51 protein-coding genes and 3 tRNA genes (1 of these 54 running past the window's edge) are annotated in these 57,671 nt (G+C 63.6%); 27 read left to right on the top strand and 27 right to left on the bottom strand.

Going from position 1 to position 57,671, the window contains the following annotated elements; all coding sequences use genetic code 11:
* Positions 1-871: the 5' portion of a CCA tRNA nucleotidyltransferase gene (locus U7114_RS18140; protein WP_323058128.1), read on the bottom strand. It extends 695 nt beyond the left edge of the window; 871 of the gene's 1,566 nt are visible here — the first part of the coding sequence; it begins with the start codon at positions 869-871; its stop codon lies beyond the left edge, outside the window.
* Between the two features lie 207 nt (positions 872-1,078).
* On the opposite strand from U7114_RS18140, the gene U7114_RS18135 reads away from it, so the two are divergent.
* The 5 genes from U7114_RS18135 to trxA all read left to right on the top strand — a co-directional run bounded on the left by U7114_RS18135 (position 1,079) and on the right by trxA (position 7,127).
* The gene (locus tag U7114_RS18135; RefSeq protein WP_157242834.1) at positions 1,079-1,579 is read left to right on the top strand and encodes an NUDIX hydrolase; all 501 of its coding nucleotides are present in this window, start codon (positions 1,079-1,081) and stop codon (positions 1,577-1,579) included.
* A gap of 72 nt (positions 1,580-1,651) precedes the next feature.
* The gene (murJ, locus tag U7114_RS18130) at positions 1,652-3,811 is read left to right on the top strand and encodes a murein biosynthesis integral membrane protein MurJ (protein WP_321214837.1); all 2,160 of its coding nucleotides are present in this window, start codon (positions 1,652-1,654) and stop codon (positions 3,809-3,811) included.
* Positions 3,812-3,975: 164 nt separating this feature from the next.
* Positions 3,976-5,550 (top strand): ABC transporter substrate-binding protein, encoded by a 1,575-nt coding sequence (locus U7114_RS18125; RefSeq protein ID WP_323058127.1) that lies wholly within the window; start codon positions 3,976-3,978, stop codon positions 5,548-5,550.
* Between the two features lie 256 nt (positions 5,551-5,806).
* On the top strand, positions 5,807-6,763 hold the full coding sequence (trxB, locus tag U7114_RS18120) for a thioredoxin-disulfide reductase (RefSeq protein WP_323058126.1): 957 nt from the start codon (positions 5,807-5,809) through the stop codon (positions 6,761-6,763).
* 37 nt (positions 6,764-6,800) lie between these two features.
* A complete protein-coding gene (trxA, locus tag U7114_RS18115) occupies positions 6,801-7,127 on the top strand; it encodes a thioredoxin (RefSeq protein WP_139027242.1) in 327 nt (108 codons plus the stop codon).
* Between the two features lie 4,661 nt (positions 7,128-11,788).
* Here the strand turns inward: trxA and U7114_RS18110 are convergent.
* The 8 genes from U7114_RS18110 to rpmH form a co-directional block, all read right to left on the bottom strand.
* Positions 11,789-13,069, bottom strand: coding sequence for a ParB/RepB/Spo0J family partition protein (locus U7114_RS18110; protein WP_323058125.1), 1,281 nt, complete (start codon positions 13,067-13,069; stop codon positions 11,789-11,791).
* Between the two features lie 62 nt (positions 13,070-13,131).
* On the bottom strand, positions 13,132-14,199 hold the full coding sequence (locus tag U7114_RS18105) for a ParA family protein (protein ID WP_321214841.1): 1,068 nt from the start codon (positions 14,197-14,199) through the stop codon (positions 13,132-13,134).
* Between the two features lie 89 nt (positions 14,200-14,288).
* The gene (gene rsmG / locus U7114_RS18100; RefSeq protein WP_157240159.1) at positions 14,289-14,939 is read right to left on the bottom strand and encodes a 16S rRNA (guanine(527)-N(7))-methyltransferase RsmG; all 651 of its coding nucleotides are present in this window, start codon (positions 14,937-14,939) and stop codon (positions 14,289-14,291) included.
* Between the two features lie 21 nt (positions 14,940-14,960).
* Positions 14,961-15,536 (bottom strand): protein jag, encoded by a 576-nt coding sequence (locus U7114_RS18095; RefSeq protein WP_157240157.1) that lies wholly within the window; start codon positions 15,534-15,536, stop codon positions 14,961-14,963.
* Complete coding sequence (yidC, locus tag U7114_RS18090; RefSeq protein ID WP_321214842.1) at positions 15,536-16,510, bottom strand: membrane protein insertase YidC; 975 nt, start codon at positions 16,508-16,510, stop codon at positions 15,536-15,538. The genes U7114_RS18095 and yidC overlap by 1 nt, the downstream gene beginning before the upstream one ends.
* A 16-nt stretch (positions 16,511-16,526) precedes the next feature.
* Positions 16,527-16,922 (bottom strand): membrane protein insertion efficiency factor YidD, encoded by a 396-nt coding sequence (yidD, locus tag U7114_RS18085; protein WP_323058124.1) that lies wholly within the window; start codon positions 16,920-16,922, stop codon positions 16,527-16,529.
* Positions 16,915-17,325, bottom strand: coding sequence for a ribonuclease P protein component (gene rnpA / locus U7114_RS18080; protein WP_321214844.1), 411 nt, complete (start codon positions 17,323-17,325; stop codon positions 16,915-16,917). The genes yidD and rnpA overlap by 8 nt, the downstream gene beginning before the upstream one ends.
* 40 nt (positions 17,326-17,365) lie before the next feature.
* A complete protein-coding gene (gene rpmH / locus U7114_RS18075) occupies positions 17,366-17,503 on the bottom strand; it encodes a 50S ribosomal protein L34 (RefSeq protein ID WP_003800212.1) in 138 nt (45 codons plus the stop codon).
* A 461-nt stretch (positions 17,504-17,964) separates the two neighbouring features.
* Between rpmH and dnaA the strand changes: the two genes are divergently transcribed.
* The 12 genes from dnaA to U7114_RS18015 all read left to right on the top strand — a co-directional run bounded on the left by dnaA (position 17,965) and on the right by U7114_RS18015 (position 31,257).
* Positions 17,965-19,389, top strand: a complete 1,425-nt coding sequence (gene dnaA, locus U7114_RS18070) for a chromosomal replication initiator protein DnaA (protein ID WP_157240151.1) — start codon at positions 17,965-17,967, stop codon at positions 19,387-19,389.
* 525 nt (positions 19,390-19,914) lie between these two features.
* On the top strand, positions 19,915-21,039 hold the full coding sequence (gene dnaN / locus U7114_RS18065; protein WP_323058123.1) for a DNA polymerase III subunit beta: 1,125 nt from the start codon (positions 19,915-19,917) through the stop codon (positions 21,037-21,039).
* Between the two features lie 117 nt (positions 21,040-21,156).
* Complete coding sequence (gene gnd, locus U7114_RS18060; RefSeq protein WP_323058122.1) at positions 21,157-22,041, top strand: phosphogluconate dehydrogenase (NAD(+)-dependent, decarboxylating); 885 nt, start codon at positions 21,157-21,159, stop codon at positions 22,039-22,041.
* A gap of 46 nt (positions 22,042-22,087) precedes the next feature.
* Positions 22,088-23,299, top strand: coding sequence for a DNA replication/repair protein RecF (gene recF, locus U7114_RS18055; RefSeq protein WP_323058121.1), 1,212 nt, complete (start codon positions 22,088-22,090; stop codon positions 23,297-23,299).
* Complete coding sequence (locus U7114_RS18050; RefSeq protein ID WP_157240147.1) at positions 23,283-23,843, top strand: DUF721 domain-containing protein; 561 nt, start codon at positions 23,283-23,285, stop codon at positions 23,841-23,843. The genes recF and U7114_RS18050 overlap by 17 nt, the downstream gene beginning before the upstream one ends.
* Before the next feature lie 379 nt (positions 23,844-24,222).
* Entirely contained in the window at positions 24,223-26,310 is a 2,088-nt protein-coding gene (gene gyrB, locus U7114_RS18045; protein WP_321214848.1) for a DNA topoisomerase (ATP-hydrolyzing) subunit B, read from the top strand.
* Between the two features lie 57 nt (positions 26,311-26,367).
* Positions 26,368-29,046 (top strand): DNA gyrase subunit A, encoded by a 2,679-nt coding sequence (gene gyrA, locus U7114_RS18040; RefSeq protein ID WP_323058120.1) that lies wholly within the window; start codon positions 26,368-26,370, stop codon positions 29,044-29,046.
* On the top strand, positions 29,039-29,707 hold the full coding sequence (locus tag U7114_RS18035; RefSeq protein WP_321214850.1) for a DUF3566 domain-containing protein: 669 nt from the start codon (positions 29,039-29,041) through the stop codon (positions 29,705-29,707). Before gyrA ends, U7114_RS18035 begins: the two co-directional genes overlap by 8 nt.
* 97 nt (positions 29,708-29,804) lie before the next feature.
* Positions 29,805-29,878, top strand: a tRNA-Ile gene (locus U7114_RS18030).
* A gap of 67 nt (positions 29,879-29,945) precedes the next feature.
* Positions 29,946-30,062, top strand: coding sequence for a DLW-39 family protein (locus U7114_RS18025; RefSeq protein ID WP_234005471.1), 117 nt, complete (start codon positions 29,946-29,948; stop codon positions 30,060-30,062).
* A 71-nt stretch (positions 30,063-30,133) separates the two neighbouring features.
* Positions 30,134-30,209, top strand: a tRNA-Ala gene (locus U7114_RS18020).
* Between the two features lie 97 nt (positions 30,210-30,306).
* Positions 30,307-31,257, top strand: a complete 951-nt coding sequence (locus U7114_RS18015; RefSeq protein ID WP_321214851.1) for a DMT family transporter — start codon at positions 30,307-30,309, stop codon at positions 31,255-31,257.
* 19 nt (positions 31,258-31,276) lie between these two features.
* On the opposite strand, the gene U7114_RS18010 is transcribed toward U7114_RS18015, so the two are convergent.
* Together U7114_RS18010 and U7114_RS18005 are read right to left on the bottom strand one after the other, a co-directional pair.
* Positions 31,277-32,152, bottom strand: coding sequence for a glycosyltransferase family 2 protein (locus U7114_RS18010; RefSeq protein ID WP_321214852.1), 876 nt, complete (start codon positions 32,150-32,152; stop codon positions 31,277-31,279).
* A gap of 138 nt (positions 32,153-32,290) precedes the next feature.
* Entirely contained in the window at positions 32,291-33,232 is a 942-nt protein-coding gene (locus tag U7114_RS18005; protein WP_321214853.1) for a hypothetical protein, read from the bottom strand.
* Between the two features lie 154 nt (positions 33,233-33,386).
* Here U7114_RS18005 and U7114_RS18000 point away from each other — a divergent pair, with 154 nt between their 5' ends.
* From U7114_RS18000 to U7114_RS17990, 3 genes are all read left to right on the top strand, one after another.
* On the top strand, positions 33,387-33,932 hold the full coding sequence (locus U7114_RS18000; protein ID WP_139027259.1) for a peptidylprolyl isomerase: 546 nt from the start codon (positions 33,387-33,389) through the stop codon (positions 33,930-33,932).
* 9 nt (positions 33,933-33,941) lie between these two features.
* Entirely contained in the window at positions 33,942-34,820 is an 879-nt protein-coding gene (locus U7114_RS17995; protein ID WP_157240142.1) for a rhomboid family intramembrane serine protease, read from the top strand.
* A gap of 528 nt (positions 34,821-35,348) precedes the next feature.
* Complete coding sequence (locus tag U7114_RS17990) at positions 35,349-35,816, top strand: carboxymuconolactone decarboxylase family protein (RefSeq protein WP_157240140.1); 468 nt, start codon at positions 35,349-35,351, stop codon at positions 35,814-35,816.
* 182 nt (positions 35,817-35,998) lie between these two features.
* On the opposite strand, the gene U7114_RS17985 is transcribed toward U7114_RS17990, so the two are convergent.
* Together U7114_RS17985 and U7114_RS17980 are read right to left on the bottom strand one after the other, a co-directional pair.
* Positions 35,999-36,613 (bottom strand): DNA-3-methyladenine glycosylase I, encoded by a 615-nt coding sequence (locus U7114_RS17985; RefSeq protein WP_323058119.1) that lies wholly within the window; start codon positions 36,611-36,613, stop codon positions 35,999-36,001.
* A gap of 66 nt (positions 36,614-36,679) precedes the next feature.
* A complete protein-coding gene (locus U7114_RS17980; RefSeq protein ID WP_321214856.1) occupies positions 36,680-36,931 on the bottom strand; it encodes a cell division protein CrgA in 252 nt (83 codons plus the stop codon).
* Positions 36,932-37,105: 174 nt separating this feature from the next.
* Between U7114_RS17980 and U7114_RS17975 the strand changes: the two genes are divergently transcribed.
* Together U7114_RS17975 and U7114_RS17970 are read left to right on the top strand one after the other, a co-directional pair.
* Positions 37,106-37,894: a class E sortase gene (locus U7114_RS17975; protein ID WP_321214857.1), complete on the top strand. Its 789-nt coding sequence runs from the start codon at positions 37,106-37,108 to the stop codon at positions 37,892-37,894.
* Between the two features lie 169 nt (positions 37,895-38,063).
* The gene (locus tag U7114_RS17970; protein ID WP_157240137.1) at positions 38,064-38,705 is read left to right on the top strand and encodes an anthranilate synthase component II; all 642 of its coding nucleotides are present in this window, start codon (positions 38,064-38,066) and stop codon (positions 38,703-38,705) included.
* Between the two features lie 48 nt (positions 38,706-38,753).
* On the opposite strand, the gene pknB is transcribed toward U7114_RS17970, so the two are convergent.
* The 7 genes from pknB to U7114_RS17935 are packed head-to-tail and all read right to left on the bottom strand — an operon-like array spanning position 38,754 to position 48,234.
* A complete protein-coding gene (gene pknB, locus U7114_RS17965; RefSeq protein ID WP_321214859.1) occupies positions 38,754-40,694 on the bottom strand; it encodes a Stk1 family PASTA domain-containing Ser/Thr kinase in 1,941 nt (646 codons plus the stop codon).
* A gap of 15 nt (positions 40,695-40,709) precedes the next feature.
* Positions 40,710-42,419, bottom strand: a complete 1,710-nt coding sequence (locus U7114_RS17960; protein WP_323058118.1) for a serine/threonine-protein kinase — start codon at positions 42,417-42,419, stop codon at positions 40,710-40,712.
* Positions 42,416-43,876: a penicillin-binding protein 2 gene (locus U7114_RS17955; protein WP_321214861.1), complete on the bottom strand. Its 1,461-nt coding sequence runs from the start codon at positions 43,874-43,876 to the stop codon at positions 42,416-42,418. Before U7114_RS17955 ends, U7114_RS17960 begins: the two co-directional genes overlap by 4 nt.
* On the bottom strand, positions 43,873-45,270 hold the full coding sequence (locus U7114_RS17950) for an FtsW/RodA/SpoVE family cell cycle protein (RefSeq protein ID WP_157240135.1): 1,398 nt from the start codon (positions 45,268-45,270) through the stop codon (positions 43,873-43,875). Before U7114_RS17950 ends, U7114_RS17955 begins: the two co-directional genes overlap by 4 nt.
* Positions 45,267-47,009: a PP2C family protein-serine/threonine phosphatase gene (locus tag U7114_RS17945; protein WP_409339695.1), complete on the bottom strand. Its 1,743-nt coding sequence runs from the start codon at positions 47,007-47,009 to the stop codon at positions 45,267-45,269. The genes U7114_RS17950 and U7114_RS17945 overlap by 4 nt, the downstream gene beginning before the upstream one ends.
* A 2-nt stretch (positions 47,010-47,011) precedes the next feature.
* Positions 47,012-47,494 carry an FHA domain-containing protein gene (locus tag U7114_RS17940; RefSeq protein ID WP_157240134.1) on the bottom strand — a complete coding sequence of 161 codons (483 nt, stop codon included), beginning with the start codon at positions 47,492-47,494 and terminating at the stop codon, positions 47,012-47,014.
* On the bottom strand, positions 47,491-48,234 hold the full coding sequence (locus U7114_RS17935; protein WP_321214862.1) for a DUF3662 and FHA domain-containing protein: 744 nt from the start codon (positions 48,232-48,234) through the stop codon (positions 47,491-47,493). Before U7114_RS17935 ends, U7114_RS17940 begins: the two co-directional genes overlap by 4 nt.
* 310 nt (positions 48,235-48,544) lie before the next feature.
* On the opposite strand from U7114_RS17935, the gene U7114_RS17930 reads away from it, so the two are divergent.
* Positions 48,545-48,627, top strand: a tRNA-Leu gene (locus tag U7114_RS17930).
* 150 nt (positions 48,628-48,777) lie between these two features.
* Here U7114_RS17930 and U7114_RS17925 read toward each other — a convergent pair.
* The 4 genes from U7114_RS17925 to U7114_RS17910 all read right to left on the bottom strand — a co-directional run bounded on the left by U7114_RS17925 (position 48,778) and on the right by U7114_RS17910 (position 52,412).
* Positions 48,778-49,476 (bottom strand): FadR/GntR family transcriptional regulator, encoded by a 699-nt coding sequence (locus tag U7114_RS17925; protein WP_157240130.1) that lies wholly within the window; start codon positions 49,474-49,476, stop codon positions 48,778-48,780.
* A 10-nt stretch (positions 49,477-49,486) separates the two neighbouring features.
* Positions 49,487-50,614 carry an L-talarate/galactarate dehydratase gene (locus U7114_RS17920; RefSeq protein WP_323058117.1) on the bottom strand — a complete coding sequence of 376 codons (1,128 nt, stop codon included), beginning with the start codon at positions 50,612-50,614 and terminating at the stop codon, positions 49,487-49,489.
* Between the two features lie 87 nt (positions 50,615-50,701).
* Positions 50,702-51,592: an intradiol ring-cleavage dioxygenase gene (locus tag U7114_RS17915; RefSeq protein WP_323058116.1), complete on the bottom strand. Its 891-nt coding sequence runs from the start codon at positions 51,590-51,592 to the stop codon at positions 50,702-50,704.
* A gap of 115 nt (positions 51,593-51,707) precedes the next feature.
* The gene (locus tag U7114_RS17910) at positions 51,708-52,412 is read right to left on the bottom strand and encodes a TetR/AcrR family transcriptional regulator (protein ID WP_416235570.1); all 705 of its coding nucleotides are present in this window, start codon (positions 52,410-52,412) and stop codon (positions 51,708-51,710) included.
* Positions 52,413-52,547: 135 nt separating this feature from the next.
* Here U7114_RS17910 and U7114_RS17905 point away from each other — a divergent pair, with 135 nt between their 5' ends.
* Complete coding sequence (locus U7114_RS17905) at positions 52,548-53,933, top strand: NAD(P)/FAD-dependent oxidoreductase (RefSeq protein ID WP_323058114.1); 1,386 nt, start codon at positions 52,548-52,550, stop codon at positions 53,931-53,933.
* A gap of 89 nt (positions 53,934-54,022) precedes the next feature.
* Positions 54,023-54,505 carry a pyridoxamine 5'-phosphate oxidase family protein gene (locus tag U7114_RS17900; protein ID WP_323058113.1) on the top strand — a complete coding sequence of 161 codons (483 nt, stop codon included), beginning with the start codon at positions 54,023-54,025 and terminating at the stop codon, positions 54,503-54,505.
* Here the strand turns inward: U7114_RS17900 and U7114_RS17895 are convergent.
* Entirely contained in the window at positions 54,502-55,110 is a 609-nt protein-coding gene (locus U7114_RS17895) for a DUF6919 domain-containing protein (protein WP_323058112.1), read from the bottom strand. The two genes, U7114_RS17900 and U7114_RS17895, sit on opposite strands and share 4 nt — an antisense overlap.
* Positions 55,111-55,175: 65 nt before the next feature.
* The gene (locus U7114_RS17890; RefSeq protein WP_323058111.1) at positions 55,176-55,778 is read right to left on the bottom strand and encodes a hypothetical protein; all 603 of its coding nucleotides are present in this window, start codon (positions 55,776-55,778) and stop codon (positions 55,176-55,178) included.
* Positions 55,779-55,942: 164 nt separating this feature from the next.
* Here U7114_RS17890 and U7114_RS17885 point away from each other — a divergent pair, with 164 nt between their 5' ends.
* On the top strand, positions 55,943-56,323 hold the full coding sequence (locus tag U7114_RS17885; protein WP_321214927.1) for a VOC family protein: 381 nt from the start codon (positions 55,943-55,945) through the stop codon (positions 56,321-56,323).
* Positions 56,324-56,435: 112 nt separating this feature from the next.
* Here the strand turns inward: U7114_RS17885 and U7114_RS17880 are convergent, their stop codons facing one another.
* Positions 56,436-56,840, bottom strand: coding sequence for a DUF5997 family protein (locus U7114_RS17880; RefSeq protein ID WP_323058110.1), 405 nt, complete (start codon positions 56,838-56,840; stop codon positions 56,436-56,438).
* Here U7114_RS17880 and U7114_RS17875 point away from each other — a divergent pair.
* Positions 56,803-57,627: a LysR family transcriptional regulator substrate-binding protein gene (locus tag U7114_RS17875; protein WP_323058109.1), complete on the top strand. Its 825-nt coding sequence runs from the start codon at positions 56,803-56,805 to the stop codon at positions 57,625-57,627. The two genes, U7114_RS17880 and U7114_RS17875, sit on opposite strands and share 38 nt — an antisense overlap.
* Positions 57,628-57,671 lie beyond the last annotated feature (44 nt).

Genomic DNA, 57,671 nt, shown 5'->3' with positions numbered 1-57,671 from the left:
GCAGCACGAAGTCCGGCCCCGGCACGGAGCCTTCACCATCCGTCTCCAGCTCCGCTGCCTGCTCAAGGACCTGCAGGGAGTGCTGGTAGACGTCCTTGTGCCGGTGGTGCTCGTCCGATTCCAGGCGGAGCGCGGAAACCTCAGGCAGCACGAACTCGGCGAGGCCGGTATCCACCAGCAGGTCCACGCCGACGCGCGGGCGGGCACCGCAGATGAGCTTGACCAGTTCGTCCCGCACGCGTTCCGCGGAAATGATGGTGATCCGCTCGGCCATCTCCGTCATGGCCCGGCGGACGTCTTCGTGCACGGATACACCCAGCTGGGCAGCGAACCGTGCCGCCCGCATCATCCTCAGCGGATCGTCGGAGAAAGACAGCTCGGGTGCCCCCGGCGTGGCCAGGACGGAAGCATGAAGGTCACGGACCCCGCCGAAGGGATCCACCAGTTCCAGGGAGGGCAGCTTCAGGGCCATGGCGTTGATGGTGAAGTCCCGCCGAAGCAGGTCATCGGTTAAGGACGAACCGAACGCCACCACCGGCTTCCGGGAATCAGGATCGTAGGCCTCTGCCCGGTAGGTGGTGATTTCGATCTGGAAGCCGGCCTTGCGCATGCCGATCGTGCCAAAGGCGCGGCCGATCTCCCAGTAGTTGTCCGCCCACTTCTTGATGAGTGCCACGGTCTGGTCCGGGGTGGCGTCGGTGGTGAAGTCCAGGTCGGGGGACGTCCGGCCCAGGAAAAGGTCACGCACCGGTCCGCCCACCAGGGACAGTTCGTGGCCGGCGTCCACGAAGCGCCGGCCGAGCTCCAGGACCACCGGGTCCACCTGGAAATCAACGGTCTGGGAATCAGTCTTGTGATGTGCGTGCGCCATAGTTACTTAAGCTTGGCAGAAACCAGCGTGTCGGCAGGCCAAATTAGGGTCAAGATCGCGCGGAATCGCTCAGTGCACGGCAAAGTGCGTCATATGCCGTCCATGTTGGTGTCATGTTCCGGTCATCACGAACGGGCAACAGTCGTTAGAGTGGACTCCATGGCCCATCCAGTACCGAGCGCTCCCGGCAGGAGGACGAACGCGCCATTGCCATCGGCAATTGGTGCGCACGTTGCGCCTGCCCAGCATTCGGCACCGGCATCGCTGCCCACGGTGGAGGAGGTCTCCGCCGGCGGCGTCGTGGTGGACACGTCCGACGCCGAGTTGAGGGTTGCGATTATCGCCCGCCTTAATCGCGGCGGACGCCTGGAGTGGTGCCTTCCCAAAGGCCACCCGGAGGGAAAAGAAAACAACGAGCAGGCCGCCGTCCGAGAAATTGCCGAGGAAACCGGCATTGAAGGCGACATCCTCGCACCGCTGGGAAGCATCGACTACTGGTTTACCGTCAGCGGCCATCGGGTCCACAAAACGGTCCATCACTACCTCCTGCGGGCCACGGGCGGCGAGCTCACCATCGAGAACGATCCGGACCAGGAAGCCGTGGACGTGGCCTGGGTCCCCATCCAGGAACTGGCGCGCAAGCTGTCCTTCCCCAACGAGCGCCGGATCGCCGATCTGGCCCGGGAAGTCCTTCCCGGGCACCTTTAGGGCTGCAGCCGCCCCGGGCAGCCGGTGCCTGCATTGCGGCTTTAACTGCCTTCGGGTGAGACGATGAACTCGATGTCAGCTACCAACTTTCCTTCCGATAAAGCCGGCCCGCCCGGTGACGCCGCCCCTGACGGCGTTCCCCCCGCGCCGGCCGGCGCGGACAGTTCCCCTGGCGGCACGGTTGCCAGCGAAACCAGGTCCAGCGCCATCATGGCTGCCGGGACGCTCGTTTCGCGGTTCCTGGGTTTTGGAAAGACCTGGATGCTGGGCACTGCCCTGGGTCTTGGCTCCACCGTCAATGACACCTTCATTAACGCCAACAACCTGCCCAACCTGATCTTCCTGCTGGTTGCCGGGGGCGTGTTCAACGCGGTCCTGGTGCCGCAGATCATCAAGGCAAGCAAGGCTCCGGACAGGGGAGCGGACTACATCAGCCGGCTGCTGACGCTGGCTGTGCTCCTCTTGCTGGGGCTGACAGCCCTGGTAACGCTGGCGGCCCCGGGGGTCATTGAGCTCACCACCCAGGGATACAGTCCCCAGCAGAAGGCCCTGGCCGTCACCTTCGCGTTCTGGTGCCTGCCCCAAATCTTCTTCTACGGCCTTTACGCCCTCCTCACCCAGGTGCTGAACGCAAACGGCGCATTCGGCCCTGCCATGTGGGCGCCCATCCTTAATAACGTGGTGGCCATCGCCGGCCTCGGCATGTTCATCTGGATCTTCGGTGCGAACGAGCTGAATCCGCACACCCTGGACAACTGGGGCAGCACCCAGACCCTGCTGGTGGCGGGCTTTTCCACCATCGGCGTGATATCCCAGACCGCCATCCTGATGATTCCGGTGATCCGGCTGCGGCTGGGCCTCCGGCCCCGGTTCGGCTGGCGGGGAGTAGGACTGGGCCAGGCAGCCAGGCTGAGCGTCTGGACCTTGCTGACGGCCGCCGTCGGGCAGCTCGCCTTCCTGTACGTCATGCGCATCGCCACCATCCCCGGGGCGGAACGCATCCGGCTGCAGCAGGCGGGAGACCCTGCAGCGAACATGTTGCCCGGCAACGCCGTGCTCGAGGTTGCCAGCCAGCTCTACCTGCTGCCGCACTCCATCATCGCGCTGTCACTGGCCACGGTGCTGTTCAACCGGATGACCCGGGCTTCGCAGGACGGGAACCATGACGAGCTGCGCGATGCACTCTCCCACGGCCTGCGGACCATGGCGGTTGCCACTGTGTTTGGTGCCCTGGCCCTCTTTGCCCTCGCCGGTCCCCTGGGCATGTTCTTCTCCGGAGGGCTTCGCCAGGACGGCGTGATGCTGGCCCAGACGCTCACCATCCTGGCGCTGAGCACGCCGTTCATGAGCGCCAACTTCATGATGTCCCGGGTGTTTTACGCGAATGAGGACGCCCGGACGCCGTTCTTCATCCAGCTGCTCCTGGCCGTTGTCTACGTGGCCGGCGCGTTCGCCATCCAGTTCCTGCCGGTCACCCAGATCATCTACGCCATCGCCGTCCTCTATATGGTGGGCAACATCCTGTCGGTGGTCATCAGTGCGTACTTCCTGCGGCGCCTGTTGGGTCACCTGGACGGGCCAAGGATCGCCAACTCCTACATCCGCATGGGGTATGCAGCGCTTGGTTCGGCCATTGCAGGTGCAGGTGCGCTCTGGCTGATGGGCAGCTACAGCCCGGACGGTTTCGCCTGGCGCGACCGGATTACAGCCCTCATAACGCTCGTCGTGGTGGGCCCGGTCATGCTGGTGGCCTACTTCTTCCTGCTCAAGCTGTTCCGCGTTGCCGAACTGCGCGACCTGCTCCGCCCCCTCTTGGGACGGCTGGGCCGCGGCGCACCGCCCGCACCTTCCGCGGAAGCCGGGACCCCGCCGTCGGACTCTCCCCCCGGCGGAGCCTCCGGTGGACCACGGCGGCCCGCGCCGGAACGTGCCACCACCTCCGTGGACACCGGGCTCATTCCCCGGATTTCCGGCGAGTTCGACGCTGTTTCCTTCAGGGCCGGGCCGGCTCCGGAACAGGAGGACGCGGAACACGGGACACGGCGGAGGCAGGCGCGCGACGGCGACGGCCCGGCTTCGTCCGACGAGGACTACCTTCCCGCGGAGGACCAGCCCAGTACGGCCCGGGGAGGTTTGCTGCGGGAACAGATTCCGCTGCCAGGACGCCGTACCTTCCAGGGGAAGCCCGGCGAGAACCCCTACTTCAAGCCACGGCGCCCCCGAAAAAAGTGACTTTCGAGCCGGCCGCCGCCGCCTTTATCCAGGGCGCAAGGGACGCAATCGGCTAGGATCGAGAAGGTACAGGGGTAGTTGCATCCAGGGCCAGCCGCCCGGCGGCTCCTGGATGGCGGTTGCATCATTCAAGCCGGCACTCCCGGACAGTCTAGGAGGAACACGTGTCCAACCCGATCGATGTCGGATCAGTACTGGGCGGCCGTTACAAGGTCACCGCCACTGTATTGGCCTCGCACGACCACGATCTGGTGCTGGACGGTGTGGACCAGGTCCTGAACCGTCCCGTCAGCATCCTGGTTGCCGGCCCCGGCAACACCGAGCAGGTTGCCCAGAGCGCCCGGGAAGTGGCCACCGGTGAGCGGCCCGGCACCGTCCAGGTCCTGGACCTTGGCATGACCGAGGCTGCCACCTACCTCATCACCAACCACACGTCGGCTGCGGATCTGCTGGACCTGGTGGTCGCGTCGAATCCGCCCTATGTGGAACCCTTCTTCACCGACACCCTGGGCAGCGAGATCTTTGGCCAGCCAAGGTCGAACGAGCCCGAACCCTACGACGACGAAGACCACATTGAAGCGGGCTACATCAAGTACTCCGATGCACACCCAAGCCAGGTGGATCCCTACCGGCAGGCACCGGTTGTGCCGCCGAAACCGCCTGCCCGGCCGGCGGCGTCGCCTTCCTCCGCCCGTAACTCCACCGGTGCCTCCGCAATGGGCGGGGCAGCAGCAGTGGGCGGTGCGGCAGGTGCTGCGGCTGCTGCTGAAGCCGGCTCCGGAACCCGTAGCGGCAGCGAAGCAGAAACCCGCGCCACTCCTCTGAGCGCTGGCCACGGACGGGACCACCAGCCGGTACCGGCTCCCGAAAGCGGGGAGGGTACCCCGGGCGGAAAGCCGAAAGTGTCCCTGTGGTCCGACGCCGATTACGCCTATGCCGAGGACCAGCCTTCCGGCGCGCCGGTTGAAGACGAACCTCAAACGGAGAACAATAAGTCCTCCTTGTTTGCGCGCTCTGCCGCGCCTGCCGCTGCAGGTGCTTCATTTGACAGCCAAAGCGGGTATGACGACGACCGTGACGAGGGCGGCCGCGAGCCCAGGTCCATGCGATGGCTCGTTGGCGGGTTGCTCGCTGTAGTCCTCATTGCCGGGCTTGTTTTCGCCGTAACAAACCTGGGCAGCCTTTTCTCCCCGCAGCCGCAGGCGGTTCCCACCGCCCCTGCCACCAATGGTGGTGCCCCGGAGACCACGGCACCCGGAACGCAGGCGCCGACCTCCGCTGCTCCCGCCGCCCCGCCGGCAATTGAAAATATCAGCAGGCAGGGGAGCTTCGATTTCGCCGCCACCTTCGATGGTGACTTGGTGAAGGCCTATGACGGCAACGCTGCCAGCTACTGGTCGGACATGGAGTTCGCAACCGAAAACTGGGGCGGCCTGGCACCCCAGGGCGTCCCGCTGGTGGTAAAGCTCAAGAACCCTGCCAAGGTTTCATCCATCACGCTCTCGCAGTTGGGGGGATCCGGTGGCAACATCACGGTGTACACCAACGACCGGCCTGCACTGGATGGTGCCAAAGCCGTAGGGACCAACAGTTTCACGTCAACCGACCTGACAATGCCCTTGGCCGAGCCGGTCCAGGCCCAGTACGTGATTGTCTCCATCAACTCCCTGCCACGGCTTGCCGCTCCTAAGACGCGCTATGGTTACGGCGTCCGGCTCGCCGAGATCAAGGTGCAGTAACCTCCCGCTACTTGAAGCGCGGCTGCCGCCGTGATGTGGGCTGTCGGGCGGTTGCCGCTGCCGGTGGCCGGGAGAGGCGCAGCGCCTGCCTGGTGGGACTGTAACCTTGGAAGAGCGCCTGCGGTGACGGTTGTCTGCTGTCTACCTGTGTTTCAGCACGTCCAGGCGCCGGAATATTCAGGATCAAGTAACAGTTGTGCCATGTGGCCGGCCTCCACGGGGAGGCGCGTCAAATAAGGAAGAGGTTCACCGTTCAGTGACCATCGCAGAAAACACCGCGTCCGACGTACGTGATGTCATCATTGTGGGCTCTGGCCCGGCTGGTTACACGGCAGCTGTATACACCGCCCGTGCCAACCTCAAGCCGCTTTTGCTTGCAGGCTCCGTTACCGCCGGCGGTGAGCTGATGAACACCACCGACGTCGAGAACTATCCCGGTTTCCCGGAAGGGATCATGGGCCCGGACCTGATGGAGAACTTCGAAAAGCAGGCCTCACGCTTTGGCACGGAGATCCAGTTCGAGGATGTGACCTCCCTTGACCTCGAAGGTCCGGTAAAGACGGTGACCATTGCCACGGGCGAGAGCTTCCGTGCGAAGGCAATTATTCTTTCTACAGGGTCCGCCTACCGGGAGCTCGGGCTGCCGAACGAAAAGCGCCTGTCCGGCCACGGCGTTAGCTGGTGTGCAACCTGTGACGGTTTCTTTTTCAAGGACCAGGACATTGCGGTGATCGGCGGGGGAGACTCCGCTATGGAGGAAGCACTCTTCCTCACCAAATTCGCGAAATCCGTGACAGTTGTCCATCGGCGCGACACCTTGAAGGCATCCAAGATCATGGCTGACCGCGCTTTGGCCCACGAAAAGATCCACTTCATCTGGAACAGCACCGTGGACGATGTAGTAGGCGAGGACAAAGTCAGCGGCCTGAAGCTAAAGAACCTCGTTGACGGAACAGTTTCCGATCTTTCGGTGACCGGCGTGTTCGTGGCCATCGGCAACGATCCCAGGACTGACCTGGTCAAGGATGTCCTTGACCTGACACCCGAGGGGACCATTGCCGTCGAAGGCCGCAGCTCGAAGACAAGCATCCCCGGCGTCTTCGCCGCCGGCGACGTTGTGGACCCCACGTACCGCCAAGCCATTACGGCATCCGGTTCGGGTTGTGTAGCCGCAATCGATGTAGAGCATTACCTCGCTGACTTGCCCGCATAATCATCGCAAACAATATCCGAAGAGAGAGACAAGGGTTATGAGTAACGCCAAAGACGTAACAGACGCTAGCTTCAGCACGGACGTTCTGTCCTCCGACAAGCCGGTTATTGTGGATTTCTGGGCCGAATGGTGCGGGCCCTGCCGCAAGCTCGGTCCGATCCTGGACGAAATTTCGGTGGAGTACAGCGAGAAGGTTGATGTCGTCAAGGTAAACGTGGACGACAACCCATCCATCGCAGCCGAATACGGCATCACCTCCATCCCGGCTGTCTACCTGTTCCAGGGTGGTGAAGTGAAGAGCACGGTTATTGGCGCTAAGCCGAAGCAGTTCTTCGAAAAGGAATTCGCTGACGTCCTGTCCTAGGTTCTGCGGTTTCTGCAGTTTCTCGAGTGGCCACCGCCTTCCGGCGGTGGCCACTTCTTGTTTCAGGAACTGGACACGAGCAACTGTGNAGTTTCTCGAGTGGCCACCGCCTTCCGGCGGTGGCCACTTCTTGTTTCAGGAACTGGACACGAGCAACTGTGAGGGTCGTGGGACTCCGGGGGCTGTGTGCGCATTCGCTCGTGAGCGCAGTCAGTCCTTACAGGTCCGCTGTTTCACGTGAAACGTGGGCGTCCGGCAGTAACGATACACCGCCTCTATAAGAGGACCGGGGTCACCCGCACTGCTAAGGGGAGCTCCATATTAGGGATGACGCTCTGCAATCCACGTAGCTCCGCCCTACTTGGTTGGTTTAATCTCGTGCTGAGAAGGCGCCACCATGCGGCCCCGCCCTGCGGATTCCTCCCGCTCCGGTAGGCAATCGCACAGGAACCGTACTCCACTCGCGCCCCGACGGGAATTGCTTCTATCCGTACGTGGTGAGTGGGTGCACATCGTGACTGGCTGCTGCGGTGCGGGGCTGGCGTGTTTCACGTGAAACACGCCGCCAGCGCGGCGGCCAGATTCAAGTCGACTTAGACCATTAGGTGAAGCATAAGACAACTGATGCTTCACCGGCCTTTCCACAACACACAGCTAAGTTGGGGTGAGCGCAGCCAGGGACAGCCGCACTACTGGCGCCGCGATGCCGGGCTCAAGGTCAACGCGCAGTCCTTCTTCCGAGGGCTCGCTCTAACTGCAGTGCACCTCGTCTCTAAGTGCCTTCCCACGACCTGCGGACAATCACTGCACGCCGGCGGTGCGCGACACTGGCGAGGCAACCAAAAGCCGTGCGCCCCAATCGCACCCCGCAGACTTGGCCCGACAGGCGGCCAAGGGACATTGGAGCTCATAGCCATGAATTTCTCCGGGGGAACCACCTGGTCTCCTGTACGGACTTCACCCTGTTCTGCTGTCATCTGGTGGTCAGTGAAGTTCAACCGGGGTGCTCAACTTGGCTGCGGCGGCTAAATCCAACGGAGCCTGTCCAACCGGATTGCGTCCCTCTCCTGCCTGAGCAGGTTGGTCGATCCCCATACTCATACTCATGACACGGCGACTACGAGACCGCCCGCTTAATGAGACCGTCGGCGATGGCTGGTGAATCTGCTCCTCCCGGGCTTCCGCTTGGTTCTAGGTTCTGGAGGCTCGAACTCTCAGGTGGCATGAACGCTGACAGCACACCGCGGCAGTTCGCCGGGGCTCCGGTCGAGTTTGGGGCACCACCCCTGCCGTTTCAGCCCGGGGGAGCGCGCGCCTAGAACCGACCTTTGTACAGAACCGTTTCACGTGAAACACCGCGGTCGACGCATGGGAGAGTTTGCGGTGCGACTGCAAACCTCCTGGTGAAGCTGCAGCCCCCTACGTGGTGGCCACAGAGTGCAGGCACCGCATGATGGCTGGAACCTCTCCTCTCATTGGCTAGGACGTTCCCACCATCGTCTGGCGTCTTGCCTGTGCCTTGCGATGTGGATTTTAGGGTAGCTTGCTGTACCTGACGCCTACAGCTCCACATCGGTGTGACCACCAGGCGCGCACACCGCCGAGTATGAACCTCTCGGCAGGAGCCGGACTCGACAATCCACGAGTCTATAGCCAGCCGATTCTGTCTTGGGCCGTGCACTTACCAGCATCCCTTGGCTCTTCACTAAAACAGAGTCGGGAGCAGGGTGCACGTAATCTAGGGGGCCAACTACTTGCCTCCTACTCTTTCAATGCGTGCGTACCGGCGGCCCCTTCTCACAACCGTCACGTCAGGACCATCCAACCAGCCGGCCGCAGTTAACCAATCCGCTGTCTGCCCGGTGGACCCTCACGCCATAAATCCAGCCAGGTCCTCAATGTGCACCCCATCCATGGGCCACACCTGGGCCTGATGATCCCAAGCAGCCCGCTAGTCTATCCACAAGTTATCCACACCAGCAGATCGCTCCTATCCACAGCCTTATCCACAGCCACCTAGCCAAGAGCCCGCGCCGCTTGCTGATCCGCCACGACAGCCCCAACCCCCAGTTGCAGCCGAGTGTGGCAAGCTATGGTCGGTCTGCGGTCTCCCGGCGAGCCTGCTCTCAAGATTCCAAGCCCTTCCCAGTCCCTGAATAAACCATAGTTAGTAGATACAGGCGCAGAAACAGCATCGTTCTGCACTCCTGGTTTGTTTCACGTGAAACGAGGCAGTGAATCAATCCGCACCGTAGGGCTGGGGATGCCCCAGAGGAACTGCCCTATGGCGATGTACCGGTTCAACCTCCCGTTCCGTGAGGCCCACTGTCCACAAAGTTATCCACAGCGCAATCCACAGCCATGTCCACGACACCCGAAGGGTGTGTGGAAGACCACTGACGGCAGGGACACCTCAGATGGCAAGGCGGCCGGCCCCCAGAACCGCTATGTTGGGCACCCCGGGGATAGGAGGAACAGGAAGGCGGGTGGGGCGCCGGCAGAGAACAGCAACGACCTTACCGCGCGCAGAGGGTGGTGACACCATAGTTAACGGCCAGCGGACGGCCTCTGCGCGTCGCGCGTTGCACCGCGGTTCGAGTGCGCCTCTCGTGCTGGACCGCAGCACGATCTGTTTGCTAGCCGGGATGGCATCCCGTAGTAGCAGGACGCGACAGCCCCCGTTAGTCCACGTGAGAGACTGCAGGCACGTCCAGCCGCCCGTATCTCCTTGACTGAACCCGTGCGGACTACACGACCCCTAACCAGCCGTTGTGGAGTTCTCCGGCCCGGAGCTATGACGGTCCAGGGGAGTGATGACAACAACCCGCCCACCACAGGTCTGCTCGCGCGGGGATCCGCCTCACTATTCCGGAACGCAAGATCTGATCCCAGAGCTTGACCGCTGGTGGTTATCCCTCCGAGCATCCGTCCTCCGCGTTGCCCCTTTTGAGCCGTCAGGGGCGTGCACCCGATTGCACCCGATTATGGGTCTGGTGCTTCATCGCTCACTCGGCGTCATAAGCCTACACCTGTCAGTAGCCCGCTCATCCATACCCCTCGAAGCCACTCATCGAGCTACTGCAGGCGCAAACTCGACGACTGCTCGTGCTGTGCCTTTGCGGAAACCAAGAGCGCTAGGGGTTAGCAGTCGTTTCACGTGAAACAAGCAGGGGTCCGTCCGTAATGTGCCCCACGGACAGTGCCGTACGATGCCGTACGTTCAGTCAAAACCTCCCTGAGTGTATCTGCAATGCAGGCCACCACTCACGCCCGTCGCGCAGAAGCTCCTGGGCCGAGTTGCATCCAGAACCAGGAACGATGTGCCTGGGCGTGTGTGCGCCTTGGTTCGCACGCCCCGGGAGTGGCGGCTGCGAAGAGTGCATGTATGTGCGCCGGATCAGGATATACGACCCGCGAACTTTGAAGCCTAAGTGGACGGCTTTAGCCCGAGTTACCAGCTCTTTGCCTCAAGGTCACATGTTCCACGTGAAACAGTGCGCCTGACACTCGTGCTACCGGCACTGTAGTCGTTACGGGGTAGGGGCCTCCGATAGGACTAAGAACGTGACCATGCGACCACACGGGAAGCTTGCCTTGCAGGACGGGACAACAGACGGCCGCCGACATACCAACGCCGAACCAATGACCATCGGAAAGACTCCGACTAACTATCAGCAGCGAGTGGGCACCGCCGCCCGTGACACTCTGGGCAAACGCTGGGTCCGCTGGGCTAACCCCTCTATCCGGCCCGAAGGAGACGTGGATGAGCGGCAACATTGCCTGTTACCAGGGGTTTCACGTGAAACACACGTGGAATCACTAAGGATTGCGGCGCAGATAGGCCAGATGCGGGAAGTCCCACCAGGAGAAACGCCCACTTCGTTCCAGAACCTCAATTGTTCGGATCTACGGGGGTATAGGGAAAGCCCCGAGTGCTACTTGTTTGGTAGTTGTTATCACGTAGGTACTGCCACCAAAAACTTAGAAGGTGGCATTCGAGTTCTCGGGCAACTTTCCTTGGACGACGAGAAAAGAATCGGCCGCCGACATACAACCCAACCTCAACCCCGACCACGATCGGAAATGATTCGAGTATCTATCAGCGGCAAGTGGGCAGCGGGACAAGGTGAGTGGGCGCCGCGGCCCCGCGACAGTCATTCTCTGGGCTACTCTAGTGTGCCCGCCGAAGGCAGGCGGGGACACGGATGAGCGGCAACAGAGCCGGGTAATAGGGGGTTTCACGTGAAACACATTTGGGAACGCTGCGGATGGCGGCGCATAAGGACTACATACAGAGAGTTCCACCATGGGAGAGCACCGATTTCGTTCCAGCACCTCAATTATTCGGCTCTCGGGCGGGTATAGGGAAAGTCCGACACCGCAGCTCCATGGGAGTGACGATAGCGAGCGGGGGATCATCAGTGCCGGAGACCTGGACTTCCGGGGCAGTCGGAATAGAAACCCGATCTGCCTAACACGCAGCAACTCCACTCAGCCTTCGCGTGAAAGTCTTAACAGACTAGATGGTCAGGAAACGAAGAGATCCAGCATCCTGGCACCCCAAAACCCAGACAATAACCACTAAGCGGAAGTAGCCCCAGCTCAAAGAAGAAGGCCTGATTCACACGGAATCAGGCCTTCCTTCTGCGGAACGATGCGCTTTAGTTGTTCGAACCAGGTGCGAGGACATCCATAATCCGGTTGAGATCCTCGACGCTTGCGAATTCGATACTCACCTTGCCCTTGCGGACACCAAGGGAAATCTTGACGTTGGTATCAAGCCGGTCAGAAAGGGAGGACGCCAAGTAATCGAGCCGCTCGTGGCGGGCACCAGGACGGGGGATATTGTTCTTCGCCGGCTTGGCGGGATCCTGGTACATCGTTACGGCCTCTTCAGTGGCTCGCACTGACATCCCCTCAGCCACGATCTTCTGGGCCAGTCGCTCCATTGCTGCAGCGTCGGGCAGGGCCAACAGTGCACGGGCGTGGCCTGCGGACAAGACACCTGCCGCGACCCGGCGCTGAACCAACGGGGGCAGTTTGAGCAGCCGAAGGGTGTTCGACACCTGGGGACGCGAACGTCCGATACGATCCGCCAGCTGCTCATGGGTGGTTCCGAAGTCTTCGAGGAGCTGCTGGTAGGCCGCCGCCTCTTCGAGGGGGTTTAGCTGGCTCCGGTGCAGGTTCTCCAGCAGGGCGTCCCGCAGAAGATCGTCGTCGGTGGTGTCCCTGACAATTGCAGGGATGGTCTCGAGGCCGGCAGCCTGAACCGCCCGCCATCGACGTTCACCCATGACGAGCTCAAAGGGTTCACCACCGGGTTCGGTTGATTTGCGGACAACAATTGGCTGGAGGACGCCTATTTCACGAACGGAGTGAACGAGCTCAGCCATATCGTCTTCATCGAAGACCGATCGCGGCTGTTTGCGGTTGGGGTGGATGTCCGTGACTGAAATTTCTGCGAAGCGAACGCCCGGCACCTCTACCAGCTCCACGCCTGAGTCAGTCCAGGTGGGCTCGTCGTCCCGTTCAGCGGAATCACCAGATGCCGACGCCGTAGCAGCCACCCCTGGCTGCTCCTCCTGCAGCTCGGGAGCGGCCTTACCCTTGGCAGGGGATTCACTGCCCTCTTCCGTTTTGGCGGAAACACTGCCGGAAGAACGGGGCTTTGCGGCGGCGCTTCTTCCGGCAGTGCTCTTGCCTGCGGGAGATGCGGTGGACGGCTGCCTAGTGGACGGAGCAACGGTCCCTTCGCTTACTGCCTTGTCCGAGGACTGGTTGGCCGCGGCCTCTTCGGCTGGTTCCGTCTTCCTTCGTCCCTCAGGGAAGAAGAGGTCTACCGGACGGGAGGCGGCTGTACCGTTGCCCGAACCGTTGGCGGCGGCGGAACTTGGAATCAGCGCGCCAAGACCGCGGCCCAGGCCACGTCGCTTCTCGCTCATTGGTAATCCCTCCAGTGGTAGATCCCGGCCATGCCGTGCTCCGGTCGTTGCAGTTTGAAGATTCAGCGCTCTGCTATTTCAGCAGCGGCTTCCAGATAAGACAGGGCTCCACTGGAGGAAGGGTCGTACGTCATGACAGTCTGCTGGTAGCTCGGTGCCTCTGATATCCGCACGGAACGCGGAACAACAGCAGACAGCACCTGGTCCGGAAAATGCTGGCGGACCTCGGCCGCGACCTGGGCGGCAAGATTCGTCCGCCCGTCGTACATCGTCAAAAGGATGGTGGAAACCACAAGGTCCGCGTTGAGGTGCTTCTGGATCATCTCAATGTTCTTGAGAAGCTGGCTCAGTCCTTCAAGTGCGTAGTACTCGCACTGTATGGGGATCAGCACCTCGTTGGCTGCACAGAAGGCATTGACCGTCAGCAGTCCAAGGCTTGGCGGGCAATCGATAAAAATGTAGTCGAGCCGCTGCTCGCCGTTCTTTTCCCGCGCCTTTGCATAGACGTCAATTGCCCGGCGCAGTCGCTGCTCACGGGCCACCAGCGAAACGAGTTCAATCTCCGCGCCGGCAAGGTGGATGGTGGCGGGTGCACAGATCAAATTGTTGATGTCCGGGCAGGGCGCCACTACGTCCGCGAGCGGGACGTCGTTTATCAGGACATCGTAAATGCTGTCCACGTCGGCATGGTGCTCGATTCCCAGGGCGGTGGACGCGTTTCCCTGAGGGTCGATATCAATGACCAGGACATTCAATCCGGCTGCGGCAAGGGCGGCAGCAATATTGACGGTGGTGGTGGTCTTTCCTACCCCACCCTTCTGGTTCGAGACAGTAAAAACGCGCGTGTTCTCCGGACGGGGAAGCTTTCGGCCCACCAGCCGTTCACGGCGTTTGGTCTCATGTGCCAATTCGCGGGCGATCGGACTGGAATCATCAATGGCGTCGATGATGTTGGATCTACCGGAGACGGTTGTTTCACGTGAAACGGCCATGGCGTTGGCGCCTGCCGCAACCCTTTCCGGATGAATTCCACCCCTGGCCGGGGGCACAATGGGACCAGCGACGGAACGTGCTGACCCCAAGGACACGAACGGCGGTATCCGTTGCGTGGAGGCTTCGCTACTGGTCACTGGGGCACACTCACTCTCGTTCGGCCAAATTTGCTGCCGTTGTCTAGCCTAACCGCTGGACCCGGCAGAGTTGGGTCACCGGGCCTGAACTAGGCTTTCTTTTGGGACTTGTTTACAACGATGCGCACCACAGTAGTAGGTTCCTCCAGCAGGCTCTCGCCCACAGTCAGAACAGACGTTTCAATGCCGCCCAGTTTGCGGATGGTCTTGGCGGCCTTTTCGATTTCCTCAGCCGCACTGCGCCCCTTGATGGCCACCACCTCGCCCTTACCGGCGAGGAGCGGAATCGTGAGGCCGGCGAGGTTGCTGAGGGCAGAGACCGCCCGGGCTGTCACCACGTCAGCCTCCACATGTCCCACTGCCAACTCGGCCCGGGTCCGCATTACGGTGACGTTGTCCAGGCCAAGATCGTCAACCACTTCCTGAAGCCAGATAACCCTGCGCTCCAGTGGCTCGATCAAGGTCAGTTCCAGGTCCGGACGGGCAATCGCGAGGCAGAGGCCCGGCAGGCCTGCACCACTGCCGACGTCGGCCACATGGCTGCCCTCGGGAATCTCGCTCTCAATGACAGCGCAATTGAGCACATGACGGCTCCAGAGCCGGGGAATCTCCCGCGGCCCAATAAGGCCGCGCTCCGTTCCGGAGGTAGCCAAGTGCTCCACATAGCGCTTAGCCAGGTCCAACCGGTCGCCGAATATTTTCTCAGCGGCCACGAGTTCAGCTGCCGTGATGTCAACCATGATTAGCGGATCAGCAATTCTCTAGTCTGCGGACACAACAATGTGGCGTCCGGCGCCTTCGCCCTCGGACTCACTGACCAGTCCCAGGTCTGCAACAGCGTCATGAACAATCTTGCGCTCATAGGCGCTCATCGGTTCCAGTGCCACCGGCTCGCCGTTTTCCCGCACTGAAGCTGCCGCATCTTCCGCGATCTTCTGCAGGTGGCCGGTACGCTCCTGGCGGTAGCCGTTGATATCCAGGACCAGCCTGGACCGGTTATCAGTCGCCGAGAGAACGGAGAGCCTGGTGAGCTCCTGGAGTGCCTCAAGGACTTCTCCGTCTTCACCCACCAGATTGTCCAGGGCATCGGACTCTTCCTCTGTCACGATGGAGATGTAGGTGCGCCCGTTGCGGACTTCAATGTCGATATCGCCGTCGATGTCGGCAATGTCCAGCAGCTCCTCCAGGTAGTCCGCTGCCACGTCGCCCTCTTCCTCCAGGCGGCTGGCTGACGATCCCTTGGGTACGTCAGTTCCCGTGGATTCCCCATTCGCGGACGCGTCCCGGCTCTCGATGATGTCCTCGGAAAGGGCGTGTTCGGTGCTCTCGGCAGACATTACTTCTTCTTCCTGTTCTTGCGTTGTGGCTGGATGCGCTGGGCTTTGGCCTGCGCCACGGCCGCGGCGGCAGCAGCCTCGGCTGCCGCCTCGTCCTTCTTACCGCCCAGGATGGGCAAGGCCGGAAGGCCCTTGGCGGCACGGCGCTCGGCGAGGGCCTTGGCGGCGGGGGATCCCGGCGTCGGCATGCGGCGGATGACGAAGAACTGCTGTGCCATGGTCCAAAGGTTGGTGGTGGTCCAGTAGATCAGGACACCGATGGGGAAGTTGATGCCGCCGACGCCAAAGACGATGGGCAGGATGTAGAGCATCATTTTCTGCTGGCGCATGAACGGGCTGGCCATGGCCTCTTCGGACATGTTCTTGGCCATGATCTGCTTCTGCGTAATGAACTGCGAGGCCGTCATGGCAAGGATCATGAGGATGGAAAGGATCCACACTGAAGTGAGGTTTCCCTCGCCACCGTGCAGGAGCGAGGCGGACAGCGTGGCCCCGAAGATGGTGGACTCGTCAAACTGGACCACCTGGTCGTGGCTCATGGCCCCGATACCGACGCCCTTGTCACGGGCGGCGCTGATGCCGGAGAGCACGGTGAACAGTGCGAAGAAGAACGGCATCTGGATCAGCATGGGGAGGCAGGCAGAGAACGGGTTGGTGCCGTGCTTCTTATACATGGCCATCTGTTCCTGGGCCATGGCCTGGCGGGACAGCTGGTCGGTCTTGCCCTTGTACTTGTCCTGGAGCTTCTTCAGGTCAGGCTGCAGCAGCTGCATTCCGCGCTGGGCCTTGATCTGCTTGACGAACACGGGAATCAAGGCGGCACGGATCACCAGTACCAGCCCGATGATGGACAGCGTCCACGTCCAGCCGGAGGCTTCCGGCAGGCCGATGCTGCTCAGCCCTTCGTGGAAGCCCACCATGATGATGGAAACAAGCCACTTGAACGGAAACATGATTGTTTCAAAGAAGTCCATACGATATCCCTATTCGTCAGGCCGCAGTGCGGCCTTCTCCATCAGACTGCACAGCCAGGTATTTGTCCGGGTTGTTCAGTACAACAATTGTGGGGGTCTGGTTTTCAGGCCAGTGGCGGTGGCCGGCGGGGACGTGGTCCACACCGCCGGCGTTCCAGGGATGACAGCGCGCCAGGCGCCGGGCTGCCAGCCAGCTTCCTTTGACGGCGCCGTGCACCGTTATCGCCTCGAGGGCATAGGCCGAGCACGAAGGAAAGAAGCGGCAGACCTGGCCGTACAAGGGTGAAATCACCTTGCGGTAGGCCTTCAATAAAAGAATGAGTATGCTGCGGGGCAGGTTCCAGAGGAACAGCGCAACTGCTGCGGCACTACGTCGGAGACAGGTAACGACGACGGCGGTGGCGTTACGCACGCAGTGTCCCCTCCTGTGTAGTACCGGCCGAACTGTTGGCGGCAGCCCTTGCAGGGCGGCCGGCCAGCCGGGTCATCGTTGATTCCAATGCGGCATTGTAATCCGACAGCAGCTGGTCCCAGCTGGCAGTTGCGGACGCAGGAAGCGCCCGGACCACTATGGCAAACCCGGTGCCGTACTCGCGCAGCGAGGCAGCACCTGCTTCTCTCAGTCTCCTCTTAACGAGGTTCCTGGCCACAGCGTTCCCTACACTCTTGGAAACGATGAACCCGATCCGGCTGGGTTCGTCGGCAGCAATAGCTGCCGTATATAACACTACGTTCCGGCGTCCATTGCGGACACCGGAACGTACAGTTGTTGAAAAATCGGCTGCAGTCCTCAAACGGTTACGGGTGGCCAGCACCTTAAACTCGCAAAGAAATGTCTACCGACAAGTCAGTTATTTACGCCGACAGCTCGGTACGGCCCTTGCCACGACGGGCCGCCAGGATGGCGCGGCCGGCACGGGTACGCATACGAAGGCGGAAGCCGTGCTTCTTGGCTCGACGGCGGTTATTCGGCTGAAAAGTCCGCTTGCTCACGTTAGTTACTCCAGTGGATCAAAGGTGCGCCCACCGTATGGGGAAGAACTGGCCGACGCTAAGTTTTGTATATGCACGCTTCCCCCGGCTGCTCAAGCGCACTGCGCCTAAGAGATTCAGATGGGGCCAAAAAGCGGACACAAAGGACTTCACAACGTTAGGGCAACCTGAACCCCTGAGTCAAACTGAGGCTCCACGTGCGGGCTATCCCCAACTGTGCTTAACCTGCCCTCCGAGGCTGTGGATGAAGTGGCTCACAGGGCCGTTTTGGAAACCACATCCATGTAATTATCCACAAGCTCCTTGCCAGCTATCTTCTAGGCTTTTCATCCCCTAGAGTGGCCCAGTAGCCGATTATCCACGTGCTGTGCATAACCCTGTGGATGAAGCTGAACCCATCCTGGTTCAAGACTCGCGGCTGCAGGCAATGCAGGCAAAGCAAGTTTTGAGGGAACCGATTGATGACAGTAGACGAAGCCAACCACGCCAATACTGTCGGAAGTTCCTGGCGGCGCGTTGTCAGCCTGCTGGAACAGGACCACCGTGTCTCACCGCGGCAGCGTGGCTTTGTCATCCTTGCCCAGGCGCAGGGCCTGATCGGGTCCACGCTCCTGGTGGCAGTTCCCAACGAACTCACCCGCGAAGTGCTCCAGACGCAGGTCAAGGACGCCCTGGATGACGCACTGCACAACGTTTTCTCCGAGGACATCCGGTGCGCCATCGACGTGGACACGGACCTGGTTCCCATCCACAAAGAACCCGAGCCCGTCGTCGTCGAGCCGTCCTTCTCCCCGGACCAGCTCATCGAACAGAAGCCGCAGCCCATGCTGCCCAGCACTTCGCACGAGTTCGGCCGCCTGAACCCGAAGTACGTCTTCGACACCTTCGTCATTGGTTCCTCCAACCGCTTCGCCCACGCTGCGGCCGTCGCCGTCGCTGAAGCGCCGGCAAAGGCCTACAACCCGCTGTTCATTTACGGTGATTCGGGGCTGGGCAAGACGCACCTGCTGCACGCCATCGGCCACTATGCCCGCCGGCTCTATAGCGGCATCCGCGTCCGCTACGTCAACTCGGAAGAGTTCACCAACGACTTCATCAACTCCATCCGTGACGATGAGGGCGCCAGCTTCAAGACCACCTACCGCAACGTGGATGTACTGCTCATCGATGACATCCAGTTCCTCGCGGGCAAGGACCGGACGTTGGAGGAGTTCTTCCACACTTTCAATTCCCTGCACAACAACAACAAGCAGGTGGTCATCACTTCGGACCAGCCGCCCAAGCTGCTGGCGGGATTCGAGGACCGCATGAAGTCCCGCTTCGAGTGGGGCCTCCTCACGGACATCCAGCCGCCGGAACTCGAAACCCGCATCGCCATCCTCCGCAAGAAGGCCCTGAGCGAAGGTCTCTCTGCTCCCGATGATGCACTGGAATACATCGCATCCAAGATTTCCAGCAACATCCGTGAACTTGAGGGTGCACTGATCCGGGTCACTGCCTTTGCAAGCCTCAACCGGCAGCCCGTGGATGTGGCACTTGCGGAGATGGTCCTCAAGGACCTCATTACCGACGACGGCGCCCAGGAGATCACGTCCGGCCAGATCCTCCAGCAGACGGCCGAGTACTTCAAGCTGAGCATGGAAGAGCTGTGCAGCAAGTCGCGGACCAGGACCCTGGTGACGGCGCGCCAGATTGCCATGTACCTCTGCCGCGAGCTCACGGACATGTCGCTGCCGAAGATCGGCCAGGAACTTGGCGGCCGCGACCACACCACAGTGATCCACGCTGACAGGAAGATCCGCGAACTGATGGCCGAGCGGCGTGTGATCTACAACCAGGTAACTGAGCTGACCAACCGGATCAAGCAGCAGCAGCGCGACTCCTAGCCGGCCGCACCTATACCTTATTAACAGGTGCATGTGGATAAGCCTGTGGATACTTAAGGGGACAACCGCGGTTAATGGGCTTAAAACCCTTAAGGCGCCTGTGGATTCGCAAAATCGCAAAAAATCTTGTCCCCATCCACACCCTGTTTAAAACCTGCGCCGCCCACAGTGGATGAACAGGGCTTAACCGCTGGAACCCGCGGCAGGGGAAGGTTATCCACAGTTTCCACAGCAGTTATTAACACTACTAATCCCAAAAAATTGAAATCCCTCAAACAACAAGACCTGTGCGCTCGTCCAGACCACACCGGGCCGGGCGGCCCTTCGGGCAGTCGGGACCACCGGGGATGGGTTAATCCCCGATCTTCCGGCTAAGCTGTCAGCAGCGCTCCCATCCTTGGGTTTTCGTGTGGTTCCTGCAGCACGGACCATGCAGGTTCAGGTGGTGGGGCACCCCACTTTTTGGAACTGCCTGCGGGAAGTTCCAGGTCTTATGGCAGCAGCAATGAAAGGCGGCACCCTTCCGTGAAGTTCAGAGTCGATCGGGACGTCCTGGCAGAAGCCGTCACCTGGACAGCCCGGTCGTTGTCTCCGCGGCCGCCGGTGCCCGTCCTGTCCGGCCTGCTGTTGAAGGCCGAAGCGGGCACCGTGAGCCTCTCCAGCTTTGACTACGAGACCTCCGCCCGGCTGGAAATCACAGCGGACATCCGGGACGAAGGCACCATCCTGGTATCCGGCCGGCTCCTGGCCGATATCTGCCGCAGCCTCCCCTCGGCACCGGTCGACGTCGAAACGGACGGCAACAAAGTCACGCTGACCTGCCGCCGAAGCAGCTTCCATCTCGCCACGATGCCCGAGGCCGAGTACCCGCCGCTTCCCGCACTCCCGCCCATCAGCGGAACTGTCCCCGGTGATTCCTTCGCCCAGGCGGTTTCACAGGTCATCATTGCCGCCAGCAAGGATGACACGCTGCCCATCCTCACCGGCGTGCGGATGGAAATCGAGGACGACCTCATCACGCTGCTCGCCACTGACCGGTACCGCCTTGCCATGCGTGAAGTGCCGTGGAAGCCGGTCACCCCGGGCATCTCCACCAGCGCCCTGGTCAAGGCAAAAACCCTGAACGAAGTTGCCAAGACCCTCGGCAACAGCGGTGACATCAACCTTGCCCTCGCCGACGACGACAGCAGGCTGATCGGTTTCGAAAGCGGCGGACGAACCACCACCTCATTGCTGGTGGACGGGGACTACCCCAAGATCCGCTCGCTGTTCCCGGACTCGACTCCCATCCATGCCACGGTTCAGACCCAGGAGCTTGTTGAAGCGGTACGCCGTGTCTCGCTGGTAGCTGAACGCAACACCCCCGTTCGGCTCGCCTTCACCCAGGGGCTCCTGAACCTGGACGCCGGTACCGGCGAGGACGCCCAGGCTTCCGAGGAACTTGAGGCCCAGCTTTCCGGTGAAGACATCACCGTGGCCTTCAACCCCCACTACCTGGTGGAAGGCCTCAGCGTGATCGAGACCAAGTTCGTCCGGTTCTCGTTCACCACTGCGCCCAAGCCGGCCATGATCACAGCCCAGGCGGACGCCGACGGCGAGGACCAGGATGACTACCGCTACCTGGTGATGCCGGTCCGCCTGCCCAACTAGCCCCCTCCAACTAGGTAGCGCCAAGTGTCGTTTTGGAGGTTCAAAACGACACTTAGCGCTACCTAGTTGGGAACACGGTCCCGCAGCCACACCTCTAGCGCAGAAACGAGTTCCAGAATGCACATTGGACTGATCGGCCTTGGCAAAATGGGATTCAACATGCGCGAACGCCTGCGCAAGGGCGGCGTGGAGGTCACCGGTTTCGACCGGAACCCGGACATCACCGACGTCGCCACCCTTGATGAACTCCTTGCCGCAGTCCCGGTGCCGCGGTTGATCTGGGTCATGGTTCCCGCCGGTGAGATCACGGACGCCGTCATCAAGGAACTTGGCGACAAACTCGCCGAGGGCGACCTGGTGATCGACGGCGGAAACTCGCGGTTCACGGAAGACCAGAAACACGGCGAACTCCTCGCCGCCAGGGGCATCCGCTTTGCGGACTGTGGCGTCTCCGGCGGAGTCTGGGGCCTGCAGAACGGTTACGGCCTGATGGCCGGCGGAGATGCTGCGGATATCGAACGCGCCCTTCCGGTGTTTGATGCCCTGCGCCCGGAGGGCGAACGTGAGGACAGCTTTGTGCACGTGGGCGGGATCGGCGCAGGGCATTACGCCAAGATGGTCCACAACGGGATCGAATACGGCCTGATGCAGGCATACGCCGAGGGATACCAGCTGCTGGCTTCCAAAGACATCATCAACGACCTTCCCGGAACCTTCCGCGCCTGGCAAAAAGGCACGGTGGTCCGGTCCTGGCTGCTGGACCTGTTGGTCAAGGCGCTGGATGAAGACCCGGGATTGCAGAACATCGACGACTACGTCGAGGATTCGGGCGAGGGCAGGTGGACGGTGGAAGAGGCCATTGCCAACGCAATTCCCGCCCCGGCCATCACTGCGGCACTGTTCGCCCGCTTCGAATCGCGCGAGGACAGCTCACCGGCCATGAAGATGGTATCCGCACTGCGCCACCAGTTCGGCGGCCACGCCACCCGCCCCGCCAAGTAGCATCCAGCCGGGAACCCGCGAGGTTCCCAGAATTGCCGAAAACCGCGTGTACCTCGAACACCTCTCCCTGACCGACTTCCGCAGCTACGCCCAGGTTGACCTTGCCCTGGCTCCGGGCGTCACAGTCCTGGTGGGATATAACGGCATCGGCAAGACCAACCTGATGGAGGCCATCGGCTACCTGGCCACCCTCAGCTCCCACCGCGTCAGCTCGGATGCACCCCTCCTGCGGTTTGGAACGGACCGGGCGTTGGTGCGGGCCCGCCTGGTCCGGGGCGGGCAGACTACGGTCCTGGAACTTGAAATCAACGCAGGGCGGGCAAACCGCGGCCGGATCAACCGCAGTAATCCGGTGCGCGCCCGTGACCTGCTCGGCATATGCCAAACGGTCCTCTTCGCTCCGGAGGACCTGGCCCTGGTCAAGGGGGATCCCTCGAACCGGCGCCGCTTCCTGGATGAGCTGCTCGCGAGCCTTATTCCGCATCATGCCGCGACCCGCAGCGACTACGACCGCGTGTTGAAGCAGCGCAATGCGCTGCTGAAGTCTGCCCGGGCGGGCAAATTCACTCCTGCCCATGAGGCAACCCTCGACGTGTGGGACCAGCACATGGCGAAGGCCGGCGCCGAACTGCTCCACGCCAGGCTTGAACTGGTGGAGCGGCTGCGCCCGCATCTGGCGCGGGCATATGCGGACCTCACCGACGCGTCAAAACCGGCAGACGCCGTCTACCGCTCCACCCTCCAGAGCCAGATGGACGACGATGGCGCAGCGCTCCCTCCCGCTGCGGGCACCGCGGCCGGAGGTGCTTCGCCGGACGTGGAAGACCTGCGCCGGTTCTCTGTGGACGAGTTGGCGGAGCGGTACGTCCGCGCCTTCGCCGAATCCCGCCGGAAGGAAATCGAACGGGGCATTTCGCTCGTGGGACCGCACCGCGACGAGCTGGAACTCATCCTGGGCCAGGCGCCGGCCAAGGGTTATGCCTCGCATGGCGAAACATGGTCCATGTGCCTCTCGCTGCGGCTCGCCTCCTACTATGTGATGCTGGACGACGCCCGTACCGGAGGGTCTGCTCCCATCCTGATCCTCGACGACGTTTTTGCCGAGCTGGACGTCCAGCGGCGGCGTAAACTGGCCGCAATAGTCTCCGGCGCGGAGCAGGTCCTGGTGACCGCCGCCGTCGACGCCGACATCCCGGAAGAGCTGTCCGGACGGCGGGTGAAGGTCATCCCGGGAGGTATTGATGAGCAGGGACAATGAAAAGGGCGGCGGGCTCCAGCCCGGCCGCGATCCCGACAACATCGATGCCCCGCAGGTTGCCCTGAACCGGATGCGGGAAGCAGCCGCAGCGCGCGGCGAAATCCGCAGGGCAGCGCACCGCCCGGGCACCTCAAAGGCGAAAAAGGGCACCCGCGACACCCGAGGCTTCAGCCAGTTCCACGCCACGGGCCGCGACCCCCTTGGCCTGGGCAAGGTGGTGGGACGCCTGGTGGCGGAACGCGGCTGGACCTCCCCGGTGGCGGTGGGGTCCGTGATGGCTGAATGGGCAACCCTGGTTGGCCCTGAAATCTCGGCCCACTGCGTCCCGGAAAGTTTCACCGACACCACCCTGCACGTCCGGTGCGACTCAACCGCCTGGGCCACCCAGCTGCGACTGCTAAGCACCAGCCTCCTGGAGAAGTTCCGGGTGGAGCTGGGCGACGGAGTGGTAACCAGCATCAAGGTGCTTGGCCCTGCGGCACCGAGCTGGCGCAAGGGCGGCCGTTCGGTAAACGGCCGGGGCCCCCGGGACACTTACGGGTAGTGCCGGCACCGGACTCTTGAAAATCCGCCCAACGGCGTGTAGAGCGCTGTAAGGGACGCCGGGCGTATAGGCACCCGGAGGCCGTACTTCCAGCGCGCCCTAGGCGCGGCCAATGCCCTCGCATGGGCACACCACTGTCCGCAGACGGCCCTGGAATGCGGGGAAATGGGCTGTCGCGCGGTAGAATCGGTGTAGATAACTGGGCGCGGGTGAAACGTTGACTGAGTCCGTTTTCGCGCGCTCACAGCACGCGGAGTGCGGATCCCCACCGTCAGCAGGCCACCGGCGCTATAAGTTTGTGCCTGTTGGCGGATGACTTTCCTGATCCAGGAGGGGACTCGGCCGGCCATCATCGAGAACAGAGGAGTCGACAGCGCCTGTGGCTAACGACAATACAGATATTCTGGCAGCTGAACCCGCAGTCGAGGATGCCCGTACGCCTGACACCCCGGCCGCATCGGCGACGCCGCGTGAATACGGTGCCAGCGACATCACTGTCCTTGAAGGCCTGGAGGCGGTACGGAAGCGCCCGGGCATGTACATCGGTTCTACAGGACCGCGCGGACTCCACCACCTCGTCTACGAAGTTGTTGATAACTCAGTGGATGAGGCCCTTGCAGGCTACTGCACCCACATCGAGGTTGTCCTGCAGGCCGACGGCGGCGTGAAAGTGGTGGACGACGGCCGCGGCATTCCCGTGGACATGCACCCTACGGAGCACAAGCCCACGGTTGAAGTCGTCATGACCATCCTGCACGCCGGCGGAAAGTTCGGCGGCGGCGGTTATGCCGTGTCCGGCGGCCTCCACGGCGTCGGCATCTCCGTGGTCAATGCCCTCTCCAGCCGCGTGGATACTGAAGTGCGGCGCCAGGGCCATGTCTGGCGGATGTCCTTCGCGGACGGCGGAAAGCCGCAGGGCAGCCTGGTCAAGGGCGAGGAAACGGACCTCACCGGTACCACCCAGACCTTCTACCCGGATCCCGCGATCTTCGAAAGCACCGAATTCGACTTTGAGACACTGCGTGCCCGCTTCCAGCAGATGGCCTTCCTCAACAAGGGCCTTCGCATCACGCTGACGGACGAGCGCACCGCTGCTGAGGCGGATGCCGACGCCGACCTGGACCTGGACGCCGTCGTTACCGAGGGCGAAGTCAGCGCAGAGCACCGCACCGTGGTGTACCAGTACGACGAAGGCCTGCTGGACTACGTCAAGCACCTGAACTCCGGCAAAAAGGTGGATGTGGTCCACGAAGACGTCATCGCCTTCGAAACCGAGGACAAAGAACGCAAGATAGCCCTCGAAATGGCGATGCAGTGGACCAACGCCTACTCGGAGAGTGTGCACACGTACGCCAACACCATCAACACCCATGAAGGCGGAACCCACGAAGAAGGCTTCCGCGCTGCCATGACGTCCCTGATCAACCGCTACGCGCGTGAGAAGGGAATCATCAAGGAAAAAGACGACAACCTCACCGGTGACGACATCCGCGAAGGCCTTACCGCCGTCATTTCCGTCAAGCTTGCCGAACCCCAGTTCGAAGGCCAGACCAAGACCAAACTCGGCAACTCCGAGGTCAAGGGCTTCGTCCAGCGCGTGGTAACTGACGGACTGGGTGACTGGCTGGAACGCAACCCCGGGCCCGCCCGGGACGTCATCCGGAAGGCGATCTCCGCAGCGCAGGCCCGAATGGCCGCACGCAAGGCACGGGACAACGCCCGCCGGAAGAGCCCGCTGGAATCCTTCGGCATGCCGGGCAAGCTCTCTGACTGCTCCTCGAAGAACCCGGAAAAGTGCGAGGTCTACATCGTCGAGGGTGACTCCGCCGGCGGCTCCGCAAAACGCGGCCGCAATCCGGAGACCCAGGCCATCCTGCCCTTGCGCGGAAAGATCCTGAACGTGGAGCGCGCACGCCTGGACAAAGCGTTGGGCAATGCCGAAGTCCAGTCCATGATCACCGCCTTCGGAACCGGTATTGGAGAGGATTTCGACCTCTCCAAGCTCCGCTACCACAAGATCGTCCTGATGGCGGATGCCGACGTGGACGGACAGCACATCACCACCCTGCTGATGACGCTGCTGTTCCGCTACATGCGCCCCCTCATTGAGAACGGCTATGTCTACCTTGCCCAGCCGCCGCTGTACCGCATCAAGTGGTCCAACGCAGCCCATGATTACGTCTACAGCGACCGCGAACGCGACGCGAAACTCGTGGCCGGCCAGGCGGCCGGACGCCGGATCCCCAAGGACAACGGCATCCAGCGCTACAAGGGCCTCGGCGAAATGGACTACACCGAACTGTGGGACACCACCATGGATCCGGACCACCGCACCCTGCTGCAGGTGACGATGGACGATGCCCTCGCGGCGGACCAGATCTTCTCGGTCCTGATGGGCGAGGACGTTGAATCACGCCGCAACTTCATTCAGCAGAACGCCAAGGACGTCAGGTTCCTCGATATCTAGGAAGCACGCTGTCCTAATATTCGGAATCTCACATATACCTGAAACGGAAATTAATTAATGAGCGACGAAACACCCGAGAACCCGGCCTCCGACGCCGGCACTCCGGACACCGTTCTTGAAGGCGACGTGCTGATCGACCGCGTGGAGCAGGTGGACCTCCAGACAGAAATGCAGCGGTCCTACCTGGACTACGCCATGGCTGTCATTGTTGGCCGTGCCCTCCCGGACGTCCGGGACGGCCTGAAGCCGGTCCACCGCCGGGTCCTTTACGCGATGTTCGACGGCGGCTACCGGCCTGACCGTTCCTTCAACAAGTGTGCCCGTGTGGTGGGCGAGGTCATGGGCCAGTACCACCCGCACGGCGATACGGCGATCTACGACGCTTTGGTCCGCCTCATCCAGGACTGGACCATGCGCTACCCCCTGGCCCTCGGCCAGGGCAACTTCGGCTCCCCGGGCAATGATGGCGCTGCGGCACCCCGGTACACCGAAACGAAGATGGCCCCGCTTGCCATGGAAATGGTCAGGGACATCGACGAGGAAACCGTCGATTTCCAGGACAACTACGACGGCAAGAACCAGGAACCCACCATCCTGCCTGCCAGGTTCCCCAACCTGCTGGTGAACGGGTCTTCCGGCATCGCCGTCGGCATGGCCACCAACATTCCGCCGCACAACCTGCGCGAAGTGGCGGACGGCGTGCAGTGGTATCTGGCGAACCCCGGCGCCAGCCGCGAAGAACTGCTGGAAGAACTCCTGCTGCGGATCAAGGGTCCCGATTTCCCCACCGGCGCCACCATCCTGGGCCACAAGGGCATCGAGGATGCCTACCGGACCGGCCGCGGCTCCGTCACCATGCGCGCGGTGGTAAATGTCGAAGAGCTGCAGGGACGCACCTGCCTGGTGGTCACCGAGCTGCCGTACCAGGCAAACCCGGACAACCTGGCCATCAAGATCGCCGAACTGGTCAAGGACGGCAAGATCCAGGGCATTGCGGACCTCCGCGACGAGACCTCCGGACGCACGGGCCAGCGCCTGGTCATCGTGCTCAAGCGCGATGCCGTGGCCAAGGTGGTGCTGAACAACCTTTACAAGCACACCGAACTGCAAAGCAACTTCTCCGCCAACATGCTGGCCATTGTTGACGGCGTCCCCCGCACCCTGAGCCTGGACGCCTTCATCCGGCACTGGGTGACCCACCAGATGGATGTCATTGCCCGCCGCACGCGGTACCGGCTGCGCAAGGCCGAGGAAGAGGCCCACATCCTGCGGGCGCTCCTGAAGGCACTGGACATGCTGGACGAGGTGATCGCCCTCATCCGCGCGTCCAACACCACCGAAGCGGCACGCGACGGACTGATGGAACTGCTCGACATCGACGAGCTCCAGGCCCGCGCCATCCTTGACATGCAGCTGCGCCGCCTCGCCGCCCTGGAACGGCAAAAGATCCAGGACCGGCACGCCGAGCTTGAAGCGTTGATCGCCGAGTACAACGAAATCCTTGGCTCGGAGCAGCGCCAGCGCGAGATCATCAGCACCGAGCTCGGCGAGATCGTGGACAAGCACGGGGACGATCGCCGTACCCGGATCCTCATGGGATTCGACGGCGACATGTCCATGGAGGACCTCATTCCCGAAGAGGAGATGGTGGTCACCATTACGCGCGGCGGCTACGTCAAGCGCACCCGCAGCGACAACTACCGTTCGCAGCAGCGCGGCGGCAAGGGCATCAAGGGTGCCCAGCTCCGCGGCGACGACGTGGTGGAGCACTTCTTCGTCACCACCACCCACCACTGGCTGCTCTTCTTCACCAACCTGGGCCGCGTCTACCGCGCCAAGGCCTATGAGCTGATGGAGGCGGGCCGCGATGCCAAGGGCCAGCACGTGGCCAACCTCATGGCGTTCCAGCCGGACGAACACATCGCCCAGGTCCTGGACCTGAAGGACTACCAGCAGGCGCCGTACCTGGTCCTGGCCACCAAGCGAGGGCTGGTCAAGAAGACCCGGCTCGAGGATTACGACACCAACCGTTCCGCCGGCGTGATTGCCATCAACCTGCGCGACGGCGACGAGCTGGTGTCCGCGCAGCTGGTTTCGGAAACCGACGACCTCCTGCTGGTGTCCCGCAAGGGCCAGTCCATCCGTTTCACCGCCACCGAGGATGCCCTCCGGCCCATGGGCCGGGCAACCTCCGGAGTCACCGGAATGAAGTTCCGCGAGGAGGATGAGCTGCTGGCCGCCAATGTGGTGACTGACGGCTCCTACGTCTTCATCGTGACCGAGGGCGGGTACGCCAAACGGACAGCGGTGGAGGAATACCGGCTCCAGGGACGCGGCGGGCTGGGCATCAAGGTAGCCAAGCTTGCCGAAGAACGCGGCGACCTCGTGGGCGCGCTGATCGTCCAGGAAGAGGATGAGGTGCTGGTGGTCATGGAGGGCGGCAAAGTGGTCCGGTCCTCCGTTGCCGGCGTCCCCGCCAAGGGTCGTGACACCATGGGCGTGATCTTTGCCAAGCCGGACAAAAACGACCGGATTATCGAGGTGGCACGCAACAGCGAACGCGGCCTCGAGGGCGAGGAATCACCGGAGGATGACGTAACGTTGGCTGAAGACGGCGGATCCCTCGAGGAATCAGCCAGCCCAGCATTGGCAGAAGAACCACCGGCCGTTGAGTCAGAGGACGCCTCGGGCAACGCTGAGCAGAACGAAGACTACACGGAGGTAACGAGTGAGTAATCCCGACTCATTTCCCAAGTCGAACAGTACCGTTCCCGACGGCAGCCGGCCCTCAGCCGCTCCACGGGTAAACGCCCCCGTTCGTCCGCAACAGCGCCCTGCCGCCCCTGCCGCCGCCCAGGGGCAGCGCCCGGCAGTCCCCGGCCAGCGTCCGGCCCAGGGCGACCGACCGGCGGGACCGCCGGCCCAGCGTCCCGTGGGACAGCCCGGCCAGCGCCCGGCACCCGGCCAGCGTCCGCCGTCGGCCGGTACAGGGCAAGGCACCCCGGGCCTCGTCAAGCCTGCTCCGAAAGCGAAGGTCCGGCGTGCACGGCTGCTGATCAGCAAGGTGGACCCGTGGTCCGTCCTCAAGATGGCTTTCCTGCTGTCCGTGGCACTGGGAATTGTCACCGTGGTGGCCGCCATTGTGCTGTGGACTGTTCTTGACCTCACCGGAATCTTCGATCAGGTGGACAGCCTGTTGGGTACCCTGGCCGGCTCCGAAGGCGGCGGCTTTGAGCTGAAGAAGGTGGCTTCCCTGGGCCAGGTGGCATCCTTCGCCACCATCATCGCGGTGGTGAACGTGGTCCTGCTGACCGCTCTCTCCATGCTTTCCGCCGTGCTCTACAACATCTCTGCCACCCTTGTGGGCGGTATTGGCGTCACCCTCACGGACGACTAGTTCCCTGTTTTCGCCGGCCAGATACCGGCGAAAACGCCCGATTTGAGATCGGGCCGGGATGTGCTGTAAAGTCATGTCTCGGCCCGATGAGGCATCGGGGCGTATAGCTCAGGCGGTTAGAGCGCTTCGCTGATAACGAAGAGGTCCCAGGTTCAAGTCCTGGTACGCCCACGGAACCTGTGCAGGTTCAAGCAGGTCTGGTTCGCGTAACCCGCAGCCGGACCGGAACGGGGAGCATGTGAAGAAGTTGCTTGTACTGGCAGCGGCGATCGCAGGCGTCCTGCTCTACCGGAAAGCACAGGAATCCGAAGCCCGGAAAGATGCCTGGAGCAAGTCAACCGACTCGGTGGACTAGCGCCGGGACCCGGACTGGAGCTGGTCAAAGGCCTCCAGGTTCTAGGGTATGATTGACGGGTTGCTTCTTATGGGGGCATGGCGCAATTGGTAGCGCACCTGCTTTGCAAGCAGGGGGTTCGGGGTTCGAGTCCCCGTGCCTCCACCATAAGAAAGTCCCGGTCAGCGGAAACGCCGGCCGGGACTTTTGCTTTGTCCGCGGCATGAGCTCAAACAGCAGTCGAACTGCGCATTAGGGTTGGTCAGTGAACTTCTTTCTTGCAGCCCTCGGCGTCCTGGGCGTCGCGTCATCCGGTCCGCTGATTGCTGCCACCCTGGGCGCCACCACTGTGAGTGCACTCGCCATTGCCTTTTGGCGCAATGCGATCGGCGCGGCCGTGATGGCCTCCCCCACTCTCGTCCGGGAGCCCCGGCAATTCGGCAGGATCACCAAACGCGAGTTTCGCTGGTGCCTGCTGGCCGCCATTGCCCTGGCATTCCACTTTGCCTGCTTCATCACCTCGCTGCAGCTCACCTCTGTCGCGGCAGCTACTGCGCTGGTGTGCCTGCAGTCGGCGTGGATTGCGGTGTTTCAACTCTTCCGCGGGACCCGCCACCGTTGGCAGGTGCTGGCCGGGCTGGGCATTGCTTTCGGCGGTGTTGTAGCCATCACCGGGTTTGACATGGGGTCCTCCCCGCAGGCCCTGCTGGGTGACCTCCTGGCCGTGGCCGGCGGCGCGCTGGCCGGCCTTTACACGCTGGCAGGCGGGAAGGCCCGGCAAAGCATGACGACGGGCACCTACACCACCCTCTGCTACGGGATGTGTGCAGCAGTCGTGGCCGTCATGGCTCTTCTGGCCGGGCAACCGCTGGCGGGCTTCGAAGCGGCGGGCTGGCTGGGGATCCTGGCGATCACAGTCTGCGCGCAGCTTGTGGGCCACACAGCGTTCAATCACCTGCTGGCCACTATGAGCCCGCTGCTGGTGTCCATGATCATCCTTCTGGAAATTCCGGGGGCTGCGCTGCTCGCCGCGGTCTTCCTCAAGGAGACGCTCCCGGCCGGAACCTATGCCGGGCTGGGCCTGATTCTGGCCGGACTCGCCGTCGTCGTGACGGGCCAAAGGTCGGGCAGGTCCGGGCGCCGGGGAAGGCCAGCGCGGAACGGGCAGGAGGAACCGCCGTCGGACCGCCCGCTTGCAGAGCTGGGAACGGACTGAGGGCGCCCTGTCCGGCGGCCTACTGGCCGCCGCGGCGCACAGGCTGGGCCGTGTTGACCGTGTGGATGGCCCGGAGGAGCTTTGCGGGGAAGTACACCGAAAAGAACACCACCATGGGAGCCTTTAGCGCCATCTTCTTTACGTTGTGGGCCTTGTAGGTGCGGTCGAACCGCGTGACGTAATAGCGGTAGTCCCGCGGTGAGTCCTCCAGCCGCCGGGCGGACATGCCGGAGACCATCTGCGGGCAGTACTGGATTTTCAGGTCGTGTTCGGCGAGGTGCAGGGACAGATCGATGTCCTCATGCATCTCGTCCTTTTCATCAAGGCAGGTCTCTGCCCGGATGGCGTCCCAGGCGGAGGAGCGGAGGGCCATGTTGGAGCCGAACAGGAAATGGTACTGGTGTTTAGCCAGCTTCAGCATCAGCTGGCGCATTTTGTCATCGGCTTTGAGCCCGAACCGGCGCATGGGCATGTCGTAATAGACCACCGGACCCGTGGCCGCCTGGACTGAATGGTCCACGAACGCCCTCTGCACCTGCTCCACCCAGTCGGGCTCCACTACCGAATCGGCGTCGATCCGGCCCAGGACATCTCCCGTGGCGTTGTCCAGCCCGAAGTTCCGGGTGGGAATAAGGCCCTGCTGCTGATCCTGGCTCAACAGCACCAGCGGGCTTTCCGGGTATTCGAGCTGCATTTGGCGCACGATGTCAGCGGTCCGGTCCTTGGAAAGGTTGTCCACCACCACGATCTCGTGGGCCGGGACCGACTGGTAGATGGCAGCTATCAGGCACTGCCTGATAACGCCCTCCTCGTTGTAGGCCGGGATGACAATGGATACGCGGGGCAGGTTTGCTGCGTCGTTCAAGGCATCCCCAGAGGGTTGTTGGGCTGGCATCAGTTCAAATCTAGCATCCAACCGCAGCCGCTCCCGGATGGCGGAAACCATGGGAGACAGGAAAAGGGCCCCGCCTGCGGCGGAGCCCTTTCCGGCTAAGCTCTCCGGCCTTGGCCGGACGACACAGCTGACAGCTGATCAGGACTGGGTAGTGCCCTTGTTCCCGTTGCTGATGTTGGCCGCGATGTTCTTGGTGGCAGTCTTGGCATCGGTAGCTGGAGCCGCGCTTTCCGAGGCGTCTTCAGCCACGTGCTTTGCCTTTTCCCCGGCGTCCTCGGCCTTGTCCGCCGTGGCGGCGTCGGTCGAAGGGGAAACCGGCGCTGCCGCAGGTTCAGCGGCGTCGGCTGCCTTTTCCTTGACCTCGTTCACTGTGGTGGCCGGAACCGGTGCGGGCGTGGGTGTCACCGGGGAAGGGGTCTTCCACGGATCCTCAACCGGCTTGGATGCCTTCCAGGCAGCTACTGCAGCCGCAACCGCCGCCGCAATGACGCCGAAAACGAGCCAGCCGCGCTTCTTCGGCTTCTCCGGCTCGGCAAGCTGGATCCCTACGGTCCGGCCCGCCTCCGTTGCTGCTGCCTTGAGCTGTGTGCCGGTGGCCTGGGCCTGCTCCTGGATGGCGTGGATGATTCCCACATCCCCAAGTTTCTGCGCAACGGCGTCAACGTGCGCGGGAGTGTTCTCCAGGGTGCGGTGCACGGCCTCCGAGGCGTGGCCGATCTGGTCTGACAGGCGCGGCAGGTATTCAACGACAACCCGGTCACGGGCGTTGAGGATCACCGGGGTGGCCTTGTCCAGGGCCTCATGAAGACGGGGAGAGGCGCCTTCCACAGCTTCGTTGATCTTGGGCGCGAGCTGCGCCAGGCCGTCCTGGATGCGTGGGGTCACGGTGGCCACGCCGTCCGCCAGGTTGTGGGCAGCGGATTTCAAGCCTTCCTGGATCTTTGGCGACGCAGTGTCCAGGCCGTGCTGGAGACGGTCAACAGCTGCTTCCACACGGGGGGCTGCCCAATCCTTGGCGTTCTCTACGGCGCTGGCGACTTGCAGCTCAAGGTCACGGGCAATACGGTCCGACTTCTTCACAACTACCTCCCGGTTAGGTGACGGTTCTGTGGTTAGCCTACGTTGCTTGGTGTTCACCGGCTATTCCCACTGCGGATTTTAGGCGGATTTCACCCAGCGCGGAACTGCCGCCGCAGCCGCAACGGCCCGGATGGGCCATGGAAGAATGGAGGCTATGACTGCCATCGCAACCGCAAAAGCAACCATCCACACGAGCCTCGGCGACATCGCCGTGAACCTCTTCGGCAACCACGCTCCCAAGACCGTCAAGAACTTCGTCGGCCTTGCCACCGGCGAGCAGGCGTGGACCCACCCGGAGACGGGTGAGGACAAGACCGGCACCCCGCTCTACAACGGGACCATCTTCCACCGCATCATCAAGGACTTCATGATCCAGGCCGGCGATCCGCTGGGCCGTGGTGTGGGCGGCCCGGGCTACCAGTTCGATGACGAGATCCACCCCGAACTGAGCTTCAACCAGCCTTACAAGCTGGCCATGGCCAACGCAGGCATCCGCATGGGCAAGGGAACCAACGGTTCGCAGTTCTTCATCACCACCATCCCCACGGACTGGCTCCAGGGGAAGCACACGATCTTCGGTGAAGTGGCTGACGAAGAATCCAAGAAGGTTGTTGACGCAATCGAAGGCGTCCGTACCGGCATGGGTGACCGTCCCGTAGAGGACGTCACCATCAACAGCATCGACATCGAACAGCTGTAACACCGAACCATGAGTTACGGAATTCCGTCGGCTGAGCCGTCCGCGCAGGTTCCGGTATGCCCGCGGCACCCGGACCGGCCCTCCTATGTGCGCTGCCAGCGTTGCGGTCGCCCCGCATGCCCTGACTGCCAGCGGGCGGCCGCCGTCGGATTCCAATGCATTGACTGCGTCAACGAAACAAAACGTTCGACGCCGGAGGTCCGGACGGTCTATGGCGGCGTCGCCGCTGCTGGCAAGCCTTTGGTGACGTTCGGAATAATCGCCGTATGTGCTGTGGTGTACGCGCTGCAGTGGCTCATCCCGGGCCAGGCTGTGTACGAACAGTTTGCCTACAACAATGTCTTTGCCACCCCCCAGTACGGGGCGTTCGAGCCGTGGCGCATGTTGACGGCGGCTTTCCTGCACTCACCCGATTCACTGCTGCACATCCTGCTGAACATGTACACGCTGTGGATCTTCGGCCAGGTCCTGGAACCGCTCCTTGGCCGCGTGCGTTTCCTGGCCCTCTACCTGTTGTCGGCCGTGGGGGGTAGCGTCGGCTACCTGCTCCTGAACCCTGTCCTCGTGCCCGGCCAGGGGCTGGTGGGAGTAGTGGGCGCATCCGGCGCGATCTTCGGCCTGTTCGGCGCCATGCTGTTGGTCCAGCGCCAGCGTGGCGGGGACACCCGGCAGCTGTGGGTCCTCATAGCTATTAATGGAGTCATAGGTTTCCTGATTCCCCAGATTGCCTGGCAAGCCCATTTGGGCGGGCTCATTACGGGCGCGCTGTGCGCAGCAGTCCTTGCCTACACTCCCCGCGGGCCCCGGCAGGGCTTCCTCCAGGCCGCCGGACTGATGGCCGTGCTGGCCCTGCTGATAGCCGTCAGCTGGGTGAGGATTTCCGTCTAGTCCCCGCCACGGCTGCCAAGCCGGCCCGAGCAGAAAAACCCTGGCCTCCGAAAGGACGCCAGGGTTTCTGCTTATCCACAGCAGTTATCCACATTGTTGGTAACTTACATCCCTGTAGTTCTCCGTTCGGCCCTTCAGCTACCGCGGAGTAGCAGGGATTTTGCGGTGCAGGTTCCATTCTTCTCCACATCTGTGGATAACTGTTGGGGATAGGGGTGTGCTTAAGTGGACAAACAGCCCGTAAAAAGCCGTTCTGTGGATAACGCGGTGAAAACCCCCTGGCACCACTGGTTCTCCCCGGGTCAGGGACGTCCCATCAACAGGGTTATGCACATTGTTAATAAAGAACAGCGGTGTAGTTTTTGGCTGTTTGCGCCGCTGCATCGCAATGTGCGGGCCACTGACCTTCCCATGAGTCCCGGCCTGTTTCCACACCTGTGGATAACTTGTGGGTATCCCGATGTTGGTAAGTGGATAAGCTTCAGGTGCCTACCTTTGCGCCTGAGCCCCTTCCCGACAGGAGAATTTATGACCGCCACTGCCCAGCACGTTTTCCTGGACAAGCAGCATCCTGCATTGTGGCGGGCCCTGAACGGATTGGGGCTCAAGGTCAAGGAGGCGGCCCAGGAAGCCGGCATCGAGGTCCGGACCATGGAGCTGCTTAATGTACGCATTTCGCAGCTGAACGGCTGCGCCTTCTGCCTGGACCTCCACGTCAGAGAAGCTGTCGAGGCGGGCGAGACCCCGCAGAGGCTGGCGGTACTTCCTGCATGGCGCGACACAGCACTTTTCACGGAGAAGGAACGTGCTGCACTGGCGTTGACCGAGAGCATCACGGAATTGCCTGGTCACGGTCCACAGGAGCACGAGGAGTCTTACGCCCGGGAGCACCTCACCGAGGAAGAGTTCTCCGTGGTGAGCTGGCTGGCCATCACGATGAACGCCTTCAACCGGGTTTCCATCACCAGCCACCACCCGGTCCGGCGTAAGCGGTAGGGCACCGCCTTGTCCTTGGGATTATCCACAGGTATTCCACACTGTTAATAAACGCATGTGCAGTGGGGATCGGCCGTGGCCGCCGTGTGAAAGGCGGCCACGCACGTACATGCGTCGGCAATGCGGCCGTTTATCCCCATTGTGGATAACTTTCCCAACAGCTGGGGATAAAAACAAAACCCTTAGCGGGCAGGAGCGGGCCAGATCCCGGAGGACCCGCGCCGGTGGCTCCCCACCAGGTGGGTGTCCACCATGCCGATCGCTTCCATCAGGGCAAACATGGTGGTGGGGCCGACGAAGGAGAATCCCTTTTTCCTCAGGGCCTTGGAGAGCGCAACGGATTCGGCCGACTGGGTGGGGATGTCCGCATGGACGGCGGGGTGCGGAGTGGAAGCGGGCTGGAACTGCCACACGAAGTCCACCAGCCCGCCGTCCTGGCGCAGCGCGAGGGTGGCTTGGGCGTTGTTGATGGCAGCACGGATTTTCAACCGGTTCCGGACGATGCCTGCATCCTGCATGAGCCGCTCAACGTCGGCGTCGGTGAACAGCGCAACCGCATCCGGGCTGAAACCGGCGAAGGCGTCACGGAACGCGGGGCGCTTGCGAAGGATCGTGGCCCAGGAAAGCCCTGCCTGGAAGCCCTCCAGGCAGATGCGTTCGTAGAGGCCTTGTTCGTCCCTGACCGGCAGGCCCCACTCGGTGTCGTAGTAGTCGCGCATGAGCGGGTCCGTGGACGCCCACGCGGGACGGGCGAGGCCGTCGTCACCTACCAGGACACCGGCAGCGTCAGGAGTCACGCTTTTCTCCTTTAGGATTACCTGCCGGGCCGGCCGGCCGGGAGTGGATCTCGTCCTTGAAGGGGCCTAGGAGCGCCAGCGGGTGGTCATGAGGAAGCCTACGATGGCGATGCCGAACCCGGCTACGATGTTCCACGATTCCCAGGCCTGGACGGGAAAGCGGCCTTCGCTGATGTAGAACGTGATGATCCAGAAGAGCCCGATGATCATCAGGCCGAACATAACGGGCTTGAACCATACCGGGTTGGGCTTGTACGCCTGGGAAGCAGTCTGCTGCGGGGTGCTGGCGGTCTTCTTGCGCGGCTTTGACTCGGGCACTGGCTCTCCTTGGCGGGCTGAGGCAAGATCGGCGGTCCGGCCTTGATATCCTGCAAGAAGGAAATTGCCAGCGGTCTGCGCGATCTTGGTCAAATCTGGATTCTTACTAGCAGCCAATTCTAGCCGTAGTTCAGGGGCCGCCGGTGCCCGTCGGAACCGCCCGGAGGAGAACGCGTGGTATTGCAGGAGAAGGCGAGGCAAGCCGCTGCGCCGCCTGCCGGCGTCGTTATACTGCGCGGAACGGTCCAGGTTATTGGCGAGCTGCTCATCACCGCCGGCATCATCCTCCTGTTGTTCGTGGCCTGGCAGCTGTGGTGGACCAACGTGGAATCAGACGCCAGGCAGAGCGAAGTGATCAAGGAATTCGCGCAGGATATTGCCGGCGCCGCCCCTTCCGCGCCGGCCGCTGCTGATCCTCCTGCCGCCGGTGAAGACTTCGGCGAGCCGGCAGTGGCTGCCGCGCCGGCCCACGCCGGCACGATCGGCATCATGTACATTCCCCGGTTCGGGGCGAACTACACGCGGCCGATTGTCCAGGGAACCAGCAGCGATGTGCTGGACACCCTGGGCCTGGGACATTACGGGACCACGGCCATGCCCGGCGCGGTGGGCAACTTCGCTGTCGCGGGGCACCGCCAGACCCATGGCGCAGTGCTGGACAACATCCACACGCTGGTTCCGGGGGACAAAATTTACGTCCAGACGAAAGACGGCTATTACGTCTACGTCTTCCGCAACAACCAGATCGTCATGCCGTCCCGCACCGACGTCCTGGAACCGGTGCCGACGCTTCCTGGGGTTACCCCCACCGAAAGATACCTGACCATGACAAGCTGCAACCCGCGCTTCGGCGCTGAAGAACGCATCATCGCCTACGCGCTGCTGGACAGTTGGCGCCCTGCATCAGCTGGTCCGCCCGCGGAAATCGCGGACCAGGTGGCTTCGGCGATCGGAAAGGGCTGATCATGTACGGCTGGATATTCCGCCATCTCCCAGGGCCGCTTTGGCTGCGGATTGTCACCTCATTGGTGCTCATTGCCGCCGCACTGGTATTGATGGTTCAGTTCCTTTTCCCCTGGATGTCCCACTACACCCAGTTCACCGACTCAACGATTGGTGCAGCAAGCCAGCCATGACCACAACCAAGATCCTCGTGGTGGATAACTACGACAGCTTTGTCTACACCCTGGTGGGCTACCTCCAGGAACTCGGCGCCGAAACCACCGTTGTCCGCAATGACGACGTCACCCTGGCGGAGGCCATTGAACTGGCGGGCACCCGCGACGGCGTACTGATCTCGCCCGGCCCCGGTAACCCGGCTGAAGCAGGAGTCTGCATCGAACTGATCAAGTGGTGCGGTGAGAACAGCGTGCCCATGTTCGGCGTCTGCCTGGGCCACCAGGCGCTTGCCGAGGCCTTCGGCGGCAAGGTGACGCACGCCCCCGAACTCATGCACGGCAAAACATCCCTGGTGCAGCACGTGGGAACCAGCGTGTTTTCCGGGCTCCCCTCCCCCGTCACCGCCACGCGGTACCACTCGCTGGCGGCCGTGCGGGAATCGATTCCGGACGTCCTGGAAATCACTGCTGAGACAGCAACGGGCGTGGTGATGGGCCTCCAGCACCGGACGGCGCCCCTGTGCGGCGTGCAGTTCCACCCGGAATCCGTGCTCACAGAGGGCGGCTACCAGATGCTGGGCAACTGGCTTGAGTCCCTGGGAATGAAGGGCGCGGCTGCCCGGGCAGCCAAACTGAGCCCGCTCATCCAGCGCTGAGCCGGCCCGTTCAGCACTGAATCCGATTGACGCAGCGCTGTGCCGGGCTTAGCCCTTTTTGGTGGAGGTCGGCGTTGGAGTAGGCGTGGGTGTGGGGCTTGGCGGGGGCGGCGGGGCTTTGGCCACCACGATGGTGACGGTCTTGCCCTGGTCCACGGCCGCGTTCACGGGGTCGCTTTGCTCCGTCACCCTGCCCGGCTCAACCTGGGCATTCTCGGCCTCAACGACGTTGGGCACCAGGCTCAGTTCCTTCAACGCCGCTTCCGCCTCTTCGCGGGTGCGTCCCCGCAGTTCAGGCATGGCTACCTTGCCGGTGGACACCACCAGTTCGACGCTGGTTCCGACGCCCACCTTCTGGCCGGGCGCGGGGCTTGTGGTGATCACAATTCCGGCAGGCACGGTGGCACTGTTTGCCGTGGTGGTGGAGGGGGCCCCTACCAGTCCGCTTTGACGCAGGATATCCCGGGCCGCCGCCTCTGTTTTGCCCGGAAGGCTCTCAGGGATCATGACGGCGCTGGGGCCCTCTGAAATATTGAGGATCACCTCGGCGCCGGGATCCAGCGAAGCACCGGACGCGGGATCGGTACCGATCGCCGTACCCTTGGCAACAGTGTCGTGCTGCGACCGGACAATCCGGGGCCGGAGCTCCGCGTTATACAGTTCCTGCAGCGCCGCCGACTCTGTCATGGCGGCCACTGCCGGGACCGTGATCTTGGGGGCTGCCGGAGCAGGGCGGTTGATAATGCTGTACAGCCACAGGGCGCCGCCTGCCAGGACAAGGAGCGTGAAGACCACCAGCGTGCCAATCCATGCACGACGACGGGACTTCTGCCGCGGGCTGCGCTCACGTTCCGGAGTCAGGCCCAGCGGCAACGCATCAGCTGACCGATGGTCATCGACGCCGGACGCGAAGGGAACCAGGGTTTCGTGGTCCTCGGCAGAGGAAGGGATAGCCGCCGGCAGCCGGCCGGTAGGTGCGTCGTCGAGGAAGCCTGCCCCTGCGGCGGGGAAGGCCTCGGTGGCCGGCGACGGGACATGGTCGTTGGGGTCCGTGGGCGCTTCGGAGGCCGGAACCGCCGGGACCGGGACGCCGGACCGTGCAGCGCGCAGGGCACGCCGGAACGCCGCAGCATCCTGGAACCGGTCATCCCGGTTCTTTTGCAGCGCCTTCGCCAGCACACTGTCCAAGGCAGGAGTCACATCGGGGTTGAGGCTGCTGGGAGGCTCGGGAATCTCCCGGACATGCTGGTAGGCCACGGACACCGGGCTGTCACCGACGAACGGCGGCCTGGACGTGAGCATTTCGTACAACAGGCAGGCAGCGGAATACAGGTCGCTGCGGGCGTCAACGGTTTCGCCGCGGGCCTGCTCGGGGGACAGGTACTGCGCGGTGCCCACCACGGCCTGTGTCTGCGTCATGGTGGCTGAAGAGTCGGCGATGGCGCGGGCGATGCCGAAGTCCATCACCTTCACCGAGTTGGTGTTTTCGCAGTACATGACGTTGGCCGGCTTGATGTCCCGGTGCACGATGCCGGCCTTGTGGCTGTATTCGAGGGCGCCGAGGACACCCAGGCAGTAGTCGATTGCCTGGTCAATGGTGACGTCATGGGCACGGATCAGGTCGCGGATGGTCTTGCCCTCCACGAATTCCATCACGATGTAGGGCACGCGGACGTTGTCCTCCGAGCCATCGTGGACCAGGTGTTCGCCGGTGTCGTAGATGGCAACAATCGAGGAATGGTTGAGGGCAGCAACCGCCTGTGCTTCACGCTTGAACCTGGCCTGGAACTGCGGGTCACGCGCCATGTCCGGCCGAAGCAGTTTCACGGCGACAGTCCGCCCCAGCCGGGTGTCCACTCCCCGGTAGACGTCCGCCATGCCGCCGCGGCCGATCAGGCCGCCCAGTTCATACCGGCCGCTGAGGACACGGCGGTTATCCACCGGGAGGCTGTCCTCGCGGTGCAACGGTGTGCGCGCTGACTCGTTCACTGGCTGTCCTGGCGGTTACGGCTTGCAGGTTGGCGGGGCGCCGGGCAGTTGGCCGGCGGTGCAGGCGGGCAGGGGCGATGCCACGGTGGGCGCCGCCACCGCCGACGTGGTGGGCGACGGGGCCGGCGCGGGAGCAGATGTGGTGGGTGCCGGCGGCGCTACGGCATAGACCACAGTAATGGGCGAGCCCTGGGGCACCAGGCCCGTAGGATTCAATTCTATGACCTTGCCCGGGCCATCCGCGGTACTCTCCTGCGGAATCACGGTGACGGCCAGCCCGAGCCCGGCAAGCTCCGCCTGAACCTTGCGATAGTCCTGCCCGAGGTAGGCGGCCGGGATGACATTGACCGTTTCCTGGGTGGGTGTGGGCGTAGGCGTGCTGCGCGTGGCCGTGGGCGTGGGCGACTGCGTGGTCCTGGTGGGGCTGGCACTGGTGCTCGCCGGGCTGCTTGTGGTTGCCCCGGAGGTGGCGTCATTCGAGGGGAAGAGAATGCCCCGCTGGCTGAGGAAGAAACCCACCAACGCGAACAGGAGCAGCAGGATTAACGCAATCAGAGGCCATGTCCAGGGACTGCGGCCTTTGCGCTGCGGCTCATCGGCGGGCTCGTCGTCGTACGTTGTTTCTTCCGGAACCCACCTGCGCTCCGCAGCGAGGGCATTGGCCCGGGCAAGTGCGCCCTGGGGAGCGTCCGGCTCCGCCGCTGATGCCCCGGCAGCCCCGGCGGCTGCGCCGGCCGCACCCGCACCCAGCACCGGCAAAGCGGAGGTGGGGGTGGGCGAACTGTCGCGCTGGGCTCCGATGACGCCGGTGGGCGCTGTTGCGGTGTCCACGGGAGCCGTGATGGGGCCCGTGTTGTCCGCGTCAAAGAGGAGCATGCCGGGAACGGCGGCCCGGGCGGCGCTGATGTCGCCGTTCCGGATGGCCTCGGCTGCCTCTGCCAGCTTGATGGCGTTCTCCGGCCGGTTCTTTGGGTCCTTGGCAAGCATGGACATCAGGAGGGCGCGCACCGGGGTGGGAAGGGATTCCGGCAGCGGCGGCGGCGCATCGTTGACCTGGGCCAGGGCGATAGCGATCTGGGACTCGCCGGAGAAGGGACGGTGGCCGGTCAGGCACTCGTAGCCGATGACGCCGAGCGCATAGATGTCCGAGGAACCCGTGGCGGTCTGGCCGGTGGCCTGCTCGGGAGCAAGGTACTGGGCGGTGCCCATCACCTGGCCGGTCTGGGTGAGGGGAACCTGGTCAGCCAGGCGGGCGATGCCGAAGTCGGTGACCTTGACCCGTCCGTCAGGGGTGATCAGGAGGTTGCCGGGCTTCACGTCGCGGTGCACCAGGCCCTGCGCGTGGGCAACGGACAGCGCACGGGCGGTTTGCGCAATGATGGACAGCGTGCGGTCCGGGGACAGGACCTGCTCGTGCTCGATGATGTTGCTCAGGGGCTGGCCGGGGACCAGTTCCATGACCAGGTAGGCGGATCCCTCCTCCTCGCCGTAGTCGAAGACGTTGGCGATGCCCACGTGGTTCAGGAGTGCGGTGTGGCGGGCCTCGGCGCGGAAACGCTGGAGGAACCCGGGATCGCCGGTGTACTCCTCCTTCAGCACCTTGATGGCGACGATGCGGCCCAGGACGAGGTCTTTCGCTTTCCAGACTTCGCCCATGCCGCCGATCGCGATCCGCGTGGTCAGCTGGAATCTGCCGCCGAGGGTGATTCCGGTTGTAGGCCTCACTTATTCAACACCGCCTCAAAAATTCTCTTCGCGTTCGGACTGGTTAGCTGGGCTCCCGTGGTGATGTCCACGCCTTCCATGACGATCGTGACACCCACCTGCGGGTTGTTTGCGGGGGCAAAGCCGGTGAACCAGGAGTTGTTGGTGCCGTTCCCCAGTTCCGCGGTTCCCGTCTTGCCGGCCACCTGGACACCGGGAACGGCTGCCCTGTTGGCGATGCCTTCACTGACGGCACTGACCATCCACTCCGTGATCTGGTTTGCAATATCCGGGGTGGTGGAGGTCCGCAGCTGCTGGGGCCGGGGTTCATCGATGACCCGCAGGTCCGGAGAGCGCAGGGTCTTGACCAGGGTGGGCCTCATCTGGACGCCGTCGTTGGCAATCGCCGCGGTCATCAACGCAACCTGCAGCGGTGTGGCACGGACGTCCTTCTGGCCGATGGCGGACTGGGCCAGCCCGGGAGCGTCGAGGTCATCCGGGAAGCCGTTGCCCCGGGCATAGCCGAGCTTGATCTGGTCACCCATGTCCTCACCGAAACCGAACTTTTTCGCCTGCTCTGCGATGGCGTCCCGGCCCAGGTCCAGCGCAATGCTGGCGAACGGGGTGTTGCAGGACTGTTGCAGCGCGAAGGCGAAGGTCGCCGTGTCCCGGGTGTAGCAGTTGCCGCCCGCATAGTTGGGAAGCTTGTACTGGATTCCCTCGAACGGCATTTCCGCAGGGTTGGGGAGCACGCTGTCCTTGTTGTACTTCCCCGATGCAAGCGCCGCGGCGGTGTCCACCAGCTTGTAGACCGAACCGGGAGCCAGCAGTTCCCCGGTGGGTCCGCTGACGTTCTGGTTCAGGTTGATGCCGGGGACCTTGAGCAGTTCGTTGATGTTGGCGGTCTCGGCGTTCGGATCCTGGATGGCGATCAGGTTCGGATCGTAGGAGGGTTTGGAGACCATGGCAAGGATGGCCCCGGTTTTGGGATTGGTGACCACGATGGACCCGCGCTGCCCGTCCGGGATCAGGCTGTAGGCGAGCTGCTGGATTTTGGGGTCAATGGTGAGCTCCACCGACGCGCCCTTGGGCTGGTTCCCCAGGAAGAGCTGGCCCACGCGGTCCAGGAACAGCTGGTCCGAGTTGCCGGTGAGTACTTCACCCATAGCCTGCTCCAGGCCGGTGGCACCGAAATTCTGCGAGAAGTATCCCGTGATTCCTGCATAAAGTTCCGGTTGCGGGTAGGTCCGCTGGAACTTGCAGGTCTCCGACGTGCCTTCGACCGATTCTGCTACCGGAGTGCCGCCCACGATGATGGCACCGCGGTCGTTGCAGTAGTTCTGCAGGATGGCACGCTGGTTCCACGGGTTGGCCTTGAGCTCATCGGCTCCCACCACCTGGACGTAGCTGATGGCGCCGAAGATGAGGGCGAACATGGCGACGGCCGCCACCCATGAATGCCGTATTGCCTGGTTCACGAGTGCTTCACCGCCTCAGTAGGAGTATCAATGCCCATCGAATCTGCTGCCTCGCCCGGCCGCAGCGGTGTGGTGTCCACCGGGCCGCGGGCTGTATGGGAAATCATCAGGAGCAGGCCCACAATGATCCAGTTGGCCAGCAGCGACGAACCGCCGGCTGCAAGGAACGGCGTTGTCAGGCCGGTCAGGGGGATGAGCCGTGTGACCCCGCCGATCACCACGAAGCACTGCAGCGCCACGGCAAAGGAGAGGCCGCAGGCGAGGAGCTTTCCGAACGCGTCCCGGGTGCCCAGCGCGGCCCTGAACCCGCGCGTGAACAGCAGCAGGTACATCAGGACGACGGCGAACAGGCCCACCAGGCCGAGTTCCTCGCCAAGGGACGCGATGATCATGTCGCTGTTGGCGAACGGGACCAGGTCCGGGCGGCCCTGCCCCAGTCCGGTTCCCACCAGTCCGCCGTTGGCCATGCCGAAGAGCCCCTGGACAATCTGGCCGCTTCCGCCCGGTGAGCGGTCGTAGACCTCCGGAGTGAAGGCGTTGAGCCAGCCGTCGATCCGGAGTGCAACGTGGGAGAAGACCTGGGCGGCGATGAAGCCGCCGCCAAAGATGAGGGCCAGGCCGATTACTACCCAGCTGATGCGGCTTGTGGCCACGTAGATCATCACGATGAACAGGCCGAAGAAGAGAACCGATGAACCAAGGTCCCGCTGGAAGATGAGTACGCCGATGCTGACCAGCCAGGCCGTGATCATGGGGCCCATGTCCTTGAACCGCGGGAACTGCAGCGGACCGACTTTCCGGCCGGCCAGGAGGATCAGGTCGCGGTTGGATGAAAGGTAACCGGCAAAGAATATGGCGAGGGTGATCTTGGCGACCTCGCCGGGCTGGAACGTCATGGGACCGAGCCGGATCCAGACGCGGGCGCCCAGGATCTCGCCCGCGCTGATGCCGGGAATCAGCGGCAGGAGCAGGAGGACGGCGCTGGCTGCCAGGGAGATGAAGGTGAACCTGCGGAGCACGCGGTGGTCCTTGAGCAGCCAGATGACCGCGATCGCCACCGCCATTGCAATGAGGGTCCACCGCAGCTGGTTGTTGCCGGTGTCATCACCGGGTGCGTCCAGGCGGTGGATCATGGCCAGCCCGAGTCCGTTAAGGGCGACCACCAGTGGAAGTATTACCGGGTCGGCATACTTGGCGCGGAAGCGCAGGACTGCATGGAAAACCAGGGAGGCAACGGCGAGGAGGCTGGACTGGAACCAGAAATCCGAGTCAAAGGCCTTTTCCTGGTCGACGCCCACCAGCATGTTGGCGCCGATGCCGACGGCCAGGGCCAGCAGGAGCAGTGCGAGTTCGACGTTCCGCCGTGGCTTGGGAATGGTGCTGAGCTGGCTCATGGGACCGCCTTGCAGGTGACGGTGGGGCTGGGGGACTGGCTTGCCGGAGCGGCGGTTGCCTCCGGGGCCGGTGCAGGAGCGGCCGGGTCCGTAGGGGCCGGCGCCGGTGTGGATGCTCCAGGTGACGCGGAAACTGTTGGACACCCTTCCTCTGGGGAGGTGGTCCCGGTGAGTTCGAGGTTCTTCACGATCCGCTGGGCATCGTAGAGGTCATTGGCGGGCACGGTCTGGCGCACGCGCTGCTGCGAGAACGGGGGCAGGGAATCCATCCGGATTTCTGTGACGGTTTCAAGGCTGGAAAGGCCGATGGGGCCAAGGCGCTGGGAGACGCCGTTGAAGATGGCGACGCGGGAGTCGTACTCGCCGACGTAGTAGCGCGTCTGGGTCCAGGCATACCCCAGCCAGAGGCCCACTGTCAGGGCCACCAGCACGGATGCGGCGATCGCCCAGGTAATCCAGCGCCGCGGCTTGAGCGGCACCACGTTGTCATCAGCTTCGGTGCCGGACTGTTCTGCCCTGTGGGTGAGGAGGGTGGCTGCCCTCCGCGCCACGGTGCGTCCGGCGATGGTGGGAATGGACCCGGATTCTGCCGCTGCTGCCGCTGCACCCACAAGCTCGTGGGGGCGTGAGGCGAGTTCGTCCCGCAGGACCTCAGCGGACAGGTGTTCGCCCAAGTGCGGGTCGGTGGAGCCCGGTTCCACTGAGCGCTGTCCATGGCCGTCCTTGGCAGGGCCCTCCTTGGAAGGTCCGGCGGCGGCCGGAACGGCGCTGGCTGCTGGGTCGTTGCCCGCGCCGGCGCCCTTGTCAGGGCTTTCTGTGCCGGACGTGTTCTTGCCGGGAGCTTTGGTGCCCTCAGCCGGATCCTGCGGCCCTGCGGCGGGCGGTGCTGCCGGCTGGACTGCTGCGGCAGGGGCTGCGGCGATGGCTGTGGAAGGGACGACTTCGACGGCGGCGGTTCTGACGTCGTCGGGCGTTTCCTCGACAATTTCCACCATGACCACTGTGACGTTGTCCGGGGAGCCGGCTTCGAGGGTCAGGTCCACGAGGGTTTCCACGCACTCGCGGAGGTCCTTGGTTTCCCGCACCGTCCGTTCCACGGCGTGGCCGGCAACGTAGTTGAGCCCGTCGGAGCAGAGCAGCCAGCGGTCGCCGGGGCGGACGTCCAGGGTATCGAGATCGAGTTCCGGGCTGGCGTCCACGTCGCCCAGGACGCGCATCAGGACGTTTTTGTGCGGGTGGCTTTCGGCCTCCTCAGGGCGGAGCCGGCCTTCGTCGATGAGGCGCTGGACAAAGGTGTGGTCCACGCTGACCTGCTTGAATTCGCCGTCGCGCAGGAGGTAGGCCCGGGAATCGCCGATGTGTGCAAAGTAGAGCTTGCCCCCGGCCAGCAGGAGCGCCGTGACGGTGGTGCCCATCCCCGCCAGTTTGGGGTTCTGGTGCACGAGTTCGGAAAGCAGGGAGTTGGCCGTCTGGATTTCGTCGGCAAGGACGGTGCCGGCGTCGCCGTCGTAGTCGCCGCGGTCCAGGTGGATCATGTCCAGGACAGTGGCGGCGGAGGCTACGTCGCCGCCCGCGTGGCCGCCCATGCCGTCCGCGACGACGGCGAGGTGCCGTCCCACGTAGGCGGAGTCGTCGTTCTTTGAGCGGATCCGGCCGACGTCGGAACGTGCGGCGTAGCGCATGATGAGGGGCCGCTGCGCGGGCCGGGGCCCGTTGGCGGGGGTTTGCGTGACGGCCACGGCTATGGCCTCAATTCGATGACCGTCTTGCCGATTCTCACGGGAACCCCTGGCTCAACCGGCAGGGCACGGGTAAGTTGCTGGTCCGCCAGGTAGGTTCCGTTTGTGGACCCCAGGTCCTCGATGAACCAGCGGCTGCCTTGGGGGAACAGCCTGGCGTGGCGGCCGGACGCGTAGTCGTCCTCCAGGACCAGGGTGGCTTCCTGGGCGCGGCCCAGGAGGATGGGACTGGCAGCCAGCGGAAGGGTGGTTCCCTTGAGTGGACCTTCGACGACGACCAGCTGGTGCGCCTGCTGCTTCGCCGGCTGCGGAGGGGCTTCAGCAAGCTCCGGGTTCCTGCGGACCTGGCGCTGGGTGGGCGCGCCGGAGGCTGCCTTCCGGCCCACCATGAGGTCCCGGCGCATGGCTGAGACGATGCTGAAGATCAGCACCCAGAGGAGCAGGAGGAAGCCGAACCGCAGGACGGTGATGGTGAGGTCGCTCATGTGCGGCCACCCGTGCTTGCAGGCAAAAGGCGGAAGATGATTTTTGTCCGTCCCATAGTGATGGTGGAGCCGTCAGTGAGTTCGGTGCTCCCTGACACCTTCTGCCCGTTGACATAGCTGCCGTTGGTGGAACCCATATCCACTGCGCTGGTCACGCCGTTGGCCGTGCGGATTTCCAGGTGGCGGCGGGACACGCCCGTGTCTTCGACATGGATGTCGGCTTCGGACGACCTGCCAAGGACGATGGATGGAGCGTTGAGGGAGTAACGCTGCCCGTCGATATCCAATACGGGCTGAAGCCGTACCGGCTGGCGGCTCGGAGCGGCCGGCAGGTTGGGGCGTTGTGGCTGGCCTGCGGGTGCGCCCTTCGATTTCTCGGTTGAAGAGAGGATTTCGAAGTTGCCGGCGCGCAACTCGGCGTCCCGGCGGAAGGAAATCCGTACCGGGCCCTGAAGGGTGTAGCCCTGGCTGCGGACGTGGTTGATGACTACGTCGCAGAGTTCCTCGGCCAGCGGGGTTCCCCATTCCTGGGCCCGCTTGAAGTCGTCATCGCTGAGCTGCACATCAAAAACGTTTGGGGCGAGTGTCCGGCCGGCGGCCACAGTCAGGGCCTTGTGGTCAACTTCCCGGCGCAGCCTGCTGGCGATCTCCACAGGTTCGACCTGGGCGCGCGAGCCGGTAGAGAAGACGCCCCGGACAGCCTTTTCAATGCCGCGTTCAACCTTGTCCAGCAGACCCATGGTTCTTCTCCTTTCCCCCCAGCCGCGGGGCAGTTTTCGTTCCGGAACTTCACCCGCAGTGCAGCTCGCAAGTCAGCGGTGTGCCTGCCTGCAGCAGCCACTCCTACATCAGATACTACTGGGCAGGGCTGTGAATGACCTTAATCAGCAACGCCCGGGGGCCGCCAAAAGTTCAGTCTGTTGCCGGGCCTTGCCTGGGCCGGCGGAGGCCAATTGGTGTTTTCCGTCCACCTTCCGTTATGCTTGATCTCGCTGCTTTTACAAGGTAACGGATCCGGGAAACCGGCCGGAACTTGGTGAAAGAAGTTGCGCGCGAGTGGCGGAACGGCAGACGCGCTGGCTTCAGGTGCCAGTATCCGAAAGGGTGTGGGGGTTCAAATCCCCCCTCGCGCACGCAAAGAACTAAAGAGCTCCGGTCGAGAGGCCGGGGCTCTTTTTGCGTTAACGCGCCGATCCTGGGGTTGTTCGCGAATCCGGGCCTTGAAGGGTTGGATCCGCGAACAAGCTGAGGTTTCGTGCCCGATAGCCAGGCGCCACGCCAGGTTACGGCCGCGCGGAAGCCTTGAACCGGCGTCGTGAATTGGCCAGGTGGCTGCGCATGGCAGCCGCTGCGGCAGCCTCGTCCCCGTCCGCAATGGCCTCCGAGATGGAGCGGTGTTCCTGGACCACCTGGTCGAAGTGGTCCCGGGCGTAATGCTCGACGCCGGTCATGAGGCGGGTGCGCGGCATCGCGATCATCGTTTGGCCAAGCGCCGCCAGGCAGTCGGAGTAGTAGGGGTTGCCGGAGGCCGCGGCAACGGCGCGGTGGAACTCGAAATCCGACTTCATGGCGCGGGCGGGGTGCCCCGCGCTGGCGGTGAACTCCTCAAGGGCCGCGGTGACGGCGCGCAGCTGCCGCTCGGTGTGGTTCCGTGCGGCCAACGCGGCGGCTTCGGTTTCCACGCCCATACGGAACTCCAGCAGGTGGACCCGGTCCTCCATGGTGGCCACCGGACGGGCCCCGGGTGCTGCCTGGGGCCGGTCCGTCGGCGGCGTGAGGGCGAAGCTTCCCCGCCCCCGCTCGGTTTCAACAAGCCCCTCGGCCTGGAGCCGGGTCAGCGCCGCGCGGACAACCGTCCGGCTGACGCCGAAGTCGCTGATGAGGGTGTTCTCGCTGGGGAGCTTCTCACCCGGCTGGATGACGCCGTCAACGATGCGGTTGCGAAGGTCAGCGGCGAGGTCCGCGGTGAGGTTCCGGCTCATGGCTTCAAGGTTACGCGCCGAACTCCACGGTCTCGGTGGTCCAGGCACGTGCCTGGTCGCTGAGGGTGACGCCGAGGCCCGGGCGGTCCGGGACGATCATCCGGCCGTCCTTGGTTTCGAGCCGTTCATTGAACAGCGGGTCGAGCCAGTCGAAGTGTTCCACCCAGGGCTCGCGCGGGTAGGCGGCGGCGAGATGGAGATGGATTTCCATGGCGAAATGCGGTGCCAGGCCCAGCCCGCGCTCGTCGGCCAGGGCGGCCAGGCGGAGGAACTGGGTGATGCCGCCGACGCGCGGAGCGTCCGGCTGGATGATGTCGCAACCGTTGGCGTTGATGAGGCCCTTGTGTTCGGCCACAGACGCCAGCATTTCACCGGTGGCGATGGGGGTGTCCAGGACGTTGGCCAGGTGGGCGTGGCCCTCGAAGTCGTAGGCGTCCAGGGGTTCTTCGATCCAGATCAGGTTGAACTCCTCGAGCTGGCGGCCCATCCGCAGGGCGGTGGCCCGGTCCCACTGCTGGTTGGCGTCCACCATCAACGGGACATCCCAGCCGATGTGTTCGCGGATGCCTGCGACGCGGCGCAGGTCCTCTTTGCTGTCGGGGAGGCCCACTTTGATCTTGATGCCGCCGATGCCTTCCTCGAGTGACTGGGTGGCCCGGGCCTTCACTTCCTCGAGGGTGGCGTTCAGGAAGCCGCCGGACGTGTTGTACGTCTGCACGGAGTCGCGGTACGAGCCCAGGAACTTGGCCAGCGGCAGGCCGGCCCGCTTGGCTTTGAGGTCGTAGAGGGCGATGTCGATCGCGGCCAGTGCCTGGGCGGCGACGCCGGACCGGCCCACTGACGCTCCGGCCCACAGCAGCTTGGTGTAGATCTTCGCAATGTCGTTGGGATCCTCGCCGATGACGCCCTCGGCCACTTCCCTGGCGTGTGCATACTGCGCCGGCCCGCCGGCCCGCTTGGAGTAGCTGAATCCGACGCCGGTGTGCCCCAGCTCCGTGGTGATTTCCGCGAACAGGAAGACCACCTCCGTCATGGGCTTCTGCCTGCCCGTGAAGACCTTGGCGTCGCTGATGGGAACAGCGAGGGGAAGGCGGGCGGTAGACAGTTTGACGTGCCGGATCAGGTCGACGGTACTCACGGTTTCTCCTTTGGGCGGGGCCGGGCTCCTTTGCCCGCCAACTTAGGATATAAGTGTAGTACTTGTATTACAAGTGCCCCGTGCCGTTTAGACGGTGACGTTGAGTCCTGCCGTGTATCCCGTTGCAGCGGATCCTGTCATGGTGGCGAGCTGGTAGATGCCGCCGTCGTCACCGAAGACGTTGTCTGACCGCAACGTCGTCCTGGTCATGTTGGTGATGCTCTTTTCGTATCCGGGTGTTGCGTAGACGTCGTCACAGGCCGCCTTTGTCAGGGCAATCTGCGAGACGGCCAGCACCCGGCCGGCGGAGGTTGCGTTGCCCATGGATTCGAACACTTCGAAGTGGATGTGCGGCCAGCGTCCGGAGTAGGCGCCGGGAAAGATGGACGTGAAGGTGACCTGGCCATTGGCATCTGCCTCCTGGACCCCGCGCAGGTAGTTCTCGCTGGCAAGGCCCGAGTCGTACATGGAGTACTTGCCGTCGCGGTCGCAGTGCCATGCGTAGACCGCCGCGCCGGCGAGCGGTATGCAGCCGTTGGAGTTGTCCAGCAGGGTCAGGGTGACGGTCAACGGTACGCCCACTGCCGTAGCTGACCCGGTGCCGAAGCTCGATGTGATGTCCTGCCGAACGACGCCGGAAGCCTCCAGGACGTTGGGCCCGTTGGAGCCGTCACCCGGGTACGGCCCGGCAGTCTCCTGGGGAATTTCAACGCCGCACTCCACAATGGCCCGGGTCAGGGTGGGGGTCGCGGTGGGGGATGCCGACGCTGTGGACGCCGCCGTTGACGGGGCACCGGTGGTTAATCCGCCAGGGGAGCAGGCTGCCAAGGCTACGGCTGCGCCTCCGGCGCCGAAGAACATTCCGAGGGAGCGCCGGCTCATCAGTGTCGACAGGTCAAATTCAAGGCCGCGGTCGTGGTCGGGGTGCGGCTGCTGGACATCTTCGAGGAGCGCATTGCGCTTGCGGGAACTGTTCATAAGCCCATCTAAGGTCGCCGCACTATGCGCCGCATTGCTTCAGCCTGTGAGCAACCTGTGGGGATGGCGGAGGATCAGTCCCGGCCGGGCCCCAGCGAGGCCGCGATGCTGAAGGTCAGCCCCGCAGCGCACCCAGCCCCGAAATCAGCGCCTCGAGCCCCAGACTGAAAGCCGCATCCGCGGGGGACCGGTCGTTATTCGCCGCACTCCGCACGGCGGCGGTGAAATGAGGCGTCGAGCCGGCCATCGTGCCCGAATCGAAAATATCCGCCGGTGCCGTGACGTCGTATGCGGAGCCGAAGATAAAGGACTCCAGCGCCACGATCGAGGACACCACCCGATCCTGTGGGAATCCGGCGTCGAGAAATCCCTTGCTCACGGTCTCGTACATCGCCAGCGTCTGCGGCGCGTCCGTCACCGGAAGCACGGCAATGACCGGAATGAGCGGCGTATGCCGGGCGAAGACATTCCGGTAGCTCCACGCCCAGCTTCGTACCGCCTCTTCCCAGGGAGCCGAGCCAAAATCGGACACATCCACCAGTGAGGTCAAATGGTCCTCCACCAGGAGCAGGACGTCCCTTTTCGAGGCCACATGGTTGTAAAGGGCCGACGGCGCCACGTCCAGTTCCTTGGCCAGGCCCGCCATAGTGAGGCCGTCGTAGCCCTTGCGGTTGATGAGTTCCAGCGCCGCCGCCGTGATCCCCGCCTTGTCCAGCAGTGCGGCGGACGGCCGTCCCGCACGCCTCCTGGCCCCCGCATTTCCAGTAGGGGTCCCGGAATTCCCCACGGAGCGTCCCTGTACAGCTGGTCCTGCCGGCATCACTGGCCTTTCGTCGGTGGTCTCCAGCATTATTCCATCCGGCACTTCCGGTCCCGGAGCCAAACAGCTATAGTTCTCATAAATGAACGTCATTCATTTACTGGTTCCCGGCAAAGGAACCCAAGAGAGGACATCATGCTGAACCTGAACCGCGACGTCGTGGTCGTCGGAGCCGGGCCCTCGGGACTCACCGCAGCCCGCGAACTGAAGAAGGCCGGCCTCAGCGTCGCCGTGCTGGAGGCCCGCGACCGCGTAGGCGGCCGCACCTGGACCGACACCGTGGACGGGGCCATGCTCGAAATCGGCGGCCAGTGGGTTTCCCCGGACCAAACCGTGCTCCTGGACCTCCTCCAGGAACTCGGCCTCCGGACCTACCCGCGCTACCGGGAGGGCGATTCCATGTACATCGGCAAGGATGGCATCCCGGTCCGCTACGCCGGCGACACCTTCCCCGTGGACCCGGACACCGAAGCCGAAATGAACAAGCTCATCGGCCTGCTGGATGGCCTCGCCGCCGAGATCGGCCCCACCGAGCCCTGGGCCCACCCCAAGGCCCGGGAACTGGACACCGTCTCCTTCCACCACTGGCTGCGCCGGCACTCCGCGAATGAAGAGGCCTGCAGCAACATCGGCCTCTTCATCGCCGGCGGCATGCTCACCAAGCCGGCCCACGCCTTCTCCGCCCTGCAGGCTGTGCTGATGGCCGCCTCCGCGGGGTCCTTCACCCACCTCACGGACGAGGACTTCATCCTGGACCGGCGTGTTGTAGGCGGCATGCAGCAGGTCTCGCTGCTGCTGGCGCAGGAGCTGGGGGACGACGTCGTCCTTAACTCTCCGGTGCGTACCATCAACTGGGAGCCGGACGCCGACGGCGGCCACCGCGTCACCGTCGAATCGGACCGTGCCACCGTCAACGCCCGGTTCGTGATCATGGCGGTGCCGCCCAACCTCTACTCGCGGGTCTCCTTCAACCCGCCGCTGCCGCGCCGCCAGCACCAGATGCACCAGCACCAGTCCCTGGGCCTGGTCATCAAGGTCCATGCCGTCTACAGCCGCCCGTTCTGGCGGAACTCCGGCCTCTCCGGCACCTGCTTCGGCGCCGGGTCCCTGGTCCAGGAGGTCTACGACAACACCAACTTCGGCGATACCAGGGGCACCCTGGTGGGCTTCGTCTCCGATGAAAAGGCCGACGCCGTCTTCGAGTTGGGTGCCGACGAACGCCAGCGTGCCATCCTGGAGTCGATCGCCGGCTTCCTCGGCGCTGAAGCGCTTGAGCCCGAGGTCTACTACGAGTCCGACTGGGGCTCGGAGGAATGGACCCGCGGCGCCTATGCCTCCAGCTACGACCTCGGCGGGCTTCACCGCTACGGCAAGGACCAGCACGTGCCGGTCGGACCCATCTACTGGTCCTCCTCCGACCTCGCCGCCGAAGGCTACCAGCACGTGGACGGCGCAATCCGGATGGGGCTCCGCACCGCTGCCAGCATCCGCGAAGCAGCGAAGTTGCCCGTTCCGGCCTAAAGCGGGACCGGCCCGGCTGGAATGTAAGCATGCTTACCAATAGGCTGGCGGTGGGGAGCGTCCCCGCACGCAGACGAATGAGGTGAGACATGACCGACACCGGGAGCATCAGCAAGGTTACGGACATCATCAACCACTCCCACATCGGGATGTTGACTACCATCAACGAGGAAGGCGCACTCGTCAGCCGGCCGCTCGCCGTCCAGGATGTTAAGGACGACGGCGACATGTGGTTCTTCACGGGCCTCGGCACCTCACAGGTTGCGCATGTCCGGGCTGACCCGCGCGTCAACGTTTCCTTTGGCAAGAACACCGAGTGGGTTTCCGTCGCGGGGACCGCGGAGGTGGTGACGGACCGGGCAAAGATCCGTGAAATGTGGAACCAGGCTGTCGAAGCGTGGTTCCCCGACGGACCGGACACCCCCGAGGTGTGCCTGCTCCGGATCGACTCCGACTCAGCCGAATACTGGACCAGCCCCGGCGGAACGGCCGCCACGGTGCTCCAGTGGGCCAAGTCCAAGGTCACCAACAGCCGGATGAGCGTCGGCGAGAGCGGCACGGTGGAGCTTTAGTCCAGCTCCACCCTTTGCAGCACTGCGAGAACCTCCGGCAGCAGGAGATCATTCCGTCCCCAGGCGGGATCGAAGACCTCCACGTACCAGGAGTCGGACAGCAGCAGGGCCAGGGCATCGTTGGTTTCGTCCGCCCAGTCCTGGACCTGCTCCTCCTCCACCGGATTTTCGCTTGACCCGAGGACCGTGGTCACTTCTGTCCCGGCCAGGGTCACAGGTATTGCTGCGCTGCTGGCCTCACCGGGAGCATGGGCCACCGTCACCAGTTCCGTGCGGGTGGACAGGGCCAGCAGCGCAGTGGCCGCGGCGGCGGAGCAGAATCCTGTTACGTACTGCCGCTGCGCAGCCGATTCGGTCCTGATGCCGGGCTGGGACTCCTTCGTGAAAATCCCGTTTCGGTTCAGCTCGGCGAGGGCAGCAGCAAGCGGCCGGGTTTCATCGTCGAAGCCGGGCGCGAACGTGCCCGGCTGGTACTGGCTTGCCCCTTCCAGCCACCGGGCGGTCAGTTCGCCGGCGGCCGCAAGCGTCGTGGCCTGCCGCCAGACCCCGCGGTCTTCCAGCAGCCGGCCGAACTGGTCACGGGTTGGCAATTCCTGAGGATCCATCTTCGGATGCTATCGCCGCTGCGCGCTCCGTTCCATGGAAGCGACACAACGGGTAACGTCCGGCCCTAAGCCTGCTCGGCGGGGATGCCTGCTGCCCTCTCGGCGGCGGCGAGGGTGGCACCGAGGCTGGTGACGGCGTCGGGATAACCCTGTTGGGGGGCCATGCGCAGCGCCTCAGCCTGCCGCATTGCCTTGATGAGGGCGGAGGTTTCCGGTGTCCGGACATCGGTCAGTGCCGGGTAATCGATCAGGCAGGCCGGATCCAGCTCGTACCGGCGCCACCGCGCGATCAGTTCGTCGTGGCGCGCCTGCGCTTCCTGGTGCGCGGCCACCTGCTGCAGGGATTCCCGGCGGCCGCTGCGCCACGCGAAGTACCGCGGGCTGCTCCGGTACGCAGCCACTCCGGCAGCCACACCAGCACCGCCAAGGAACAGTCCTGCCCAAGGGGATATGAACGCCGGGATCAGCAAGGCGGGAACAGCCACGCATGAGCCCAGGAACAGATCCCAGAAGAGCTGGTCCGACCGTTCAGCATTGTCCTCCCGCGCGAGGAGGGAACGGCGCCGGATGACAAAGACCGTGGCCGCCACGCTGGCCACCAGCACCAGGCCGCACAAAACCACCGCACCTGTCCCCTGCAGCACGCCCTGCACTGCGGCTTCCGCCATGTCTGACACCTTGCACCTCCGGCATTGAAGGCCCGGACAAACAAACCCGGGTGGTTCTTCCATTGCAACGTTTTCCGGCCGCCCGGTCAATGGCCGGAACCCCGGGTTCAGGGCACGCCCGGAAGTCCCTTTCTGCCCGGGGCAAGGCACCGTACCGTGGGACCATGAGAATCAAAATGTGCAGCATCCACGTCAAGGACCCGGCCGCCGCCCACGCCTTCTACACAGGGACCCTGGGCTTTGAGACCCTGATGGCCATGCCGGAGTACAACCTTTACATCATCAAGGACCCGGGCGCCGGCAACGGATCTGTCGGGCTGCTGCTGGAGCCCAGCGACAACCCCATCGGCGCCACGTACATGAATGCAGTGCATGACGCCGGGCTCCCCGCCGTAGTGTTCGGCGTCCCGGATGTGCAGGCTGAGTACGAGCGCCTGCTCGCGGCCGGGGTCAGCTTCAAGAGCGGCCCCACGGAGGATCCTTCCGGGATCAGCGCCGTGTTCGACGACGGCTGCGGGAACTTCGTCCAGCTGCACCAGGACTGACGCCTCCTGGCAGAGTAGCCGTGACACAGACCGGCCCTGACATAACAGAGGCTTGTCCGCGGAGTCGAACCGTCAAGGTTCGGATCTGCAGACAAGCCTAGGTTTTGGGCGGCTATTCGGCCTTGGTGCGGGCCTTCTTGGCTTCCTTCTTGGAAGCTTCTTCCTTGACGCGCTGGGCCTCGGCCCGGACTGCGGCGTGCGTGGCGCGCTCGGTGACCAGCCACTGCGGGGGAGCCTGGAGCAGCGCGGTGATTTCCGCCGTCGTCAGCGCTTCCTCGACGCCGCCACGGGCCAGCCCGCTGATGGAAACGTTCAGCTTCTGCGCCACCACCGGGCGCGGATGCGGGCCGTTGCGTCGCAGCTCGGCGAGCCACTCCGGCGGGTTGGCCTGGAGCTCGGCGAACTCGGCACGCGTGATGGTTGAATCCTGGAACTCCTGCGGTGTTGCGGGCAGATAGATGCCAAGTTTCTTGGCAACGGTGGCCGGCTTCATGGACTGGGAGTTTGCAGAGGTCATGCTTCAAGGGTATCCGGGCGGACGGTACTGTGAAGACGTGCCCTCCGACAACATCCCCCACAGCCCTGCCCCCGCTGAATCTCCGGAGCAGGAGGCACCCCGCGTGCTCCGGTTCGCCTACGTGGCCGGCGTGACGCCCGGGAAGTGGATCCGCCGCTGGGAAGAGCGCGTTCTGGATGTCCCGCTGGAGTCTTTTATGTCCGACGACGGCGCGCAGGTTGAAGTGCTGCGCAACGGTTCCGCCGAGCTCAGCTTTGTCCGGCTTCCCGTGGAGCGCGAGGGCCTGAACGTCATTCCGCTCTATGAGGAGCAGCCGGTGGTGGTGGCGCCCAAGGGCCACGAAATTTCGGTCTTTGAAGAGGTGGCCCTCGCGGACCTTGGCGAAGAAACCTTCCTGGACGTGGCGGAAATGGGCGGGCCCGAAGCTGCCCTTCAGGTGGTGGCCTCAGGGGCCGGCCTGGTGATCCTGCCGATGTCCGTTGCCCGGCATTTCAACGTCAAGGACACCGTGGCGCGGCGGCTGACAGGCGCCCCGGGCACGGAAATCGCCTTGGTGTGGCCTGCGGATTCCACGGACGAAGTGATCGAGGAATTCATCGGGATCGTGCGCGGCCGGACGGCGCAGAGTTCCCGCCAGCCTTCGGCGCAGCCCACGAAGGTAAAGAAGGATCCCAAGCCGGACCGGCGCGGAACCGGAGCCAAGAAGGCGCCCAAGGTTGCCCAGCGGTACGCCCCGAACCCGGACAAGGGCCGGGGCAAGGGCTCCCGGAAAAAGGGCAAGCGCTAGCCTGTACTGCACAAACGCAGGGAAGGCCGGCTCCGTGCGGAGCC

Source organism: Pseudarthrobacter sp. C1 (assembly GCF_034720455.1).
In the GTDB taxonomy this organism is placed as follows: Bacteria; Actinomycetota; Actinomycetes; order Actinomycetales; family Micrococcaceae; genus Arthrobacter.
This window is presented reverse-complemented; position numbering and strand designations above follow the sequence as displayed.

What these genes read in the sequence shown, in the direction of transcription:
- gyrA (WP_323058120.1), top strand. Translation starts at nt 26,368, where the DNA reads ATGAGCGACGAAACACCCGAGAACCCGGCCTCCGACGCCGGCACTCCG.
- murJ (WP_321214837.1), top strand. Translation starts at nt 1,652, where the DNA reads ATGTCAGCTACCAACTTTCCTTCCGATAAAGCCGGCCCGCCCGGTGAC.
- U7114_RS17905 (WP_323058114.1), top strand. Translation starts at nt 52,548, where the DNA reads ATGCTGAACCTGAACCGCGACGTCGTGGTCGTCGGAGCCGGGCCCTCG.
- U7114_RS17890 (WP_323058111.1), bottom strand. Translation starts at nt 55,778, where the DNA reads ATGGCGGAAGCCGCAGTGCAGGGCGTGCTGCAGGGGACAGGTGCGGTG.
- gnd (WP_323058122.1), top strand. Translation starts at nt 21,157, where the DNA reads ATGCACATTGGACTGATCGGCCTTGGCAAAATGGGATTCAACATGCGC.
- U7114_RS17915 (WP_323058116.1), bottom strand. Translation starts at nt 51,592, where the DNA reads ATGAACAGTTCCCGCAAGCGCAATGCGCTCCTCGAAGATGTCCAGCAG.
- U7114_RS17900 (WP_323058113.1), top strand. Translation starts at nt 54,023, where the DNA reads ATGACCGACACCGGGAGCATCAGCAAGGTTACGGACATCATCAACCAC.
- yidC (WP_321214842.1), bottom strand. Translation starts at nt 16,510, where the DNA reads ATGGACTTCTTTGAAACAATCATGTTTCCGTTCAAGTGGCTTGTTTCC.
- U7114_RS17925 (WP_157240130.1), bottom strand. Translation starts at nt 49,476, where the DNA reads ATGAGCCGGAACCTCACCGCGGACCTCGCCGCTGACCTTCGCAACCGC.
- U7114_RS18010 (WP_321214852.1), bottom strand. Translation starts at nt 32,152, where the DNA reads ATGCCAGCCCAACAACCCTCTGGGGATGCCTTGAACGACGCAGCAAAC.
- U7114_RS17935 (WP_321214862.1), bottom strand. Translation starts at nt 48,234, where the DNA reads ATGGGTCTGCTGGACAAGGTTGAACGCGGCATTGAAAAGGCTGTCCGG.
- U7114_RS17970 (WP_157240137.1), top strand. Translation starts at nt 38,064, where the DNA reads ATGACCACAACCAAGATCCTCGTGGTGGATAACTACGACAGCTTTGTC.
- rsmG (WP_157240159.1), bottom strand. Translation starts at nt 14,939, where the DNA reads ATGGTTGACATCACGGCAGCTGAACTCGTGGCCGCTGAGAAAATATTC.
- U7114_RS18000 (WP_139027259.1), top strand. Translation starts at nt 33,387, where the DNA reads ATGACTGCCATCGCAACCGCAAAAGCAACCATCCACACGAGCCTCGGC.
- U7114_RS18110 (WP_323058125.1), bottom strand. Translation starts at nt 13,069, where the DNA reads ATGAGCGAGAAGCGACGTGGCCTGGGCCGCGGTCTTGGCGCGCTGATT.
- U7114_RS17950 (WP_157240135.1), bottom strand. Translation starts at nt 45,270, where the DNA reads ATGAGCCAGCTCAGCACCATTCCCAAGCCACGGCGGAACGTCGAACTC.
- U7114_RS17910 (WP_416235570.1), bottom strand. Translation starts at nt 52,412, where the DNA reads ATGCCGGCAGGACCAGCTGTACAGGGACGCTCCGTGGGGAATTCCGGG.
- U7114_RS17895 (WP_323058112.1), bottom strand. Translation starts at nt 55,110, where the DNA reads ATGGATCCTCAGGAATTGCCAACCCGTGACCAGTTCGGCCGGCTGCTG.
- U7114_RS17995 (WP_157240142.1), top strand. Translation starts at nt 33,942, where the DNA reads ATGAGTTACGGAATTCCGTCGGCTGAGCCGTCCGCGCAGGTTCCGGTA.
- U7114_RS17880 (WP_323058110.1), bottom strand. Translation starts at nt 56,840, where the DNA reads ATGACCTCTGCAAACTCCCAGTCCATGAAGCCGGCCACCGTTGCCAAG.
- U7114_RS17990 (WP_157240140.1), top strand. Translation starts at nt 35,349, where the DNA reads ATGACCGCCACTGCCCAGCACGTTTTCCTGGACAAGCAGCATCCTGCA.
- U7114_RS18095 (WP_157240157.1), bottom strand. Translation starts at nt 15,536, where the DNA reads ATGTCTGCCGAGAGCACCGAACACGCCCTTTCCGAGGACATCATCGAG.
- trxA (WP_139027242.1), top strand. Translation starts at nt 6,801, where the DNA reads ATGAGTAACGCCAAAGACGTAACAGACGCTAGCTTCAGCACGGACGTT.
- U7114_RS17885 (WP_321214927.1), top strand. Translation starts at nt 55,943, where the DNA reads ATGAGAATCAAAATGTGCAGCATCCACGTCAAGGACCCGGCCGCCGCC.
- dnaA (WP_157240151.1), top strand. Translation starts at nt 17,965, where the DNA reads ATGACAGTAGACGAAGCCAACCACGCCAATACTGTCGGAAGTTCCTGG.
- U7114_RS17940 (WP_157240134.1), bottom strand. Translation starts at nt 47,494, where the DNA reads ATGAGCGACCTCACCATCACCGTCCTGCGGTTCGGCTTCCTCCTGCTC.
- U7114_RS18050 (WP_157240147.1), top strand. Translation starts at nt 23,283, where the DNA reads ATGAGCAGGGACAATGAAAAGGGCGGCGGGCTCCAGCCCGGCCGCGAT.